Origin of the sequence: Pseudomonas sp. GM49 (assembly GCF_000282355.1) — a bacterium.
Classification (GTDB): Bacteria; Pseudomonadota; Gammaproteobacteria; order Pseudomonadales; family Pseudomonadaceae; genus Aquipseudomonas.
The window spans coordinates 1-57,671 of the sequence record NZ_AKJL01000091.1 but is presented as its reverse complement, the minus strand read 5'-3'; the positions used below and the strand labels follow the sequence as shown (position 1 = coordinate 57,671).

Annotated in this window: 44 protein-coding genes and 5 pseudogenes (1 of these 49 running past the window's edge); 27 read left to right on the top strand and 22 right to left on the bottom strand. The window is 55.5% G+C overall.

Going from position 1 to position 57,671, the window contains the following annotated elements; genetic code table 11:
- The 3 genes and pseudogenes from hisD to PMI29_RS33035 form a co-directional block, all read left to right on the top strand.
- On the top strand, positions 1 to 751 hold the 3' portion of the coding sequence (gene hisD / locus PMI29_RS20370) for a histidinol dehydrogenase (protein WP_007996157.1). 533 nt of this gene lie to the left of the window's left edge; the window shows 751 of its 1,284 coding nt (coding positions 534-1,284); its start codon lies beyond the left edge, outside the window; its stop codon occupies positions 749 to 751.
- A 259-nt stretch (positions 752 to 1,010) separates the two neighbouring features.
- Positions 1,011 to 2,267: pseudogene (locus PMI29_RS33040) on the top strand (PDC sensor domain-containing protein); the annotation flags it as partial.
- A 354-nt stretch (positions 2,268 to 2,621) separates the two neighbouring features.
- A pseudogene (locus tag PMI29_RS33035) lies at positions 2,622 to 3,080 on the top strand (methyl-accepting chemotaxis protein); the annotation flags it as partial.
- A gap of 59 nt (positions 3,081 to 3,139) precedes the next feature.
- Here the strand turns inward: PMI29_RS33035 and PMI29_RS20380 are convergent.
- The 5 genes from PMI29_RS20380 to PMI29_RS20400 form a co-directional block, all read right to left on the bottom strand.
- Complete coding sequence (locus PMI29_RS20380) at positions 3,140 to 4,735, bottom strand: GMC family oxidoreductase (RefSeq protein ID WP_007996155.1); 1,596 nt, start codon at positions 4,733 to 4,735, stop codon at positions 3,140 to 3,142.
- A gap of 127 nt (positions 4,736 to 4,862) precedes the next feature.
- The gene (locus tag PMI29_RS20385; RefSeq protein WP_007996154.1) at positions 4,863 to 5,942 is read right to left on the bottom strand and encodes an ABC transporter ATP-binding protein; all 1,080 of its coding nucleotides are present in this window, start codon (positions 5,940 to 5,942) and stop codon (positions 4,863 to 4,865) included.
- A gap of 5 nt (positions 5,943 to 5,947) precedes the next feature.
- Complete coding sequence (locus PMI29_RS20390; RefSeq protein ID WP_007996153.1) at positions 5,948 to 6,739, bottom strand: ABC transporter permease; 792 nt, start codon at positions 6,737 to 6,739, stop codon at positions 5,948 to 5,950.
- Between the two features lie 28 nt (positions 6,740 to 6,767).
- Positions 6,768 to 7,703 (bottom strand): ABC transporter permease, encoded by a 936-nt coding sequence (locus PMI29_RS20395; RefSeq protein ID WP_007996152.1) that lies wholly within the window; start codon positions 7,701 to 7,703, stop codon positions 6,768 to 6,770.
- A 193-nt stretch (positions 7,704 to 7,896) separates the two neighbouring features.
- Positions 7,897 to 9,057 (bottom strand): ABC transporter substrate-binding protein, encoded by a 1,161-nt coding sequence (locus tag PMI29_RS20400; protein ID WP_007996151.1) that lies wholly within the window; start codon positions 9,055 to 9,057, stop codon positions 7,897 to 7,899.
- Positions 9,058 to 9,654: 597 nt separating this feature from the next.
- Here PMI29_RS20400 and PMI29_RS20405 point away from each other — a divergent pair.
- A complete protein-coding gene (locus PMI29_RS20405) occupies positions 9,655 to 10,758 on the top strand; it encodes a thiamine pyrophosphate-dependent enzyme (protein ID WP_007996150.1) in 1,104 nt (367 codons plus the stop codon).
- Between the two features lie 27 nt (positions 10,759 to 10,785).
- On the top strand, positions 10,786 to 11,019 hold the full coding sequence (locus tag PMI29_RS20410) for a twin-arginine translocase TatA/TatE family subunit (RefSeq protein ID WP_007996149.1): 234 nt from the start codon (positions 10,786 to 10,788) through the stop codon (positions 11,017 to 11,019).
- 26 nt (positions 11,020 to 11,045) lie between these two features.
- On the opposite strand, the gene PMI29_RS20415 is transcribed toward PMI29_RS20410, so the two are convergent.
- Positions 11,046 to 11,912 carry a helix-turn-helix transcriptional regulator gene (locus tag PMI29_RS20415; RefSeq protein ID WP_007996148.1) on the bottom strand — a complete coding sequence of 289 codons (867 nt, stop codon included), beginning with the start codon at positions 11,910 to 11,912 and terminating at the stop codon, positions 11,046 to 11,048.
- Positions 11,913 to 12,457: 545 nt separating this feature from the next.
- On the opposite strand from PMI29_RS20415, the gene PMI29_RS20420 reads away from it, so the two are divergent.
- The 8 genes and pseudogenes from PMI29_RS20420 to PMI29_RS20450 all read left to right on the top strand — a co-directional run bounded on the left by PMI29_RS20420 (position 12,458) and on the right by PMI29_RS20450 (position 21,185).
- A complete protein-coding gene (locus tag PMI29_RS20420) occupies positions 12,458 to 13,627 on the top strand; it encodes a Gfo/Idh/MocA family protein (protein WP_007996147.1) in 1,170 nt (389 codons plus the stop codon).
- 101 nt (positions 13,628 to 13,728) lie between these two features.
- Complete coding sequence (locus PMI29_RS20425; RefSeq protein ID WP_007996146.1) at positions 13,729 to 14,763, top strand: glycoside hydrolase family 3 N-terminal domain-containing protein; 1,035 nt, start codon at positions 13,729 to 13,731, stop codon at positions 14,761 to 14,763.
- 2 nt (positions 14,764 to 14,765) lie between these two features.
- Entirely contained in the window at positions 14,766 to 15,782 is a 1,017-nt protein-coding gene (locus tag PMI29_RS20430) for a glycoside hydrolase family 3 N-terminal domain-containing protein (RefSeq protein WP_007996145.1), read from the top strand.
- Positions 15,783 to 15,904: 122 nt separating this feature from the next.
- Positions 15,905 to 16,789, top strand: a complete 885-nt coding sequence (locus PMI29_RS20435; RefSeq protein ID WP_007996144.1) for a sugar phosphate isomerase/epimerase family protein — start codon at positions 15,905 to 15,907, stop codon at positions 16,787 to 16,789.
- Positions 16,790 to 16,942: 153 nt separating this feature from the next.
- Positions 16,943 to 18,529, top strand: coding sequence for a GMC family oxidoreductase (locus tag PMI29_RS20440; protein WP_007996143.1), 1,587 nt, complete (start codon positions 16,943 to 16,945; stop codon positions 18,527 to 18,529).
- A gap of 505 nt (positions 18,530 to 19,034) precedes the next feature.
- Positions 19,035 to 19,256: pseudogene (locus PMI29_RS0129990) on the top strand (transposase domain-containing protein); the annotation flags it as partial.
- Positions 19,257 to 19,403: 147 nt separating this feature from the next.
- On the top strand, positions 19,404 to 20,663 hold the full coding sequence (locus PMI29_RS20445) for a TRAFs-binding domain-containing protein (RefSeq protein ID WP_007996142.1): 1,260 nt from the start codon (positions 19,404 to 19,406) through the stop codon (positions 20,661 to 20,663).
- Positions 20,664 to 20,714: 51 nt separating this feature from the next.
- Positions 20,715 to 21,185 carry a TIR domain-containing protein gene (locus tag PMI29_RS20450; RefSeq protein WP_007996141.1) on the top strand — a complete coding sequence of 157 codons (471 nt, stop codon included), beginning with the start codon at positions 20,715 to 20,717 and terminating at the stop codon, positions 21,183 to 21,185.
- Between the two features lie 180 nt (positions 21,186 to 21,365).
- Here PMI29_RS20450 and PMI29_RS20455 read toward each other — a convergent pair whose 3' ends face one another.
- The 6 genes and pseudogenes from PMI29_RS20455 to PMI29_RS0129985 form a co-directional block, all read right to left on the bottom strand.
- Positions 21,366 to 21,833 carry a TIR domain-containing protein gene (locus PMI29_RS20455; RefSeq protein ID WP_007996140.1) on the bottom strand — a complete coding sequence of 156 codons (468 nt, stop codon included), beginning with the start codon at positions 21,831 to 21,833 and terminating at the stop codon, positions 21,366 to 21,368.
- Positions 21,823 to 22,425, bottom strand: a complete 603-nt coding sequence (locus PMI29_RS20460; protein ID WP_007996139.1) for a 7-cyano-7-deazaguanine synthase — start codon at positions 22,423 to 22,425, stop codon at positions 21,823 to 21,825. The genes PMI29_RS20455 and PMI29_RS20460 overlap by 11 nt, the downstream gene beginning before the upstream one ends.
- Positions 22,422 to 23,120, bottom strand: a complete 699-nt coding sequence (locus tag PMI29_RS20465; protein WP_007996138.1) for an 8-oxoguanine DNA glycosylase — start codon at positions 23,118 to 23,120, stop codon at positions 22,422 to 22,424. The genes PMI29_RS20460 and PMI29_RS20465 overlap by 4 nt, the downstream gene beginning before the upstream one ends.
- The gene (locus tag PMI29_RS20470; protein WP_007996137.1) at positions 23,117 to 24,499 is read right to left on the bottom strand and encodes a toll/interleukin-1 receptor domain-containing protein; all 1,383 of its coding nucleotides are present in this window, start codon (positions 24,497 to 24,499) and stop codon (positions 23,117 to 23,119) included. Before PMI29_RS20470 ends, PMI29_RS20465 begins: the two co-directional genes overlap by 4 nt.
- 57 nt (positions 24,500 to 24,556) lie before the next feature.
- Positions 24,557 to 25,720 (bottom strand): carbohydrate kinase family protein, encoded by a 1,164-nt coding sequence (locus PMI29_RS20475; protein WP_007996136.1) that lies wholly within the window; start codon positions 25,718 to 25,720, stop codon positions 24,557 to 24,559.
- 109 nt (positions 25,721 to 25,829) lie between these two features.
- Positions 25,830 to 26,994, bottom strand: a pseudogene (locus PMI29_RS0129985) (aldehyde dehydrogenase family protein); the annotation flags it as partial.
- Between the two features lie 499 nt (positions 26,995 to 27,493).
- On the opposite strand from PMI29_RS0129985, the gene PMI29_RS20480 reads away from it, so the two are divergent.
- From PMI29_RS20480 to PMI29_RS20495, 4 genes are read left to right on the top strand one after another with little or no spacing between them, the layout of a single operon-like run.
- Complete coding sequence (locus tag PMI29_RS20480) at positions 27,494 to 28,417, top strand: hypothetical protein (RefSeq protein ID WP_007996132.1); 924 nt, start codon at positions 27,494 to 27,496, stop codon at positions 28,415 to 28,417.
- 58 nt (positions 28,418 to 28,475) lie between these two features.
- The gene (locus tag PMI29_RS20485) at positions 28,476 to 29,105 is read left to right on the top strand and encodes a hypothetical protein (RefSeq protein ID WP_162130674.1); all 630 of its coding nucleotides are present in this window, start codon (positions 28,476 to 28,478) and stop codon (positions 29,103 to 29,105) included.
- A gap of 17 nt (positions 29,106 to 29,122) precedes the next feature.
- Entirely contained in the window at positions 29,123 to 30,118 is a 996-nt protein-coding gene (locus PMI29_RS20490; RefSeq protein ID WP_007996130.1) for an esterase/lipase family protein, read from the top strand.
- Positions 30,115 to 31,767 carry a serine protease gene (locus PMI29_RS20495; RefSeq protein ID WP_007996128.1) on the top strand — a complete coding sequence of 551 codons (1,653 nt, stop codon included), beginning with the start codon at positions 30,115 to 30,117 and terminating at the stop codon, positions 31,765 to 31,767. Before PMI29_RS20490 ends, PMI29_RS20495 begins: the two co-directional genes overlap by 4 nt.
- A 287-nt stretch (positions 31,768 to 32,054) precedes the next feature.
- On the opposite strand, the gene PMI29_RS30595 is transcribed toward PMI29_RS20495, so the two are convergent.
- A complete protein-coding gene (locus PMI29_RS30595; protein WP_007996127.1) occupies positions 32,055 to 34,328 on the bottom strand; it encodes a toll/interleukin-1 receptor domain-containing protein in 2,274 nt (757 codons plus the stop codon).
- A gap of 786 nt (positions 34,329 to 35,114) precedes the next feature.
- On the opposite strand from PMI29_RS30595, the gene PMI29_RS20500 reads away from it, so the two are divergent.
- From PMI29_RS20500 to PMI29_RS20505, 3 genes and pseudogenes are all read left to right on the top strand, one after another.
- On the top strand, positions 35,115 to 36,008 hold the full coding sequence (locus PMI29_RS20500) for a molecular chaperone Tir (RefSeq protein WP_338010186.1): 894 nt from the start codon (positions 35,115 to 35,117) through the stop codon (positions 36,006 to 36,008).
- Entirely contained in the window at positions 36,005 to 38,359 is a 2,355-nt protein-coding gene (locus PMI29_RS30590) for an nSTAND1 domain-containing NTPase (RefSeq protein ID WP_157221357.1), read from the top strand. The genes PMI29_RS20500 and PMI29_RS30590 overlap by 4 nt, the downstream gene beginning before the upstream one ends.
- Positions 38,360 to 38,486: 127 nt before the next feature.
- Positions 38,487 to 38,697, top strand: a pseudogene (locus tag PMI29_RS20505) (LysR family transcriptional regulator); the annotation flags it as partial.
- Positions 38,698 to 38,915: 218 nt separating this feature from the next.
- On the opposite strand, the gene PMI29_RS20510 reads toward PMI29_RS20505, so the two are convergent.
- From PMI29_RS20510 to PMI29_RS20525, 6 genes are all read right to left on the bottom strand, one after another.
- On the bottom strand, positions 38,916 to 40,214 hold the full coding sequence (locus PMI29_RS20510) for a tyrosine-type recombinase/integrase (protein WP_033052189.1): 1,299 nt from the start codon (positions 40,212 to 40,214) through the stop codon (positions 38,916 to 38,918).
- A gap of 121 nt (positions 40,215 to 40,335) precedes the next feature.
- Positions 40,336 to 40,716 carry a hypothetical protein gene (locus PMI29_RS20515; RefSeq protein WP_007996120.1) on the bottom strand — a complete coding sequence of 127 codons (381 nt, stop codon included), beginning with the start codon at positions 40,714 to 40,716 and terminating at the stop codon, positions 40,336 to 40,338.
- Between the two features lie 1,635 nt (positions 40,717 to 42,351).
- Positions 42,352 to 43,533 carry an SAVED domain-containing protein gene (locus tag PMI29_RS20520; protein WP_157221356.1) on the bottom strand — a complete coding sequence of 394 codons (1,182 nt, stop codon included), beginning with the start codon at positions 43,531 to 43,533 and terminating at the stop codon, positions 42,352 to 42,354.
- On the bottom strand, positions 43,502 to 44,008 hold the full coding sequence (locus PMI29_RS0129970; RefSeq protein ID WP_007996117.1) for a Mov34/MPN/PAD-1 family protein: 507 nt from the start codon (positions 44,006 to 44,008) through the stop codon (positions 43,502 to 43,504). Before PMI29_RS0129970 ends, PMI29_RS20520 begins: the two co-directional genes overlap by 32 nt.
- Positions 44,005 to 45,723, bottom strand: coding sequence for a ThiF family adenylyltransferase (locus PMI29_RS30585; protein ID WP_007996115.1), 1,719 nt, complete (start codon positions 45,721 to 45,723; stop codon positions 44,005 to 44,007). The genes PMI29_RS0129970 and PMI29_RS30585 overlap by 4 nt, the downstream gene beginning before the upstream one ends.
- Complete coding sequence (locus PMI29_RS20525; protein ID WP_007996113.1) at positions 45,723 to 46,736, bottom strand: nucleotidyltransferase domain-containing protein; 1,014 nt, start codon at positions 46,734 to 46,736, stop codon at positions 45,723 to 45,725. The genes PMI29_RS30585 and PMI29_RS20525 overlap by 1 nt, the downstream gene beginning before the upstream one ends.
- A 484-nt stretch (positions 46,737 to 47,220) precedes the next feature.
- Here PMI29_RS20525 and PMI29_RS20530 point away from each other — a divergent pair, with 484 nt between their 5' ends.
- The 7 genes from PMI29_RS20530 to PMI29_RS20560 all read left to right on the top strand — a co-directional run bounded on the left by PMI29_RS20530 (position 47,221) and on the right by PMI29_RS20560 (position 55,353).
- Positions 47,221 to 48,291, top strand: a complete 1,071-nt coding sequence (locus PMI29_RS20530; protein WP_007996112.1) for an alkene reductase — start codon at positions 47,221 to 47,223, stop codon at positions 48,289 to 48,291.
- 11 nt (positions 48,292 to 48,302) lie between these two features.
- On the top strand, positions 48,303 to 49,139 hold the full coding sequence (locus PMI29_RS20535; RefSeq protein ID WP_007996111.1) for a pirin family protein: 837 nt from the start codon (positions 48,303 to 48,305) through the stop codon (positions 49,137 to 49,139).
- A 64-nt stretch (positions 49,140 to 49,203) separates the two neighbouring features.
- Positions 49,204 to 49,788, top strand: a complete 585-nt coding sequence (locus tag PMI29_RS20540; RefSeq protein WP_007996109.1) for an isochorismatase family protein — start codon at positions 49,204 to 49,206, stop codon at positions 49,786 to 49,788.
- A gap of 168 nt (positions 49,789 to 49,956) precedes the next feature.
- A complete protein-coding gene (locus tag PMI29_RS20545; RefSeq protein ID WP_007996106.1) occupies positions 49,957 to 51,462 on the top strand; it encodes an efflux transporter outer membrane subunit in 1,506 nt (501 codons plus the stop codon).
- Positions 51,463 to 51,466: 4 nt separating this feature from the next.
- Positions 51,467 to 52,657, top strand: a complete 1,191-nt coding sequence (locus tag PMI29_RS20550) for an HlyD family secretion protein (RefSeq protein ID WP_007996105.1) — start codon at positions 51,467 to 51,469, stop codon at positions 52,655 to 52,657.
- 10 nt (positions 52,658 to 52,667) lie between these two features.
- A complete protein-coding gene (locus PMI29_RS20555) occupies positions 52,668 to 54,188 on the top strand; it encodes an MFS transporter (protein ID WP_007996103.1) in 1,521 nt (506 codons plus the stop codon).
- Between the two features lie 46 nt (positions 54,189 to 54,234).
- A complete protein-coding gene (locus tag PMI29_RS20560; RefSeq protein ID WP_007996102.1) occupies positions 54,235 to 55,353 on the top strand; it encodes an FAD-dependent monooxygenase in 1,119 nt (372 codons plus the stop codon).
- A gap of 63 nt (positions 55,354 to 55,416) precedes the next feature.
- Here the strand turns inward: PMI29_RS20560 and PMI29_RS20565 are convergent, their stop codons facing one another.
- The 3 genes from PMI29_RS20565 to PMI29_RS20575 all read right to left on the bottom strand — a co-directional run.
- On the bottom strand, positions 55,417 to 56,022 hold the full coding sequence (locus tag PMI29_RS20565; protein WP_007996100.1) for an isochorismatase family protein: 606 nt from the start codon (positions 56,020 to 56,022) through the stop codon (positions 55,417 to 55,419).
- Between the two features lie 25 nt (positions 56,023 to 56,047).
- On the bottom strand, positions 56,048 to 56,782 hold the full coding sequence (locus tag PMI29_RS20570) for a pirin family protein (RefSeq protein ID WP_007996098.1): 735 nt from the start codon (positions 56,780 to 56,782) through the stop codon (positions 56,048 to 56,050).
- Between the two features lie 81 nt (positions 56,783 to 56,863).
- The coding region (locus tag PMI29_RS20575; RefSeq protein WP_007996096.1) for an alpha/beta fold hydrolase at positions 56,864 to 57,671 on the bottom strand (808 nt) is incomplete at its 5' end.

Genomic DNA, 57,671 nt, shown 5'->3' with positions numbered 1-57,671 from the left:
GGGCGGCGTTCAGGCCATCGCTGCGTTGGCATTGGGCACCGATGACTTCAAACCGGTCGATATGATCGTCGGCCCGGGCAACGCCTTTGTCGCCGAAGCCAAGCGACAGCTGTTCGGCAAAATCGGTATCGACCTGATTGCCGGCCCGACCGAAACACTGGTGATCGCCGATGACAGTTCCGACGTTGAAATCATTGCCGCTGACTTGCTGGGCCAGGCCGAACACGGCGTCAACTCGCCAGCGGTGTTCTTGACCAACAGCGCTGAACTGGCAGAAACCCTGCCGGCGGAAATCGAGCGGCAGTTGGCCATTCTGTCGACCGCGCCCGTCGCCTCCGTCGCCTGGCGTGACTATGGCGAGATCATCCTGTGCGACACCGTGGACGAACTGGTCCAGGAAGCCGACCGCATTGCCTCCGAACACGTCCAGGTTATGACTCGCGACCCGCTGTATTTCCTGGAGCACATGACCAACTACGGTGCGCTGTTCCTCGGGCAGCGGACCAATGTCTCCTACGGCGACAAGGTGATCGGCACCAACCACACACTGCCGACCACCGGGACCGCGCGTTACACCGGTGGTCTTTGGGTCGGCAAGTTCATCAAGACCTGCACCTATCAACGTGTCCTGACTGACGAAGCGTCTGTGTTGGTTGGCGAGTACTGCTCCCGCTTGTGCGGCATGGAAGGTTTTGCCGGGCACAAGGAACAGGCAGATATCCGCATTCGCCGTTACAAGAAGGCTGTCTGATTTCTCCTGTTTATAGAGCGCAACGTTTTTCTGCGTGACAGCGTTCTTTTTTCGAACATCGAACCGGCGGATCTCAGCAGGCCGCTGGTTAGTTGCAGCACTTGGCAAGCGGGTAGCGGGAGAAAGGGTCGTTTCTCGGTATTGCTGGTCACTCTTACCGTTTTTCCAAGTGTTTTCAGGCTCCCCAATTGGGGGGCTTTTTTTTTAGTTGCCAGAAAAAAACTTGTTGTTCCAGGCTGAATTTTAGTGAGGCGATGCGATGGGAACCTTGTCGATTAAAACAAAAATAACGCTGGCAGCCGGGAGTTGCCTGTTTGTCATGGTGCTCTGTCTGGCGGGCTTTTCAATTCAGCAGATGAGCGATACGTCGACGGTGGTCAGAGAGTCCGGTACGAACTCGCTGTCACTGGCATCCATGCAGTACCTTGAGGCGACCGCGCACCTGCAGGCCAAAGGTATTGAGCAGCGGTTCCTCAGCAGCATGATGTTTACCCGTTCCTTGGCCACCCAGGTCGTCATGATGCGCCGACAGGCCCGACAAAATGGATTGGCTGCCAGGCAACTGCGTGGTGATCTGTACCGCCTGATTCGGGCGCAGGTGGCAACCACTCCGGAAATACTCGGCGTAGGCCTCTCATTTGAGCCCAATGCGCTGGATGGCGCTGACTCAAACAGCATCAATGCGGCTGAGTTCACCGGCAATGCCAATGGTCGTTTTGCGGTGTATGTCTCCTCGATGCAAAACTTCGTCCTTGAAGAAAAGGAGATGCAGGATGACGGTGATCCGGGAAAAGCGTGGTGGAATTGCCCGAAGAAAACGCGCAAGCCTTGTTTGATCGAACCCTATTCCTTCCTGTTAAACGGCTCACCGACACTGACCTCGAGCATTGCGTTACCTCTGATGGACGGCGGAAAGTTCATCGGCGTGGTCAGTATCGACCTGGCGCTCAGTAGCCTGCAAAACATCGCGCAGAAAGCCAGTGCTTCACTGTTCGAGGAGCAAGGACGGCTCACCTTTGTCAGTTCTGCCGGCGTCATCGTGGGGCGAAGTGGCGATCCTGCATCGCTGGGAAAATCCATCAAAGACATCTATCCAGGGCAGGCAGTCGAGATGTTCGAGGGGGCGAAAACTGGCGAAACCCTCGCTATTGATGATCCTGGCAACCCGGGCATCATGCTCGTTGTACCGTTTTCCCCTATACCGAACGCCAACCACTGGATGACGGTTATTGAAATGCCGCGTGCCACGTTGATGGCCTCTGTCGCTACGTTGCAGCAGGTTCTGGATCAATCAAATCAAAAGTCGGTAACCGTGCAGGTGACCACCGGAATTGGCGTCACTCTGGCAGGTACGTTGCTGATGGGATTATTGGCGGCAAGTGTCACCCAGCCTATTCGGCGCGTATCCGAAATGCTGGAAAACATCGCCAATGGCGAAGGCGATCTGACCCGGCGACTCCGCGTTGAGCAGCGGGACGAAATGGGGGGGCTGGCAAGTGGGTTCAATCGATTCCTCGATAAGCTGCAGCCGATTATCGCGCAAGTCAGTCATAGCGTAATGGACACCCGGTCCACGGCTGACCAGGCGTCTTCGATTGCAACGCGCACCAGCAGCGGCATGCAACAGCAACTGCGAGAGGTTGAGCAGGTTGCGACCGCCGCTCACGAGATGAGTGCGACCTCGCAAGAGGTGGCCCGACATGCTTCCATGGCGGCGACTGCCGCGTGCGATGGCGATGTCGCTGCCCGCTCTTGCAAAGGCACCATCGAGACTGCTGCACAGTCCATCCAGTCACTGGCGACGCATATGAGCGGCGCCATGACGCGGGTCCGCGAACTCGCCGACAGTAGTGAGAAAGTCGGTAGCGTCCTCAATGCGGCAATCGAGGCAGCCAGAGCTGGGGAAGCGGGAAGGGGGTTTGCGGTAGTCGCTGATGAAGTTCGTCATTTGGCCCAGCGTACCCAGGACTCCGTGAGTGAGATTCAGGGCGTCATCGAAAGTCTGCAGAGCGGAGCACGCGACGTGGTCAACGCCATGCAGAGCCAGCATCGCCAGGCCGACACCAGTGCAGCACAAGCGCTTGAGGCTGTACAGGCACTGACTCATGTCAGTCGGAGCATCGAGATCATCACCGATATGAGCCTGCAAATCGCCAGTGCGGCCGAAGAGCAAAGTGCCGTATCCGAAGAGGTGAACCGTAACATCTCGGCTATCAGGGATGTGACGGGCACCCTGGTGGAACAAGCGGATCAGTCGGCGCGGATCAGCCAGTCCCTGAACGATTTTGCTTACCAGCAACAAGTGCTGATGAACAATTTCAGGGTCTGACCCGTCGGTAGGAGGTTGGGCGCAATGGCGTTGAAGTTACCGCCATCGCGCCCAGGCTCCTACTGGAACTGATCAGCACGCTGAATGTGATCAGCCGCTTTCTCACCGATCATGATTGCCATTGCATTGGTGTTGCTGGAACACAAACTCGGCGCGATGGAGTTGTCGGCGATCCGCAGGCCATCGACCCCGTGTACACGCAGATCGTTGTTCACCACCGCCATGGCGTCTGTACCCATCTTGCAGGTGCCCACCGGATGCAGCGCCGCATGGGCGTGTTGGCGCACGAATCGCCGATAGTCATCACGTGTGCGTAACGGTTCCGCGGGCACATGCTCGCGCTTAATGTGCTCTGCCAATGCGGCCTGGGACATGATATGCCGACCAAATTCGGTGGCCTGCGCCATGCACTCCACGTCGAGCGGGTCAGTCAGGTAATTGGGCTCGATACGGGGCAAGTCCATCGGATCTGCGCTGTGCAGTTGCAGGAAACCGCTCGAACGGGGGCGGGTCTGGCACACGTTCAGGGTGCAGCCGTTGCCACCAGGGACGGAACCTACACCGTCCTCAACACCGGCCCCGGCCATGAAACAGTACTGGGCATCCGCACGGTTCCCGGCCAGAGCAGTACGCCAGAACGCGCCACCTTCGACCACGTTGGAGGTCACCGGGCCTTGTCGAAACAACGCGTACTGCAAGCCGGCGGCGATTTTCCAGTGCGGTTTTTTGTACTTGTCATAACTCAAGGGGCGACGCAGCTCATTGATCAACGACACCTCGATATGGTCCTGCAGATTTTGCCCGACCCCCGGCAGATCATGGATTACCTTTATCCCTTTGTCGTACAGGTGTGCGGCTGGACCAATGCCTGACAGCATCAACAGTTTTGGCGTGTTGATTGCCCCGGCGCTGACAATCACTTCGCGATCAGCTCGCAAGACATGTCGACGGTTTTTCTCAAGGTATTCAACGCCCGTGGCGCGACCGTTCTCGACCAGGATTCGCAACACCCGGCAGTGGGTCTTGACCGTCAGGTTGGGGCGCCGCCGCGCGGGTTTCAGATACGCCACCGAGGTGCTCGATCGCAGGCCGTTGCTGGCGTTGATTTGATACAGCCCGCAACCGTCTTGCACCCCGGAGTTGAAATCGGCGTTATAGGCCAGCCCTGCCTGCTGGCAGGCTTGTAGCCAGAGCTTGGTCAAAGGGTGGGTAAAACGTTGATCGCAGACGCCGATCGGACCGTCTGTGCCATGTGCGTCATTGCTGAAGTGGTCATTGCTTTCGCATTTCCTGAAGAACGGCAGTACGTCCTTGTACGCCCAGCCCCTAGCACCGCTATCGGCCCAACTGTCGTAGTCGGCAGGTTGTCCGCGCAAGTAAACCATGGCGTTGACTGAACTCCCGCCGCCGAGTACCCGGGCCTGCACCATGGTTGGATTTGGCGTGCCGATGTAGCCGGCTGGCGGCTCCCAGGGGTAGCGTTCAACCAGGTCGCCCTGACTGGTTTTATAGAAACCCACCGGGAGATGAATAAACGGGTGGGTATCCCTCGGCCCTTCTTCGAGTAGCAAGACTGACACCTGCGTATCTTCACTCAGGCGCGCGGCGATGACGCACCCGGCTGATCCACCACCGACCACGATATATTGGACCATTGTTGTTCACCGTTCTGATCAAAAAAAACGCCGGACCAGACTCTTGTTGAAGAGCCGATCCAGCGTTGACGTTACTGGCGGACCCTGCACGCAATGCCGCAGGGACCGTCGCTCAACCTTCGGTGGGTCAGGCGGGTATCACCACGAAGCTGTCCGGTTTGCAGGTGAGGGCGACATCCGACCCTGGCGGCAGCGTAAGACTGCCAGGGGTGGGTAACTGCTGGCATTTGAGGTCGATGGTTCCGCCAGCTACGGCGACGCGGTAAATGACCCGATTACCGATGAACGAAGTGTCTTTGACTTTCCCGGCAAAGGCTCCGTTGGCCAGCGGGTTGCCCAAGGCAGGCTCAAGGCCGATGGTTTCGGGGCGGATCGAGACATTGACGGGCCCGGCGCTCAGGCTGTTTTTGGCCATGTGCGCGTAGCGCCCGAACGGAAGCTCGACATAACCACTGTTGGTATCGCCCAGCCCATAGGTGCCGTTGACGATATTGGTGTCGCCGAAAAATTTTGCGGCGAACAAGGTGCGTGGCGACCAGTACATCTCCTGTGGTCCACCGATCTGCTCGATGCCTCCCTTGTTCAACAGCACCACCCGGTCGGATAGGATCATCGCTTCGTCCTGGTCATGGGTGACGTAAACGAAGGTGGTCGAGGTCTCTTCGTGGATCCTTTTTATCTCGTTGAGCATGTGGTGGCGTATCTTCAGGTCCAGTGCCGCCAGTGGTTCGTCGAGCAACAGCACGGCGGGGCGATTGACCAGGGCCCGAGCCAGGGCGACGCGTTGTGCCTGGCCGCCACTGAGCTCGGAGATCCAGCGGTTCTTGAAGCTTTCCAGTTGCACCAACTCCAGTGCCTTGGTCACTTCACGCTTGATTTCATCCCGCGGTTTCTTTTTCAGGCGCAACCCGAAAGCCACGTTATCGAAGACATCGAGATGCGGGAACAGGGCGTACTTCTGAAACACCATGTTGACGGGGCGATGTTCCGGCGCCAGCGCCGTGGAGTCCTTGCCGTCGATCACAACTTTGCCAGTGGTCGGTTCTTCAAAGCCTGCGATGATGCGCATCAGCGTGGTTTTGCCGCAGCCACTGGGGCCCAGCAAGGTCAGGATTTCGTTGCGCTTTACGGTCAGGTCAACTTTGCCCAGGGCAGTCAGATTACCGTAGCTCTTGGATATTCCGGTCAGTTCAATACTGTTGGTCATGGCGATTACTCTGCAGTTTCAGCACGTTCAAGTTCGAGACGACGACGGCGCAGGGTCATGACCAGGCCGGCAATGACGATGATGGCGATGGTCACGACCAGCATGAATACCGAGGCGGCATTGATGGTGGGGCTGACCGCGCGGCGCATCATCGAAAGAATCATCAGGGGCAATGTGGTATCGCTGCCGGTGACGAACACGGTAATCAGGAACTCGTCCAGGGAGAGGGCGATCGCAAGGATCGCGGCACCGGCAATCGTCGGGCCGATAATGGGCAGCGTCACCAGCCAGAACGCCTTGAGCGGCGATGCGCCCAAGTCACGTGCAGCTTCTTCGAACGAGAGATCGAAGTACTCAAGACGTGAACGAACGGACTCGACGAAAAACGGAAAGGTGAACAATGTATGGCCGATGATCACCGTCAACAGTGAGCGTGGCAGGCCGATCAACGAGAAGAAAATCACCAGCGCAATCCCCAGGAATAAACCAGGCAATGCGATTGGAGCGAAATTCATGAAGGCAAAGATGGATTTGATCCGGCCTTTCATGCGCATCAGCGCCAGGGCCGAGAACGTTCCCAGCAAGGTGGTCAGGATGGCCGAGCCTGCGGCGACGATTGCACTGTTGGTCAATGCCGTCATGAAGTCCGGGCTGCTGAACAGCGCTTCGTACCATTGAGTCGAAAAGCCCTCGAACGGGAACGACAGCGAGGCCGACGAATGAAAGCTGAACAGCGCGATGATCGCGATGGGCGCGTACAGGAACAGCATGTAGACGTAAGTGAAGAGCCTGATCATGGCGAGTTACCTTTGTTATGGGCGGTCATCAGTCGTGGTAACGCTTGCCGGGTGCCAGGTTTGCGGCCCGCAACACCCCCAGCAGCAGCGCATAGACCAGCATGAAAACCAGCAGCAGCAAGTAGGCCATCGCGGCCCCCAGTGGCCAGTTACCAACCGAACGAAACTGGTTGGCGATCACCAGGCCAGTGGTCATGGCGTCTCTGCCGCCCAAAAGCTGCGGGGTGACGTAGTCACTGGCCGCCAGGACGAAGGTGAACATGAAGGAGCTGACGATGCTTTTGTGCGCCATCGGCATGATCACCCGCCACAGGATGGTGGCGCCGCCGGCACCCAGGTCCGCAGCGGCTTCCAGGTAATCCTTCTTGATGTCGCGCAAGCCCGACACCAATAGCAGAAGGGTGAAGGGCAGCATGATGTGCACCAGGGTCAACACCACTGAAAACTTGCTGAAGACCAGCCATTCCAGCGGCTGATCGATCAGCCCCAGGTGCATCAGGGTGGAGTTGATCACGCCGTTGGTGCCCAGAATCGAGCGCCAGGCGTAGACGCGTACCAGGTAGCTGGAGAACCAGGAAACCAGGGCCAAGTACAGAACTGCATTGGAGCGCGTCCGGTAAACGATGTAGTAGGCGACCGGGGCGCTGATGATCGTCGACAGCACTGCGGTCCAGAAACCGTTCTGCAAGGCGATCCATAGCGAGTCGTAAAACCCGCTGGCGCTTAACGCCTTGGCGTAGTTGGCCAGGGTTGCGGCTGGTTCCATGCTGAAGGTTTTGGCGGTCCAGAAACTCGCGACCAGGAGCAGCAGCGACGGAATGAGGAAGAACACCACCAGAAAGAACAATGGAGTCGACGCCAGCAAATACCCGCTCAGTGTTTTTTTGTCGATTTTCACGTGTTTGCCAGCCTTTGAATCCCTGTCATCGAGGAGGATGGGCTCGCTGTTGTTCACTACGTTCATGATTATTGTGCCTTTGCTTTTTGTTTCGATAACGAGGGCGCCTTGCCGGGCGCATGCACGTTGTGACGTGTGCTCTCCTTGAGCGGTACGGACGGCTTCCGGCATCGAGCAGAGGAGTGTGTGCCCGCAAGCACCCACTCTCTCGTACAGTCCTCTCAAGCAGTTCTTTCACCCCGCCAGATTGCCGACACGGCTAGAACGAGCCTTTGAAGTTCGCCCACTGATCGATCCATTCAGCATAGGTCACGTACTTGTCGGAGCTCAGGGGCGGCTGGCCGTAGAGCTTCGACTTCTCGAAAAAGCTGTCCAGGTTCGCGTAGTCGAAGGTTGTTCTCAGCTCTTCGGGGAGCAGCGGCACAGCTTTGCGGTTGACCACGCCAGAGAACATCGTGGTGGCCATCTTCGCCTGGGTATCGGCCTCAAGCGTCTTGTTGATGAACTCCAACGCGAGTGGTACGTCCTTGGCGGTCTTCGGAATGAACAGGGCATCGCACCAGAGGGCCGCCCCTTCTTTGGGCACCGATAGCTCTGTGACTACGCCGCGCTTTTTGGTCTCGCTGGGGGTGTTGGCCGACGCCGAGAACACCGCGTCGACTTCGCCCGACACCAACAGCGAAACTGCATCGCCCGAGGAGGCCGCAAAGACTCGGCATTGATCGCGATACGGTTTGAGTTTTTCGAAGGCATCGTCGAATTCGGCGCGGGTCAGGTTAGGAAACTTGTCGCCGTAGCCGGCGATGATCGCGATGAGTGACCAGTTGGAAGTACCGTCATCGACAAAGGTCAGCCGGCCCTTGAGTTTCGGGTCGAGCAGGTCTTTGTACTCGGTTGGTTTCTTCACGTTTTTGGGGTTGTAGACGATGGTATTCATGCCCCACAACAGCGGGATGCCCCATTGCTTGCCATCCCAGTACCAGCGGCTGCCTTTATAGAAAAGCGGGACGGTGTTTTCTGCGGAGTAGTTGGGGATCTGCGAGGTATCGATCGCCTTGAGCAGGCCCATTTCCTGATAGATGGTCTCGTAGCCCAACGCGTACATGGTCAGGTCAAGCTGCACGGGATCGGAGCCGGCCAGGCGCGCGGTGATGTCGTCCTGGTTGCTGGCATAGCTGGAACGTACGGTGATGCCACGCTGTTTGCGCCAGTCGGCCAGCTCCGCATCACCGGTTTCACCTTCCCAGCCAAGAATCTCCAGATGGCCGGAGGACGCGGCAAACGCACTTGGCACGAACGAGCTGATGTACAACCCCGCGGCAGATGCAGCAGCCCCCAGCATAAAGGTGCGCCGGTTCAGGCTGATCGAATCCAGGGTGATGCCGGTTGATCCATAACCCGTCTCTCTTTCTTTTTTCATTTTGAGTTCCTGCCTAGGGTGGTTGTTTGCAAACAATTGGCGACCTGCAATGACGTGGGCTCGGCGGGTTTGGCCGGGAAAGTCCTTATGCATGCAGTCCTGTACATCGGCAGAGTTATGGCCAGCATCGATTCCATGCTGCAGGGGAGCTGTGGCACTGCGCGGCCCAGGTAAACAGGGCATCGCGCCGTTGGCATCCACTGATCCGATTGACTCTTCCTTGGCTGAATGCGCGCCGCTTTCCTCAGGTAGCAAGGTGAAGGCTTCGAGTGGCGCACCCAGCGCTTGATAGGCTCGGCTTGTTGTTTTCATGGATCGAGTATTGGCCTGGCGGGCAGGGCACTCAATTTCGCAGCCCCTTAAAAAGCGACGCACTCTGACGCATCAAAGTGACCTAATCGGCGCAGCAGGCTCCTGATAACGATAGTCCCGCTTGAGCGGGGGACGGGCGGTGTTCACCTGCGTCAACGTGCGTCTCTTTTGCGTGGGGTGCGAAATTGAGCCGTGTCCGTTGCGGGCGAATACTCCAATGACAGTCTTGAGACGAGGCAAGGCGCATTCGCCTTGTGCCAGCGTCTATTCGATGGGAGTTTTTCTGTGAAGCTCACGGGTGGTCAGATTGTTGCGAAAGCGCTGAAAGCGAACGGTGTCGACTATGTTGCCGGCATGCCGGGTGACGGTTCGTGGGCTTTGGTGGAGGCATTGCTGAAGACAGGCTCCGACATCCCGTTCATTCAAGTCATACAGGAGCAGAGTGCAGTCCATCTTGCCGACGGCTATTTTCGTGCCTGCGGTCGCCCGATGGCTGTTCTCTTGCCGGCTCCGCTGGGCCTTTCGAAAGCCTTGGGCGGGATCGCGGTCGCGTTGGCGGATGCCTCGGCCATGTTGGTGATCAGTGGTGGGATCCCCGATCACGACGATGGCTGGCCTGAATTCACCGCCACTGGCATCACGAAAGAGCATGCGCGGGTTTCGTCGATTGAACAGTTGCCGCAGACCCTGCGTCAGGCGTTCGATACGATGTTCAGCGGTCACATCGGCCCTGTCAGCCTGGACATTCCGGCGGCTGTTCAGCGCGCCTCGGTTGACGCCAGCTTGTCACCCGCCACCTTGCGGGCGAACGGCGCTGGCGACATTCCTTCTCTGATGGTTTCCAGACCTGTGGCGCAATTGAGATCGGTCCTGGAAGGGGATGCGATTCTGGTGGTGGGGACGCAGACTCTCCAGGACATCGTCGGTGAGATGTTCCCGGATTTTCAGCACCAAGGTCATTTCTGCACGGCTGGCGCCGGTACGGTGGGTTGGGCGGTTCCAGCGGCCATTGGCGCGAAGCTTGCCATGCCGGCACGCCAAGTGGTGTGCGCCGTCAGTGACGGGGATTTTTTGCAGTCGATGCAAGAGATGGCGGTGTGTGTGATGCACAGTCTTCCCGTGGTGTTTCTGGTGTTCAACAACAGCGGGTCCGAGTCGTTGAGCGATGTGCAGGTTTCGCTTGCGAGGCAACCTCGGGCCGGGGAGTTCAATTTGCCGGACGGCAAGCCTTACTCACCTGACTTCGCGGCCATCGCCAGAAACTTTGGTCTTGAAGCGTGGAGAGTCGAACATGCTTCGCAACTCAATCCAGCTTTCATCAAGGCGCTGAACAGTAAAGGGCCTTCGTTGGTCGAGATTATTACTGCGCGCGGTTCGCGCGTAAATTAATCAAGCCGTCAGCAGAGGAATCAGGCAATGGGCATTCTGGACTGGAAACACTGGATCGTCATTCTGATGGTGGTTGTGCTGGTCTTCGGCACCAAAAAACTGAAGAACCTGGGCACCGATGTCGGCGAATCCATCAAGGGTTTTCGCAACGCCATGAATGACGAGGACGCGGACAGCGAACGCCCACCGGCCTCGGTGCAGCAGGCTGGCGCTGCTGTTGATGCACCGCCGGTCATCGGCGGCCAGCATCGCCAGGTCTGAGCAGCGCGCAGGCGGCCTCAGCCGCCTCAGTCCTGACCGCCCCAGACAATAGCGGCGTTGTCGCCGGTCATGTACTCGCGCACTTCCAGCGGTAACGACTGATCGCTGGGAAGCACAGCGGTTGCATTGCGCAGGTGATGTTTACGGATCTTGCCTTTGTCCACCAGCCCCAGCGCCATACGGGTAGAGAAGGGCTGACGGAAAGAGGACGACGCCACACCGGTGACCAACCCATAAAGGAACCGGATCGGTCGGCGATGCTGCGGCGTGAGAATCGAAAACGTCATTTCATTACGTTGCTTGCCCTCAAAATCGACCATGAACAGGCGATCTCCCAGCAGCAGGCAGAAACCGTGATAAGTGAACGAGTAGCCAATTTTTCCGCTGCCATCGAGCAAAGGGAAGCGTTCTACGGTGACGTACTGGACCATCGAATCGGCCCGATACAGGCAGGTGACCGAACGCAGGATGCGGCCTTTATAGATGGATGAGTTGTGGTACCGGTAATAGACGCCCAGATAGTCTTCGAGCAGATCCGCTGACTGCTTCGCCAGGGGCAGGAAATGATTGAATTGTGCCGAGGCCCGCAAGTCTGTCGGTAGTTCGTTTTCGTAGCCTTCATAAAACTTCTTGAACTCGGCGGGCGGCCGGAAAAGGTCTTCGGCCTCCATCATGAAATACCGGCCGATCTTCTGCAGGATTTTCTGTGAGGGTACGTGCTGGCCCACCAGGTACTTGTTGAACTGCTGGCGATTGACATCAACTTTGCGGCACATGTCTGCAACCGAGCGGCAAGACTCAACCAGCGTACTCAGGTTTTTTTGCACGTTGGCTTGCAAGTCGCTGCGAACCTGTTGTCGCTCAGGGTGCGAGGTGGCAGCAGTTAATGACATGGGGGACGAATCTCCTCGGCTGGGCATTTTTTATCTCGATGTAGGCCTTGGTGTAAGAGCGGAAGGTTATATAGGTTATATATCGGTTATCGGAATAACCGTTTGTATAACTTCGCACCGAATTAAACACTTGAATATTAAACGGTTTAATTAAGCAGGTTCCATGCCCACTCACGATATTTAAGTTCAATCCGTCAGTATCAGTCAATGCGTCAGATTGTAAGCGCTTTGCGGCATGTCCTCGTACTGACATTGCGGAGGGCGTCATTGTTCATGGCCGTCAGGATGATGTGTCAGACCCGCAATTGGGTACGGGCAAGTCCGGTAAGTAACACTTCGCCTGGCCCTCGGTAACAGATATTGGCCGTCGGGTTTGAACGGGCATTGCTGACTATGAACATGCCCTTTGCTTGCCTGCGTAATGGGCGAGTGCTTCAGTCCGCGTCATGTATCGACGGTGTGCGAAATGGTGCAAAGGAAATCCCCCGTCGATACTTCATGCCACGTATTCGCAAGTGGGCGTTAACTTTTGGAGTCTTTAGGCGATGGCAAGGTTAACCGGCGACATTCCAGGGCAAAGGCGATTCAAGGTCGGCATGGTTGGCGGTGGGCAGGGTGCCTACTTCGCCAGTTATCACCGGGCGGCCATGCGTCTTTGCAATCGCTTCGACATTGTCGCCGGGGCTTTCTCTTCGGATGCTGACAAGTGCCGGGAGGCGGGCGAGGCACTTGGCCTTCAACCAGAGCGGCTTTACCTGTCATTCGAGGACATGGCGGCTGCCGAGTCGCGTCGATCCGACCCCATAGAGGCGGTCGTCATCGTCACACCCAATCACCTGCACTTTGAACCTTGCCGGTTGTTTCTGCGGGCAGGTATCCCGGTGATTTGCGACAAACCGTTAGTCAACAGTCCACAAGAAGCCATTGAGCTGGCGAGCATTGCCGATCAGGCCAATACGTTCTTTGCGCTGACCTATACCTACCAGGGCTATCCCATGGTCAGGGATGCCCGCAGCCGTATTCAGGCCGGGGAGCTTGGCGAGATTCGCTTCATGTATGTCGAGTACCTGCTGGAGTGGTTGGCGCCGGGTATGTCGACGTTGAGTAAAAGCCTTGCCTGGCGCGGTGATCCAGAGAAGGCTGGCCCGACCGGTGTCGTCGGGGATATCGGCACGCATGCCTTCAACATGCTTGAGTTCCTGTGCGGGCGTCGCTGCACAAGCCTGAATGCCAAGTTGACCACGGTCGTACCCGGCTGGGGGCTGGACGATACCTGTGTGGTGCAACTGGAGTTTGAAGGCGGCGTGGACGGTTTGCTGTGGGCCAGTTTCGCAGCGCCGGGCCACCGTAATGGCCTGCGCTTCAAGATCATCGGCAGCAAGGCTTCGATCGAGTGGTGCCAGGAGTCCCCGGAAACACTCCGGTTTACGCCAACCGACGGCGCAGAGCGAATCTACCGCCGAGGCCAAAGCGATAACACCGCTCAGACACTGAACTTCACCAGTTTGCCCGCCGGCAATACCGAGGGCTATCTGGAGGCACTTGCCGTTCTCTATGCCGATGTCGCCGAGGCACTCGATGCCGGCGCAGGTTGGCGTACTGCAACCTGCATCCCGCTACCCGACATCCATGAAGGCGTGCGCGGCGTCGTGCTGTCCCAGGCGTGTGTCGAGTCCAGCCAACGGCGTGCCTGGGTGCCTTTTCCACACAGCTGACACTTCAACAGCGGGTTATCGACTCGATCGGCGACACGAGGGGTTTGCACGAAGCAAAAAAGCGAGCGCTCTGCTCAATACTACGGAACTGAGGAAAATCGATGTCTAGCGAACTCTATAGAGCTGCCTATTCGGTACTGCTGCCCGCATTCGGGGATCTAAATCTGGACGACAACATCCGTCGTTATCTGAGCCGAGGTGGCGTTTCCCTTTTGCTCGGGGAGACGCGAGACGAGTACGTGGGCAGAGCCATGAGCGAGGCGCGAAAGGGCGTTGAAACCCAGGCAGACTTCGTCAACATCGCGCGGCAAGCGGCTGCTTTGGCGGGTGCGCCAGTGCTGATTGCAGTGGATCAGGAACTCGGCGGCATCGAACGCCTTCATCAACTGGTCCCTGCAATCGCGTCGCGAGAGCAACTCAAGGAATTGAGTTCGCAGGATATCGAACATAGATGCTTCGAGATGGCCAAAGTGGCGCGAAGCCTGGGCGTTAATCTTTTTCTGGCGCCGATTGTCGACGTGGTGACCGGCGCCAACCCCTGGCTACTCAATCGACACCTGGGCGCCGAGCCGGTTGAGGTCAGCCGGGTTTCCTGTGCTTTTATCCGCGGGGTTCAACGGGCCGGCGTGATTGCAACGGCCAAACACTTTCCTGGCCATTACATCACTGAAGAGGACCCGGCGGTTGCCGAAGCCACGGTTCCCGGGCCACTGGAATTGCTGCATGACAACCTTGAGGTCTTCAAGGAGGTCATTGCCACCGGTGTCAAAGCGGTGATGCCGGGGCCAGCGGTTTTTCCGGCGATCGACCCTGAGCATTCAGCGTCCACCTCGTCAAAAGTGATCGGCATTCTGCGTGACACCCTTGGCTTCGATGGCTTGATCATTTCCGATGACCTGGATGCGGTGTCCATTCTCCGCGCAAATTCCATCACAGACACGGCGGTCGCTTCACTGAAAGCAGGAGCGCATCTATTGCTGGTATCCAGTGAGTCTGGCCTCGATGCCATCGCCGACGCCATTGTTGCGGCTGTCCATGAAGGTGTACTGGACCGTCAAATTCTGTTGAACGCCTCGTTCAAGGTGCGTGAGTTGGCCAATGCGACGCATGATCAGAACGCTTCAAAGCAGGACTGACCATGAGCTCAAATGAAAGCAAGGCATTCAGCGTCCTGTTTCCGGTTTTGCTCGATCTGCACATGAGTGATGACGTGCGCAGGTTTCTCGACGGAGGCGGGCGCAGCCTGCTCTTTGGCGAGACGGCGCCGGAGTACGCCAGCGGAAAAATGAGTGCCAGCCGTTTGGAATCGGAAACCCTGGAACAGTGGCAACGATTCACTGGCACAGCAAAAAAAATGGCCGGACCGCTGATACTGGCGGCCGACGCCGACATCTCCGCCGTTCACCGTTTACAAGGCGTGGCGCCGGCACTTCCTGAACCGGATCTGGCCAGGAGCATGACGCTCGCCGAACTTGAAGAGGCCTGTTTCGACGTGGCGACGGCCGTGCGAAGCGCAGGGGTGAATCTGCTGTTGTCGCCGACCGCCGATGTCATGGGCGGAACCAATGTCTGGTTGCAGGGACGCACGCTGTCTGATGATCTGGACCAGGCGGCAGCCATGGTCGGGGCGTATGTCCGTGGTGTGCGGCGGGCCGGGGTGGCGAGTACCTTGAAGCATTTTCCGGGGCATCCGGTGTTGCTGTGTCAACCGGCGACCGAAATAGCGGTAGTGACCGAGTCGCTGGATCAGCTGCGTGCGTACTGGTCAACCTTCCAGGCCGGAGTGGATGCCGGAGCGGACGCCGTAATGATGGGGCCGGCGATTTTCGCTGCGTGTGAGCCACCGATGGCGGCCTCCGTATCTCCTGAGCTGATCGGGGTACTGCGGCGTGACCTGGGGTTCAAGGGTTTGGTCATGACCATTGACCTGGACCACCGCTCCATCATCGGCACGTCAACGTTCGGCGACGTGGCGGTAGCGGCGCTGAATGCAGGGGCCGATCTGCTGCTGATATCGGCAAAGGCCATGCCCGAGGTCGCGCAGATTGCTCGTGCGATTGTCGCAGCCGTCGCTCGCGGGGCCTTGCCTCAGGAGCGACTGGACGCAGCTGCCTTGGCAGTCTCGACTTTGGCCAACCGACTTATAGACGCTTGAGACGTCGGGCCATCGGCACCTGACGCAGTGATTGCGTCAGGTTGCGCCGTATTTTCCGTGACTGCGAAATCTCTACCTGAATCCGATCGCTCTACAATGAATGACAACGGTAGGAGCGTCATATGCAAACCCAAAACTATATCCTGGCCCTGCATTCCACAGTTGCAAAGCACTCGACCCTGGCGATGGACATCGACATCGCAAAGACCGTGGGTTTCGATGCGCTGGAGATCAACAGCGCAAAACTGGAAGCCTGGCTGCAGGCTGGTTATTCCGAGCCGGAACTCAAAAATCTGCTCAAGGATGTGCCTGTCACGGGCATTGGTTACCTGCGAGATATTGAGCGCCAAGGTGCCGAACGCGATGTGTTGCTGAAAGAGGCCGAGCGACTGTTCCAATTGGCCAACCTGGCCGGCGCAAAAGGTGTTCAGGTGCTCACCGGGCCAATCAATGTTCAGGCCGTGATCGATTTTCAGAAGCACGGCAAGAGTGCGTGTTACTCGGGATTACTGGGGTTTGATGAAGAGACTCAGTATGACCTGACCGCAAAAAACCTTGCCTTGCTGGCCGACCTGGCGAAGCAATATGACGTTCTTCTTTATCTTGAGGCCCTGTCCTGGACCCCCCTGAACAGCCTGGACAATCAACTTCAGCTTATTGATCGCGCCGAGCGCGATAACGTCAAGATGGTCATCGATTACTGGCATTGCTTTACCTCCGGCGTGAAGCCGCAAGACATTGCCAGAATGAACAAAGACCTGATCTATGGCGTGCATGTTTGTGACTCGCTGCCGTTTGAAGGGGGTATCCCGAACGAAGAAATCCTCAGGGATGTTCCGACGGGAAGTGGGGTCCTGGACCTCGCCGAGTGGACGGCCGCGGTGAAGGCTACCGGATACGAGGGCTGGTGGAGTTGCGAGTTGTTTTGCAAGAAACAGCAACAGGAAAACAGCTACGAAGTCGCCCAAGAGTTGAAGTCGCTATTGACCCGGCTTGTGGGTCAATAAACAGCTCTGTTCAACAAGAACCAAAAATACTTTCAAGTTTGATTTCGGCCTGCTCGTCATTGGGCAGGGGGCAAGTCAACGCTTGCCGCCAACTATTGGCTGCCACCACTCCCGGCAGCCTTGTTCTCAATACTAAAAAGATCTGAGGTCGTAATGGTGGATTTCATCGTAATCGGAGGCGGATCGACAGGCTGCACCGTGGCTTCGAGACTGAGCGAAGACGCTTCTGCATCCGTCGTCCTTTTCGAAGAGGGGCCTCGCGATCGCAACCCCTATATCCATATTCCGGGCGCCTACTACAAAACGGCGCAAGGCCCGCTGCTTAAACGCTATGCATGGGAGCCTACCGAAGATCAACGCCGGACCGAGACGCCAACGATGGTCCAGGCCAGCGTGCTGGGTGGTGGCAGTTCGGTCAATGCGATGATTTATATCCGTGGGGTCCCGGCCGACTACGATGGTTGGGCCGAGCAGGGAGCGTCCGGCTGGTCTTACAAAGACGTACTGCCTTACTTCAAAAAGGCCGAAGACAACGAGCGCTTCTGCAACGAAGCCCATGGCGTTGGCGGGCCGTTGGGTGTTTCTGATCCGATCAATGTCCACCCGCTGACCAAAGTGTGGCTTCGCGCATGCCAGCAATACGGCTTGCCGTACAACGAAGATTTCAACTCGGGCAAGCCTGAAGGCTGCGGGCTTTATCAAATCACTGCCAAAAACGGCTTTCGCAGCAGCGCGGCCGTGGCCTACCTGACAAATGCCAAATCGCGCAAGAACCTGACAGTGAAGACGGGGTGTCGCGTCATCCGTATCTTGACGCAAGGCAGCAAAGCCATTGGTGTTGAATACATCGAAAAGGGCGTGCGTCACGTGATGCACGCCGACAAGGAAATCATTTTATCGTCCGGCGCCATCAACTCACCGCGATTGTTGATGTTGTCCGGCATTGGTCCGGCCGCGCAGCTGGATAAGCATGGCATTAAAGTGGTCAAGGATTTGCGCGGTGTCGGCCAGAATCTTCAGGACCATATTGAAGTGTCGCTGGTGTATGAACTGACGGGACCGCACAGCTACGACAAGTACAAAAAGCCCCTTTGGAAAATGATGGCCGGTTTGCAATACGCGTTGTTCAGACAAGGCCCGGCGGCGTCAAACCTCATTGAAGGCGGGGCCTTCTGGTGGGGCGACAAGGCGGCCGCCAATCCGGATATCCAGTACTTCATGGTCGTGGGAGCAGGCATTGAAGAGGGCGTTGACTCTGTTCCTGGGGGCAATGGATGTACGCTGAACCTGGGGCAGATACGTCCAAGGTCCAGAGGCTATGTCGAACTATATTCAGCCGACCCGATGTCACCTCCGCGGATCGTGCCCAACTACTTCTCGGACCCTTACGACATTGAAAGCCTGGTGGATGGTTGCCTGGTGGGTGAGCAAATCATGTCTCAGGCCGCCTTCAAGCCGTTCATTGCAAGGCGTCATGTGCCGGACGGGGCGGTCAGGTCACGGGAAGAGATGAAAAAATTCTGTCACGAAGTGGCGCATGCCGCGCTGCACCCCTCCGGCACTTGCCGCATGGGTGTGGATGAACTGTCGGTCGTGGGCCCGGATCTCAAGGTACATGGATTGGAAGGTTTGCGCGTTGCCGACGCATCGGTCATGCCTACGCTGATTTCAGGAAACCCTAACTCGGTGTGCATCATGATTGGCGAAAAGGCCGCGGACATGATCAGAAACGGGAACTGAGTCGGCACACTAGAACGCGTGGCAGTAACGGGGCAACCTTTGACCGCTGCGCTTTTTTTGTTCGTGTCTAGCTGCCCACTAACCACCACGAGAACGAAATGCTCAACGCGAAAAGCAAAATCCCGCCGCATATTGTCGCTTGGAGTTCGAGGGACGATGTCTTTGCAGCGCGAGGTTTCTCCAGCAAATCAACAGGGTGTACACGAACTCTGGTCAGTTGAGCTGTTGCATAAAATAAGCTGTGCATGGCGTGTACCCTTGGGTCGTTTTTGCTCAATCAGAGTTAAAAATACCCCCCGATTTCTGCGAAGCAAGCTCTATGCCATTCAGTCTGCGCCGAATGCCCCACCATCAGCAGATTGTGGGGTGCCGTAAAGGGCTGCAATCGACCCCAATATAGATAGTCCGTCCCGCCTTCACCGATACTGGTAACGGTTGGCAGGTAGCTGCTAGCTACTGCACGGTTCTTAGGGGGTTGGACGCGGGTAACCGCGTCTGACTACCCGACAACCAGATCAGGCCGTGGGCGCTTGGACGTTCGAACTGGTTGTTTGCCGGGTCGCTTCGTAGCGGCAAACGGGCCGCGGCGATTATGAGTTTGATCCAGTCGGCGCGCATGAATGGGCACGATACGTATGCCTATATCAAAGATGAGCTGATGCGCTTGCCGACGCAGCGGGCGAGTGAGATCGACCAACTGCTGCCGCATCAGTGGGTATCTGCCTGAGTCATGCAAGGTGACTTCGGCAGACGGTTACCTTTTTTACGCTGTCTATCTTGATATATAACATGCACGCGGTGGCGGGCGGCTAGACTCCATCCGAGGGCGGCTAGAGCGCCGGTCGAACAATGTTGGATCACAGAGATTATCGTGATGAAGTTATGCTTTGTCGTAATGGGGTATGGCAAGAAAACCGAATACGAAACCGGCCGTACACTTGATCTCAACGCAACGTACGAGACGATCATCGAACCCGCCGTCACCAGCCGAGGCCTGCGCTGCGTCAGGGCGGACGAGGTCATGCAGTCGGGCCTCATCGACGTTCAGATGTACGACATGCTGCTCAGAGCCGACCTAGTCATCGCTGACATCTCTACCGGCAATGTCAATGCCGTGTACGAACTGGGTGTACGTCACGCGCTAAGGCCCAATTCAACCATTGTCATGAGTGAGGACAAGGGCAAGCTGTATTTTGATCTCAATCACATCAGCACCTTCCGGTACGCCCATTTTGGTGAAGACATCCTGGCTCGGGAGGCCAAGCGTGCGGTGCAAGACCTCGGAGAGCTTATCGAGGCGGTCATGGCTGCGCAGGCCGTCGATAGTCCTGTTTACACCTTTCTTCCCAAATTGCAGCGCCCGCGGATGACGGATGAAAAGTTTGAAGAGCTGATCGAGGAAGCTGAGGCGGCCCAGCAAAAGCTTTCTTATCACATGCGCGAAGGCGAGCGATTAATGGGGCAAAGCAAGCACCATCTGGCGAGCATTGAATTTGCCGCGGCGCGTGACATGAAGCCGGGTGAGCCGGACATTCTGCAGAAATTGGCGCTCAGTACGTACAAAGCGGGGGTTCCTAGCAAAATTGCAGCGTTACGAGCTGGCATGGAAGTCTTGCAGCCCCTGAATCCGGAAAACTCGAACGACCCTGAAACAGTCGGCATTGCAGGCGCGATCGCCAAGCGAATCTGGCTGCTTGAGCAGGACAGGGCTTCACTTGATGCCGCCATTGCGTTTTATCGTCGAGGTTTTGAGGTCAAGCGTGACTACTACAATGGCGAAAATCTTGCCTTGTGCTTCGAGTTTCGAGCTCAAATTCAGACGGTAGAAACCGAGAAGGTGTTCGACTTTATGTGCGCACGAAAAATCAGGGAGGCCATCGTGAGAATCTTGCTACCTGCGCTGGAGTCTCCCGATTTTATCGAGCGTAGGGACAAGCGCTGGGTGTATGCGACGCTCGCTAACTGTTATTTCGCCACTGACGATGCGGTGCAAGGCAACGCATTCGAGCTGCAATTCAGGGGCGCCGCTTCCGCGGCCTGGGAAATCGAAACCTATGAAACGGGAAAAAACGATTTGCTGGCGATCGAACCTGCTCGAAACGCTGCACTAGCACCCGCACAAGAACACGTTTAACGGCGTTGTCAGCGCACCGATCTTTAACGCGACCAAATCAGGAGCAGATTGATGGGGTTACCAAGAACATTTGTGGGGTTTAGCAGCACCGATCGCCATTGCTATGAACTGATGGGGGCGTGGAAAAAAAATAGCCGCTTCGATTTTAATTTCGCAGACTGCCAGCTGAACATGGCCATCAACTCGGAAGACGAAGACTATATCAAGCGCAAATGCCGAGAAAGAATTGACATGGCAGGCACCTTTGCTCTGTTGATTGGCAAGGATACTCGATCAAAGCATAAATACGTGCGTTGGGAGATACAGGTTGCGATCGAAAAAGGCTGTCACCTCATTGGTATCAACCTTGATGGAAGCCGCAGTCTGAATCCTGATCTTTGCCCTGCAGTGATGCAAGGCGTCGGGGCGGTGTTCGTTCCCTATTCGCCAGCCATCATCGCTCACGCCCTGGCCAATCCAACGAACAGCGAACGCGGTGACTACTCGTATTCGCAGGCCATCTACAAAGCGTTGGGCTACTAGGGGGGGCATCAGTTCGGCCAAGCTGTCAGCGTTTCACTCGCTCCCTGCACCTGAGAGTGCGTTAATTCGAGAGCATGTGGATGGAAGTGCGCAAGAAGAACCAGGAGGCAGGGCGCTGTAAACGCTGCTTTAGGGCAGGGCGCCATCCATTCAGCGTTAAACGCCTTGCGCGGAGGGTCATTACTTCAATTCACCTGAGAGATCTGACCAGGGAACGGTTTTGATCTTGTGCTCAGAAATCCAGGCAGGCGCGGTTCCTTGCAACTGCTTGCCGGAATGCACGGCGATGACTTTTTTGCCGAGCTCCAGACTTTTTTCAACCTCCCATTTCACCCATTTACTTTGGGCGGTGTCCTTTGAAACAAACACGACCGTGATGGAGGCGCGATTGATGCGCTCAGTAATCTTGCGCTTGATGTATTCCGCCTGCTCACTGTCGTAAGGCTCGCGCACTGAGTGATCATTGAACTCAATATCGTTGTTGTCATTTTTTGCTTGCCCGCGCAGGAGGTTTACCTCATTCATATCTTCCGTGGCAAAGCTGATGAAAACGTTGCGCTTACCCTCGTTCAGCGCAGCCTTGGCTTTCTGTTCTAGAGCCTTTACATCCCCAAGCCTGCTCCATCCACCCGTGCTGCTACCGCCCATTGCTAGTTTCCTCGAATTTGAATTCGTTGCAGGCAATGCAATTGCCGCATGGCTGCTCTTCACCCAAGTGACAGGAGTAAGTCCGGTCGATGCCTTTTTGAGTGGCCAGTGCCACGACGTCAGGCTTTGTAAAGGAGGAGAGCGGGGCGAGCACCTTGATGGTTCGGCCCATGCACAGCGTTATCATGGCCTCTGCTTCAGCTAGAAAGCGAGAGGTCTGGTCAGGAAACAGGCTGGTGCTTTCGTGAAGCAGTCCGATAGAGATTGCATCTGCGTTTTTTTGGTGGGCGTATGCAGCAGCTGTTAGCAAGAACAGCATGTTTCGACCGGGTGTGAAGGCGTCGTCAATGATATGCAGACTAGGATCCGTGAGGCCTGAGCGTATCAGACTGCCGTAGCCGCCTAGGTCAGCAACTTCAGGTTCAGGCAAATTCAGCGTTTGCATGGCGAGCTTGCAAGCCGCCAGCTCTCGATTGAGCGCACGCTGCCCATAGTTCACAAACAAAGGGAAAATCTGCAACCCTTGCTCTTTGGCCAGCAGAGCAACCAAAGTGGAATCCAGTCCTCCGGAAACGAGTGTTACGATGCTCATCCTAAAATAGCCTCCTGCTTTTGATTGGCGACGCGCATGACGATCCATATCGCCCAATCCAGCAAACCGACAGGGCAATCCAATTCTTGTGCGTGTTCGCGAAGCTTGTTTTCGTGCCTACCGTACTGACTCAATCCGGAAATGGATGCTTGAGTACCTGAGTAAATGCCTTGGGCCGTCATATAATTGAGAACATGACGATCCAGGATCGCCAAGTCATAGGTTACCCCGCAATTGCGCAAAAACATGCTGGCTTGCTTGGGGCCCATGCCGGACGCATGAGCGACTAACCACTCGCGAACGTCATTGACATCACCGCTGATCAAGGCCTTGAGTGATCCGCCTGCGTTGGTCACGGCCACCCAGGTTGAAGCCAGGTGACGGGCTTTTGCTCGAGGAAACCTGTAGCTGCGCTTTCGGCCTTCAACCTCAAGCGGCGTACTTAACAGGACGAACAATTGCTCCGTTAGACACTCTGAGCTATGTGAATCACTGCGCAAATAGCCATGCTCATCAATGGCATCAGCGGCAGCCATGGCCAAGGAATAAGGGACCTGACTGCTCAGAATGCAACAGGAGAGCTCCCACCACAGATGTCGCTCATCGGATATCACGCCGGTCTCAATGCGAGTGCGTATGTCTGGACAGACGGCAGCTACGGCCCTGGATAGTGCTTCGGCGCTGTAAGCGGTCATAGGAATATCCCTGGGAATAGCTTTCGAAGCTCGACACTCTTTAAGCCGGTCACGCCCAATGCGAAGGATTCTGTGTCACCCGTCGAGTACATTTCGCGCATCAGCCGATTAAATTCCCCATAATACTCTAGATTGTGGAAAGCGACCTTGCCCGCATACCCAATGTCTTCGTCGGCATCCACCACATCCATCAGGTCGGTCCTGAGTCTTTTCGCTCTAAAAAAATCAAAGTGCTGGAAATGATGGAGTCGCTCGGAGCTGGGGTCCACAGCAAACCGGCACCATTCAAGCCCATCAAAGGTGTCGGCTCCCGCCGCGGCCAGCACCGCGATGCTCCAAGGGTTGCCGGTACCGAGCAAATGGATGGACTGATAGTAAGGCAGCTTGTCCAGCTCGTCCCTGATCTGTCTGACCGTCAATGCGCGTTGTGCAAGCCCAGCACCCAGCTCCCGCTCCGGTATGGCAATGATCGGTGGCCGCAGCTGTTCCGAGATTGCTCTAACGATGCGCGGAAGCCGAGCAAGGCCCGCTTCATTTTGTTTGATATGAATGATCGGAAGCATGGGCGCAGAAGTGTGTTTTGCATCACGTTCAACCGCCCTGACAACCTGCCTGACGGCTACGTCGAATTTGTCGCTGGGCTTCATGTTGTCAAAGCAGAATGCCCAGTCGTGGGGGGTGTTGAGCAACACTTTTTTCAGGTGGGCTGGTTTCCATCGCGTGTCGTTCAACCGGTGCGCTTCGTAGTTTCCCGAATCGATCAGCACAAACCCGCCGTTGTCCCGATATGTCTGTATTTCTTCAACCATGGCATCCCTTGACTGCGAATGAATCAAGTCATACGCCGATACCAAAATAGAGGAGGTTGCGTGGATTCTTAGCGCGGACAATGCGTCCACTGGGTCAAATTGTGTTTCATGAGACGAGACAGACATGAAGACATTCGGTAATGCCAGCGCGCCGCCGGCTGTGGCAGCCAGTCGAGCAGGTTTGGCGCGAGGAGCCACGACGAGCCCTATTTTTTTCTGAAGAAGCTGAAAAGTCGGATGATCGATTGCACCTGGCCATGAGCGAAAGTCGACGCTGCTGAGGTGCCCATACGGGTAGGGTGGGTCGCTGTCGTCCAGAAGGAGGGGGATAATTTTCTTCTGATATTTTTCCGCCAGGCTCAGCTCCCCGGTAACAGCCGGCTTGCTCGCAAAAGACGAATAAAGGGCGACCACGCATTTGGCTTGCTGAATACTTTCTTTGATTGCAACGTTGAAGTCGCCAACAATGAAGTCGTCGAGCCATACGCTCCAGGAGGCAGACAAGTAATCACGAACCTTCAGCGCTGTCGCACGGTTTTCTTTGGCATAAATGATATAGACGTCTGCCATGAATCAATCTGGCCTCAGCTGATTACATTCCGTTGCACGACCCGCAGGTGATGCCAATTATTGTTGTATTCTTCGAGCCTGAGTTTCACCAGCGGCCCATGCAGTAAGGTACATGGCAGTGGTGAAATCCTCGGTAGTCCATGTCGCGCAGGCAAGCACCATTTCCGCGGTGGCCCTCTCATTGAGAACGACAACAGGGACTGCGCTGTCCTTGTCCTTGGCAATTCGAGCCAACGCTTGTGCTGGCAACCCATCACTGATCACCAGGGTTGCATCAACATTCCACCCAGTGACTGTCGCATCCAGCTGCGGACACAGTACGTCTACCCCCAATTCGCGTAATGCAAACCTGGCTTCTTCCATCGTGTATCGTTGCCCCAATGACATGATGCTCCCTTCGAGCCGGATCACGCCGCCGCCCCCGGATGATACCGGTTCACGTAATTGCAGCGAGGGCTCATCAAAGTTGAATTCACGAGTATCGCAATAGGCAGAAACGAATCGCGACGCCAGATCAGCAGCTTCGCTGGGTGGCATTTGTTTTTCGGCCCAATAAACGGCAAATACGGCACTGAATATGTCGCCGGTTCCAATTTTGAAAACCTTACGGGAACGGTAAGCAGGCACATGCGTTACCTTGCCGGTTGCTTCGTAAACTGAAGCCCCCCGAGTTCCGCGTTTGACAACAACAACCGCGGCTTTCTCTTTTTTCAAAATATGCTGCGCTGCAGAGGCCAAGTTGTCCAGCTCAGAAATACTACGCAATTCCAACTCATTCATCACCAAGGCGAGTTCCTTGGTCGTCGATCCGTTTGCCCAGAACGACGGTGGATTACGCCAGGTTTGTGGGTCATACACGGCCCGATTGGCCTCGACAACCGCATCGCCTTCAAGAAAGCCGAAGCGCAGTACTGCCTCACCTGCGGCCTTGATTAAGGCATCGCCCTCTATGGCGCCTCGCGGTGGTTCAATGTATGGCGCAGACAAGGGATGAAAATACGCAAAAACAATCGGCGAGGCTCGATTGGTGGTATGAACAGCTATTCCCTTGGTTTGAATCGCAAGGACTGCATGATGATCTACTGACGATGCAAAGGTAGACAGCTCTACATTCGGCAACAATGCCGCGGCGGCCAACGCTGCTCGGCCTCCAGAGCCCATTGTGGCATCCCAGGAAGGTATATCGCACAGCTCTCGATAAAGACCACCAACGACATGCATTCCCTGTCTCCGATTTATTTGTGCACGCCCCAAGAGCGTGACTGGCCTGACGATGAATGCTCATTACACCGTCGTGGGCACCCTTGTTCTAAGAGATATAACATCTGTATCCAATACCCTGATGGTTAATCGACAACATGCCAGCTTCAATCTGGGTACTGAGGACGTGCGTCGTTTTCATGGAAGATGTGAAGGCGTAGGACGCAAGCCCGAACGGGACGCGATTGGCTTCCTTGACAGCATCCTCCAGCGTGTCAAACGGCACTATCAGTGCCACAGGGCCGAAGGGCTCTTCGTTCATGATGCGCATCTGCGGCGTGAGTTCACTGAGTACAGTGGGCGAAAAAAAGTAGCCAGGGCCGCCAGGAGTTTCGTCTCCGAGGTGAAGCCTGGCCCCACTGTTACAGGCATCCTTGACCAAGGCCGACAGAGCCGGCGCGCGGCGTGCGTTTGCCAAAGGCCCCATGGTCACACCCTGTTCGAGCCCGTTGCCGACTTTCACCTTGCGAGTCAGGGCGACAAACTTCTCGATATGGTTGCACGCTTCATATGCTGTCCGGCCAACGCGGCCAATTGCTTACCCACGGGTGTGGAGCCGGTGAACGTGACTTTCTTGATGATCGGATGGGCAATCAAGTAGCTGGATATCTGTGCAGGATCACCAAACACCAGGCTGATCACATCGGTGGGTACGCCAGCGTCGATAAACGCTTGCACCAATTCTGCAGGCGAAGCGGGTGTTTCTTCCGGGGCCTTGACGATGATGGAGCATCCCGCGGCCAGTGCAGAAGAGAGCTTGCGAACCACTTGGTTGATCGGAAAATTCCAGGGCGTGAACGCCGCTACGGGCCCCACCGGTTCTTTGATGACTTTTTGCTCGACCGACTTGTTTCTCGAGGGCACCAGTCGGCCGTAAGCTCGACGACCTTCTTCGGCTAGCCAATCAATGATGTCTGCAGCAGACATCGTTTCCATGCGCGCTTCAGCCAGAGGTTTGCCCTGTTCCTGAGTCATGTTGCGAGCAATGCGATCAGCGCACTCGCGCAACAGGTTGGCTGCGGTGCGCATGATTTTGTACCGCTCGTAAGCCGGTACATTTCGCCAGGTTGCAAAGCCGCGGTCTGCAGCGTCCAGCGCTTGATCCAGATCGGCAATGCTGGCACACGCAACGGTACCCAGCGTTTCGCCCGTGGCAGGGTTGATCACAGGGAGGGTGTGACCGTCTTCACCGGCTCGCCATTGTCCATCGATGTACAGTGAACGTCTGGATACATAAGAAACTCCAAATGCGCCTGAATGGGCGAAGGAATGAAAAAGATCAACACGAAATCTACGGGTATATACCCATATTGGTCAATCACATTATGGGATGTCAGATGACCTGGATCGCAGCCATCGTGGTATCACGCTGATCGCCGCCGCATGTAATTCGGCGTTCCCAACGAAGGACAGCTCAACACTGTTTTTCGTAGCGCCTGGCGAGAACTCTGTACCCTGCTTATTCTTCCAGTGTCCTATCAAGCGATCGCACTGTCATTTGCTTCGGTGAGTGATAAATCGAGCGCTTAATCAGACAGTTGGCCCAATGTGACTGATAGCCCCCAATCCGGCTTCGCCATATTTTTCCGGCTCCATCATTCGTATTGCGGATGTACCGATTTATCTTGCGCAACGTGGCTGTGAAACTAATGGTTCAGGGCGAAGCAAGGGCGCGAGCGATTTTTCTGCAAGCCTTACCAGACCTGGGCATCCAAACAAGCAGGAGCGGAGAGAATGGAGGTATTGCGCGCCCTGGCGGCGCTGTGGGTCGTGCTCGGCATCGTGGGTTTTTGGATCTACAAATCTCGATACATGCTGGCGCTCACACCGTTCTTTGCACCTCTCATTGTCTGCGTGCTCCACCTGTACTGCGCGTATTGGATCTATTTTAAAAGCACGAGCTTTGGGGAGCCTTTCCTCGCTCTCGCGTTGGCCCAATTCGCGAGCAGGCCCGCACACTCCGTACTGAACCGTATAGATCTGGCTGCCGTGCAAATCCATCGGGATATGGTAGCGCACAAGATCTTTGATTCCGGGCTAACCGCCCCATTTGCGCTTTATCTAAGGCCCTTTTCGACGACGGATCGTTTCAGCTTTTATGGTTTGTCCACAAAATGGGGTGGTGTTGATCTGGAAAGCTTGATTGCTTACGCCTGCAAACCCTGGGGCTTACTCCTTGGACTTGGACGTGAAGGCGACGCCGTTGGGGCGGGTAAGCTGTACAGCTCTGACGAAGAGTGGGAGAAGAAATTTGCTCAGCTGTCTGACAAGGCCAGCGCCATTGTCGTCGTGCCCGGGGTGGGTAGAGGATCTTTGTTTGAAATCGAATGGATCATCCAACATGGTTTGCTCGACAAGACCACATTTTTGATGCCCCCCAGCACCTTGCTTCGTATGCCTGGGAGATCGCGTTGGGCATCCTCATCAAACCAGGAGCTGCTCGAGCAAAACGACGCTTTGAACTGGGTTAACGTCAGCGTGCACCTCAAGCCGTTGGGAATACTGCTTCCACCCTATGACCCAGAAGGCGCGGTCATTCAATTCTACGGCAGCAAGGGGCATTTTTCGCAACAGACACTCGGGCGCGATGTGCCTTCGATCAAGCAGGTGCTCCGAGATCGGGTATCTCAACCCGACGGGAGGCAGAGACACGCATGACCTGCCCAAGCGGAATCAACCAGGTCGCCATTGCGGTTCGATGGTTACATTTTTTCCAATGAAAAAAGCGATCATCTATTCTGATAACGCATTGTGCTTCGCTTGCACAGGAGGGTTTATGGATGCAAAGGCTGCGGTTGAAGGTATCCGATCTCAAGGCCAAACGCGCGTGGTCACGTTTTTAGGCTTCTCGGGTGCAGGATACGAAAATACGGACCAAGTGCGAAAAACGCTCCTGTCCGAGCTTGAAAAATTCGATCCATTGGACACCATCGTGTGCGCCGGTGCTACCGCCGAGGGCATCGGCATGGTTTATCAGCTTGCCGCGATGAAGGGCTTTCGAACGGTAGGAATCGTTTCATCCGTCGCGCGCGAAGAGGGGGTGAAATTTTCACCTGAATGCGAGCGTGTCTTTGTGGTGGATGATGACTCGTGGGGCGGTAAACGAGTTGACGGACGTCTGTCCCCCACATCACAGGCAATGGTCAACGCAAGCGATGTGATGGTAGGGATTGGCGGAGGCAGCATCGCCAGGGACGAGCTTGAAGCGGGACGTAAGGATGGCAAGACTGTTCGTTTCTACAAGGCAGACATGGATCATGCACGAGCAGAGCTGAAGGCTGTTAAAGCGGACAGGCCGGCCCCCCGGGATTTTGGTGGCGCTGCCCAGGCGTTGTTTCTGGATTGATGCAAGGAGTAAAGGTGATGAGAAAATACGCTGTCGTCTTTGTGCATGGGCTTGCGAAGAAACCCCCAGAGGAAAAGCTCAAAGAGATCTGGCTCTGGGGGCTGGAACGCTCTGATACACCGCCGCCGTTCGATGGTAAAAATCCAGGTATCGACCTTGAAGTTCAAGGTGTGGAGCGTTATTTCAATTACTACGCGGACGTTTTCTACGGCGACAGCTACGAAACAGAATTTGATTCCTATTACGAATCCGAAAGCGACGCTGTTGTCCAGGAACAAAATTTCGAGCAGGTCGCCGGTGAGCTTGCAATTCCGGTACCTGCCAACGCCGAAGAAGCAAAATTCCTCGCTGAGCTTGAGCGCAAGATGCGAGAAGCACCTTCACCAGAAGATCCGCCGGGTCTCGAATCATTGCCAGCGGCACACGAGGCTGCACAATTTGAGATCGCGTCGTGGTTACCCAAGCGGGTGAAGGAGGCCGTAATCAAGAAGGCGGCCATGGAGGCTTATTACTACTTGTTCAAAAAAGAGTACGTGCGCCCCTCGGATGGTGTGAAATTCCAGGTACGCCAGGAGTTGCAGGATCGATTGATTGCCAAGATCAAACAAGCCAAGCAAGAAGCAGAGAAGGTCGTCCTGGTAACGCACAGCATGGGGACGATGATCGCGTACGATGTCATACGCAATCGCGAAGATTGCCCACCGGTTGAAGTCTTGTTCACGCTCGGATCGCCGCTTGGCATCACCGAGGTACAGGAACAACTTTCGGTGGATGTCACCAGACACGTCGATTTCCCACCAGAGCTCCCTCGCTGGATCAATGTCTATGACCCGCTTGATCCGGTTTGTGGCGCAGACCCCAGGATGAACGATTACGCTCCATATAAAGATCGCAAGGTGGAGGATGTGCGAGAAAGCAACTGGGGCAGCTGGCGCCATACCATTACGCACTATTTTGCCGGCAAACATTTTCGTGCGCTACTGGCGCAGGCACTCGAGCTGAAACTTAAATGATCACTCAAACCGAGCAACAATTAGCCCAGGCGCTGGTACGGGGTGAATACCCCGAGGCGTCTGTGCCACTGCTCGCCGGTGCGGTTCATCTGCTTGCAGATGAGCTCGCCCACGCTGGCAACCCGGTGCCGCATAAAGACATCCGTGAGGCCATGGACGTACTGCGTAAACACCGCCAATTCGAACATGTCCATGAGATAGGCAACGCTTGGCATGATACTCGAGGTTGCGACCCCATCATTCAACGATTGCTCGCGCAAGCAATGGTCGAACTCGGTGCGCTAGAGCGAGCCGACGAGCTTCTGGATGAAATGGATCAGATGCGCACTGCTTGTCCAAATGACCTGGAGTTCAAGGCGCAGGAAACCGATTTTTTTGCTTTGCGAGGCCGGATCCGAAAGCAACGCTTTGTGCTGACGAACGATATGAACCAGCTGGTAGCGTCGATCGACTGTTACGAAAAACAATGGCAAATAGCGCCAAGTTTCTTTTTGGGCGGTAACGTATTGGCGCTACGCGTACGCCTTCACGAACAGATTCCTCAGCCGATCCACGACTTGATCGATCTCGCGCATGATGTACTAAATCTGGCGACGACGACCGTTCGAAGTAAGCCCTCAGATCCATGGGCATTGGCGACTGCGTCCGAGGCAAATTTAGCGCTCCATCGACTTCAACCAGCAGCGGGATGGAACGAGTCGGCCGAGCTCTGGCTATACCGTTTTTTGTTCCACCCAAAATGCGGTCCGTTCGAAACGGAAAGCTACTCCCGTCAGTTGCGGGAAGTCTGGGGCGGGTCACCGCTCGAAGAATCGACATGCGAAGGGCGTCTCGCTCGGATCTTCGAACGCCACGTGCTGCACACGCAACGTCGTTGGTCCGCGGACGTTCACCATTTAAGGCGACTGCAGCAGAATCCCGAAGAACTGGAAAAAAATTTCTCCGGTGAAAAAGCATTCACTGTCGACGACATTCGCACGATGCTCACACTGATTCCGAATATTGGGTGTGTAACAAATAAAGAGGGCGTACGCCTGGGGACAGGCTTTCTGATTCAGGGCTCGTTTTTTGGAGTAGAAGGCCTGCTGTTCATTACGAATGCCCATGTGATCAGCGACACCGTACCAAAGGCCATTTTCTGCGCAGACGCACGGGTTACCTTTGAAGTGGAGGCCGACAGCGGAATGCCCCCTTGTCGCGTGCAGGAAGTACTATTCAGTTCAGAGCCTGGTCAACTCGGTAACGTGACCCAAGCGCCAGGCATGCTGGATGTAACGATCTGCCGCTTGGACCGAACACCAATCGGAGCACAAGGCCTTTGCGTAGCAGACAAAATTCCCTTGCCGTCTCCCAAAGTCAAAGCATTTGTCGTGGGCCACCCTCGGGCGGGGGAAATGCAATTTTCGCTGCAAGACAGCGTCCTGCTCGACGTTTGTGCGCACGATCGCCTCATGCACTACCGTACCCCCACTGACCCGGGCAGCTCCGGCAGCCCAGTGTTTAACAAGTACTGGGAGGTCATTGCTGTGCATCATGCCGGATCACAGACCTGTCCACGCCTTTCCGGAGAAGGGCTTTATGAAGCGAACGAAGGGATCACGCTGCATTCGATATTTAGCGGCTGGAGAGGAGTCCCGTACAAACACTGACTCGCAAGGGGAGGGCATGCGATAGGTAGGCACGGGGTGAAATTCAGTCCACTGATCAGCGGCGCTCATCTCGAAGGCCGCTGGAAATTCACCGCAATGACCCTTGACGGTTTGATTGCTTGCTCATGAGCGATTGCTGAAGTGTACTTCTTGAAACATGACGGACAAAAGCAAGCAATTGCATACCCTGGTCGATTGTCTAACCACCATGAACCAACAGCGGCTGGTTGATTGCTTTCCATTTTTCATTTTGGTGCGACGACTGCCAGGCGTCGCAGACAGAACGCTCACTTCCATCCTTCACAGCTTGGGCTCCACGCCAAATCACCGAGATAGCTTTTCCATTGCACCTCGTCCAGGTTGCGGCCAGGCTGCTTGCAGAGTTGTGCCATTAAAGCATTGGGCTCCAATCGCGCCACACGAACACTTCCAGCACCGCCGAATGCCAGAAGATTCCCTTTGTCATTCAGCGCGACACGCTGCGTATCGATGGTTCTGGGCAATCGAGCGACAACTTCATGACTTTCAAGATCGATCAGGACGAGATCGTTATCCCCTAGCAAAAGGGCTATCCGCGAAGTAGGCGAAAACAGGGCAGCTTTGGGGCTCTCTTGTGCGATCGACCACCTATCCATTCCCTGCATATCGACGAGCTGCCACCCTGATTTGATCTGAGCCGCAAGCCAGCGATTATTAGATGCGAGAGCAATGCAATCCACAGAACTGCATTGTTCATCCGCGTCTTGCAGAGGCACGCAAGTAAAGTCGCCTGCTCCAAGCTGACGCCAGCAGACACGGTCCTTGGCCCGAATCAGTAACCGCGCCTTGTCACTTGAACGCTGCACACTAAGCGGTGCTGGAATTTCAAGGACCGACTCCAGCGCATTACTCTCCCAGTTCAACCGATAAATCCCAGCAGCCTCACCCTGAGGCCGAGTGAATCTGGTGGCCTCTCCCTGATGTTTTTCCTCACTGGAAGCGACTGTTGCCTTGGAATTTTGCGAGGACAAAGAACCTGTACCGTCATCCTCCAGGGGGGGAGGCAAAGGTATCCCCATGTCTCCGTCCTCCATGGCCAAATAGATCTTCTGACCGTCACTCGCGACGGCCTTGATATGCCATTTCCCATCTCCGGCGAACGCTTGCTGCTTCGCGGCCGAGCGAACGATCAGTGGACGCCCCTCACTAAAGAACATTGCAATGTTCGCATCGAAGTACTGCAGGTCGTAGATGCCGCCTTCACCAATGACAAAGCCGTCCTGCTCGAGGCCCGGAAGCAGAAACCTTGCAAACCTGCTCCGGTACCCATCAGATGTTACCGAGCCAACAAATGCGGAATCGTCGCTGAAGCGACTCGACCAGCTTTCAGCGGGTATCGCATGAACCGCCAACAGATCTGTATCGACAACATAGCTGGTGCCTGCGTGAGACTCCACCACGAGATAGCGACCACGGGGATCGATAGGACCAAAATTCGACAATGGCGCACCTGAGTCCGTCGATCCAAGTTGAATTGACTCAACTTTTCGAACCTTAACGTCAGGCATGCTCAATAGAAAAAGGCCCATCGCGAAACCGGTTGCCGCAATCTCGTCCTTGCCTGGAATGAATCGCACCTCGAGATCTTCTCCACGCTCGGTATCGAGCGCGATATCTTCTCCCAGGCGCACTGCCATTATCGCCGCGAGCGAAGTCCCCTCTGCAGGGGGGAGGCGCTTGATCGCTTCGACCACTAAAGCGGCCAACACGTCTCGTTGGGCGGCCCCATCCTCTTTAGCAAGTGCTTGTGCCATGACCGAAAGACTGCGCGCCACAGCGAGCTGTCGTTGTTCTTCTGCTTTGTAGCTTTGCCATATCGCAGCCCCACCTGCCGCAAATGCCCCCAAGGCAAGAAATGTCATGACAGCCGCGATGGTATTGGCGCGAAGGCGTCGATTTCGCTCAGCTTGCTTCTCCCGCTGAATCAGTTCGTCGAGGTTCAAACCCAGCAGGCCAGCGATCAGTTTCATGACCGCAGCTTCGCGACCGTCCTTACCTTCACGGAAGTCAGCGGCAAGAGGTTCCGTTGCTTCCGCAGTACTTGAGATGACTCCTTCTGTATTCACTCGATTCAAGAGAGCATTGGGAAAGCACTCCGCTTCAGGTACCCCTCCGGACTTGGTGGTCGCATAGGGCTCTCCGGCGACGATGCCGGCCAGAATGCGATGCGATTTGCCAAGTGCTTTAAAAAAACGAATCTCTTCCATCACGTGAGAGCTGCCCGCACTGTTTGGCGAGCAGAGAACGATCAAAAAATCGGCTACTTCCAGCGCATTGCAAATCTCTCGCGCCAGACTACCCGAAGCGGGCAGGTCGGTGCGGTCACGGAAGACTCGACCCAAACGCTTGCCGATCGGGCCATGACGTCCTTCACGGCCAACTAGCGAAGCAGGTACCACGTAAGACTCAAGACGCTTGTGTAGCCACCCGGCGATCGCCTCGTCCACATGGGCGTAAGAAAGAAACGCAACGTAGTGCGTTGCAGCCATCTCTTTCTTTTTGGAAAAGATATCGTGTTTCATTTTCACTGACTCACCGATGAGCTATTACACAACCGACTTACAGCTAGGCTAGCCGATTCCCGAAATAGCGATGCATGGGTGAAGACAAACGAATGCGTGGTCGAGGAGGGGGGGAGTGAGCGAAGCCATACAGCGATGAAATAACGCTGATCGATTGATCAAAACATTTCGATCGCATCTATCGGCTTTTTGCCTGCACAGCATGGTGATCGCCTGTACAAATTGATCTGGACGCCTAAAGAGGCCACGCAGGCCGGCGTCTGAAAACTCAAACCTTAATCTTTGTATGCTTACGACCGTTGGGCGTGCATGCATCAACTTTACCGGTTCACATGACCTGCTTACCGGTCCATCGTTGCAGTAGGTAAGAGCCCCTCATGATCAAACCACTATCCGACGGAACGCCTAAGACATTCGCCTTCTTTCGTGCATTTTTCTGGCACTTTGCTACCGTCATTTGATATGACAGAAGAGAAAGCCTTGGGCCTTGTTTGTGGGAGTAACAAGGCATCACTTATTCTGATGAGCGGCAATGAAGTAGACCCCTGACTGACTTTGTACTCAGGATGCATCGTTATGTCCTACGTTGGTGAGCCTTTCACACATGATCTGTTCATAAGCTACAGCCACGGGTATGACAGAGGGCATGGAGTCGGCCATCTACAGCCTTGGTCGGCTGCTTTTGCACAGGAGCTGGAACAAGAGCTGCGAACACAACCAGGAGTTCGAGAGCTACTCCAAATTTTTCGTGACGGCGATCATCGCCCGGGGTGCGGTGTTGACCCCATGGCACCTCTCACCCAGCAGTTGCGTGAAAAGCTGAACCACACCGCATTACTAGTGATCCTCATGTCACCGGATTACCTTAAATCGTCCTGGTGCTCAGACGAGCGTCAGTGGTGGCACGAACATCAAACTGACCTGGCATTGACTTGTGAGGAACGAATAGCTGTAGTTCGTATCTGGCCAACTAAAAACGATGTTTGGCCCAAGTTGCTTACCGACGAGCGTGATCACCCTCTGGTTGGGTTTCACTTCCATGCTCCAATTTCTGGAGAGGAGAGGCCCTTGGGATGGGTGGATATCCCGGCATTCGGTAGTGACTTTAAAAAGGCAATTATTGAAATCGTCTCGAACATTAATCCGAAACTGGATGCACTCAAAAAGCGGGCCAACGAGCGTGCTAGGCTCAAAGCGGAAATAAGCAAGCTCGCAGGAGAGGACATCGGCCCAATGATATACCTGCATGGCAGGCCCGAGCATAACGATACTTGGGATAAGGTGGCTCTTGCTCTTACAAGTGCTGGCTTCGGAGTTAGCCCGGGGCAGCTAAATCTTCAGCAGAATGCACGCGATCCTGAACAAATTCGCGCGCAGCGAATTGAACTTATGTCAGCCTGTGACGCCATGCTGATCATTGGCACTCACGATAGTCACGCGCTCGACGCAGACTTGGTGATAGTCGGCAAACATGATCGTCACTCCGCTCGTGCTCACAGCAATCGGCTGCTCCCTTGCGGCCTGCTCGATACGGTCGGTAGCGACATAGCAACCCCCATACGCAAAGCGACAGCACGCATCCTTCAAACCGATTGGCTTGACGCTACGCAGGAGTCGTGGACGGACAGCATCAAGGATTGGTTGAGCGCAAAAAGCTCCGCCCTGAAGCAAAGATCATGAGCACCACGATGACCGAGCTCGAGACCTCGTTCGCTGTCACGTTGCCTGGGAAACCCTATCCAGGCCTGCGCCCATTTGAAAAAACAGAATGGCCGATTTTTTTTGGTCGCGAACGAATGGCCGACGCGATTGTATCCCGACTGCTCAAGCAGCAAGTTTTGGTCATTCACGGAGATTCAGGTTGCGGAAAAAGTTCGTTGATCCGCGCCGGTGTATTGCCGCGATTGGAGCATGAGAGCGCCTTTGGTGGAGCGCGCTGGCGAACATGTATCGCCGCACCGCAGGAGGCGCCGCTCTGGAATCTGGCGGAAGCGTTGGCAGAGCTTTCTGATGATAATCAGCACCAGCAAGACATTATCGATATTAGGCGAGTACTCAATTACGGACGAAGCGGTCCAGCTGAGCTCGCCAGGTTGCTGAACACGAGCGAGAACAATCGTGTCTGCATACTCATTGACCAATTCGAAGAGCTGTTTGAACACGCACATCGTCATGGGCGGGAAGAAGCTCATTTGCTGACCGAATTTCTGGTATCAATGCTTGAGAGTCAGCCTGAAGGGCTCTATGCGATTCTGACGATGCGCTCAGAGTTCCTAGGTGCCTGCGCCCGTTTCGAAGGATTTGCCGAAGCAGTAAACGCAACGCAATACCTACTCCCGCGAATGAGTCATGAAGACTTGATGCGTGCAATCTGTGAGCCCGCACAATTGTTCGATGGCGAAATTTCCCCGGCGTTGGCTGATCGGCTAGTCGCGGACTCAAAAGGTAGCCAGGACCAGTTACCACTCATCCAGCACGCGTTGATGTTGCTTTGCCGTGAGCAGAGCACAACATGCCCCCTCCTGGAGAACCAACAATGCTCCAAGGGGCCGGCCTGGACGCTGGAACTAGAGCATTACTTGGAAAAAGGCGGTATAGCACACTTGCTTTCGTCGCATGCTGACAGCGTGCAGGCACAAGCCGAAGGCGAGTATCTATTGCCTGGCAGCCGGGTAGTCGAAGACCTTTTCCGTGCGCTGACGGGGATGAACGCCGATGGTCAGGCGATTCGGCGCCCTTGCACATTAGAAACGCTCATCAAGGTGACCGGGTCCGACGAACGAAGCATCCGCGGTGTCATCGATCATTTTCGTGCTGAAGGAACGTCCTTTCTGCGGCCCTATGGAAACCAGCTGATTGAGCTGAACGACTTGGTGGATGTTAGCCATGAAGCGCTGATTCGCTGCTGGGCCAAAATATCGGCCCCCGTGGAGGGCTGGGTCAATCGTGAGTTCAGAACAGGATTGGTCTGGCGAGCGTTGTTGGTGCAGGCAGACAGTTACGAAAAGAATGATCGTGATGTATTGAGCAGCATCGCGACTGGAGAACGTGAACGTTGGATGCTACGTCGAAACGCCGAATGGGCGAGGCGTTATGGGGGTGAATGGGACAGGGTCCAGGACCTGCTAAAGGCGAGCATAGTGGTGCGAGATCGAGAAGTGGCCCTACAGGTGGCTGCACGTGATCGAGAAGAAGCTTTACGATTAGCGGAGCGAGATCGAGAGGAGACTGAGCGAACAGCGCAGCGCGATAGGCAAGAGGAATTGCAGCTTCGAGAGGTTCATGAGAGTGCCCAGCGCACTAAATATAGAATTTTAAAAATATTTTCTGCCGTTATTTTTGTACTAAGCGTTGGGGCAACTTATCTGTGGTTTGATGCCAAGCAAGAATCTCTCAAATTTAAAAGAGAACGCGCAGAAGCAGATATTCAACTCTCGCTGGCCAATGCCGCTCGCGAACGCACTGAAGAGTTGGCTCAGAACAACAAACAATCTGCTCAGTCATTGCAAGAAGTAAAAAAATCGCTGGAAAAGCTTCAAGTCGAAGTAGAAAGCACCAACCCCACGTCGGATTTTGCACAAACACTAGATAAAGTAAACACTCAGCTTAGCAATGAGGTTGGCAACCTCGACAGATCTCGCTCAATCGCTGCCCCTCCCCAAATCTATTCCAAAATACCGAACCCCCGAGTGTACATTCAGATCAGCTCTGAGCAGCAACGTAGTGACGCCCAGGAACTTCGCCAAGACATTTCTTCGCTCCAGATTAATAACTTAGAAGTGATGGTTCCCGGCATCGAGCTTGTCACCGTTGCGCTCCGCAGGAATGAGCTTCGCTGCTTCAAAACAGCTGATTGCGAGGCAGGCGAACTGCTTCGCAAAAAAATCAATGATTTATTGGTTGAACCGTCAGTACAACTTGTTGATTTAAGCGAACGCTACGGTGGTAGCGAGAGCATTCGTGACAGCCATTACGAACTGTGGTTCGCGCCGGGAAAAATAGGGCTCAAAAGGCCTCATTCGCTTGAATAGGGGCCGCTCCCGTATTACCGATTGAGCGATGCTCATCAATGTGATGTCCTATGCGAGATAATATCTAGGCCGATGCCTCCGCGATACGCCGCTTGACCCTCATTCATCACCGAACAGGAAAAACAACATGCAGGTCAGTCGCGCCAATCTTGCCGATTTCGTTTTGTTTCTGGCTATTGCTCGACATCAAAGCTTTAGTCGTGCCGGCCAAGAGGTGGGGATTAGTGCATCGGCGTTGAGTCATGCAATCAAGGGCCTGGAAACCAGGCTTGGCGTACGTCTGTTGAACCGTACGACTCGTAGTGTCACGTTGACGGCCGCTGGCGAGGAACTGCATAGCATAACCCGTCAAGGGGTAGAGCAAAAGAGTACGGTAAGCCGGTTTCTAGATCAGCTCATCGCTCACGCAAGGCTTCATCTGCCTTAGATCCTAAGGGGCAAAGCAGGTTGGAAGTCGGCGTACTAGATCCGAGTTCCCTGCTACATCTGCAACACTCCTCCTGCCCGCCCTAACGCAGTGAACAGCAGAGCCTGGCTTGTCGGTTCTAGCTAAATCCTAACCCCTGTCCTTGATCCCGAGCCTCTTAACTGACTTTGCACGATTCTGATCCAGCGAGTTGTAATAGGTGTTCTGAGTTGTCGACATACTTTCGTGGCGTAGGTCAGCTTGGAGATCTTTGATATCGCGAAATGGTGCGTCAAATGTAGCCGCCGTGTGACGCAACCAATGTAAGGATGCAGACCGAAGCTTGTCCATCTCTAAGTCAGTTTGTCCCTCGTCCTTCATGCGCTGAAGTGATTTATCGAACACCATCTGAATAAGGGCACGAATGTAACGATCTGACAGACCAGCACGACCTCTGACCGTTGTGACTAGTGGAGTACTCTCCTTGTGAGACGGCAGCGGCGGAAGGGAGAGGGTGATCCGATATCGCTTCAAGTAGGCTTCAATGTATTCGTCTCGCACGCTAATTTTCGCGGCCTTGTTGCCCTTACCGACAACGTTGAACCACCAGTTTTCACCGTCGTACTCGAACGAACCCATTGTAGGTGTCCAGTTGTCCCGACCGACAAGATCAGAGATTCTGAGGTAGAGAGAGAAGAGGGTGGCCACAATAAATAGGGTCCGCTCATGTCGAGGTTCCTCCTGAGCCATGATCTCTGCGGTTTCAATTACATAATTCCACTGGAGCGGAGTGAGCGCTTTTCCAGAGTTCATCACCGTGTTGCGCTGTTTAAAGTTGGATTTTTGTTTGACGGCTCGAATTGGATTGGCTTCAGTGGTGAGGCCTTCGTCAATGGTGTACTGGAAAAAGCTGCCACAAACGGCAAACACCTGGCCCATCGAGCCAGCAGACATTTTGTACGCTATGTCATCTACATCTCTACTGTTCTCCGCAGCAACCTTGCGGATCTGTTTATCGATCTTGACGTTAAAAGGGCGCCATTTGTCGTTGATGATGTAGGTGTCAGTTTCAGCAGCCTTACGACCTCCAACCCGGGTAAATCTCGATTTGACGACAGGACCAACCCACTCAGGTCGGGGCTGTAAGCAAAACTCCAGGAAACGCTCACAGTCGTGGCGTCTGAGCTCTAGAAGCGGCTTTTTGGCTATCAGGAGAGACCACAGCAGAAGGCGCTCAACATGCGTCCGGTATGAATTGAACGTAGCTTCGTTATTTGAATAGGACTTTAGGAATCCGCGAACCGCGAGGTAACCATCTTGAGCCTTTAGCTCTGACGGAAAGGAAAAAAGGTACTGAGTGACAACAGGTAGTTCATCAGACACACGACTAAAATTCAGGTCTCGAAAACGATTGTAGGTGTCAAACAAAGGAATCGGATACGCAGGCATGCGGGGGATTACCAGGTTAGAGATTGAAACGGCTTGATGCGATGGTAAGCAACGCCCTAGCAACCTGCAATATCCGGGTCTGCGCGTTATCGGATATTGCATCTGTGTTTAACCCTCTTGTCTATCCGTGGGTAATACCTGACACCTCATCTGTGGCCGCGAGAAAGACCTTATCGGCATCGGAACAAAGCATCTCCTGAGGTCGATGATTGCCGAGGAACCCGCTGCTAGAGGCAAACCAAAATGCGATTCCCCATCCATCTTTTTTCGGTCTCAATACATCGAGTATCACCTTCAGATCAGGTACCGGCCCGTGCCCAGCAGCGTCCTGGAAGGCATACTTTGGAAACAATGAGCAGCCGGCGTGCTCAATTGAAAAAATCTGTCCCTCAGCTTCCCATTCATCCAGAGTCGTAGGGGGCAGGCCAAGTCGCTGAGCAGTTTGGTCCAGAGAGAGAAAGTCACCACTATCGAGGATGGCTTTCTTCGCGAGCTCGAGCATTTGCTGCTCCCGAAAGGCGGTATCCCGATGCGCAACCATAGTAGGATCCATTGAGCAAAAAAACACGATCCGCCATTGGACATAGGGCAGTCAACACCAGATGCATGCGTATACGGAAAAGGTGATTCCAGGAACGGCTCTGATTGGGAGTGTGCAGTATTTTTTCTCAGTACTTTTGCTGAGCATCAGAGCAATAGTTTCATTGTTTTCAGAAGTAAACGGCGGATTGCGCGGCATCTGAGAAGGAACATCCTGATACGGAGGCACTTTCGAAATAATTTCCTGATACGGCGGCAGCAAGATAGAAGTCCGTATGGGGGGGCGAAGTAATTGATAGATAGCGCTCAGAAGCAGGTTAACAACCGTTTCCTTCCAGTTTTATCTAAAAATTTCCTTCGGCGTACTATTGCCTCAGTCCGTATTTAAAAAACTCCGTCCAATCTATAAAAAATCCTGACACATTGTGGGGGCTGCCTCAATACACGATTTAACATAATATACATTATGCGAACCTTGCTATAGCTTCTTGCGGGCAGTGACAGGACAGATTTTGTCGAGATTTCTGAAATATGCGAAAAAACAGCTAAATATGAGGAAAGCCAAAAAATCAGACAGTTACGCAAAAACACTTGCGCTGGAGATCAAGCCAGCATCGACGTCTACTCGCTTAAATATGCGTCCCGCTAGTTCTCAGAAGTAAATGTGTGAAAAAACGGGATGTAATCGCGTGAATCTAGCCTTTCGCCTCTCGTTCACGGTTTTACTCGCGGAGCACCTGATCGGTACACATCTAAGCGCTACAGGCTCTGGCGCGGCCTATTCCGGCGTTGTAATGCATGATTTTACGTCATGCACAGCGAATTCAAAAACTTTGCCTTCGATTGGCGTGATCGCACACCGCATGCGAAATCGCCTATTCGTTTGATTTAAGGTGTCTTTTTGGGGAGCGCTTGTTCGTTTACGGCTTTGCTTACGTCACAGGTCCACCTGCAAACGCGTCGCTGCGTGAAATCTGAAGCATTCAGCGTGGAGTTGGTGTGTAGATTTCAAGGCTGCCACACTCGGAAAAACAAACGCCCATTGCTTTGTGCATGCAGACGCTGACGGTTTGGCGATGCACACGTTGCGTTTGAAGGCTGTTGAGCTCGACAGCCACCTAATACCCTTGGAAACCCGCCAAAATCTGGTTAGCTGAAAAGCTCTGTAAAATGCTCGTCCGATACTGTTGTTAACCACAATTTTGACTTGTTAACCACGGTGGTTAACAAGTCAAAAAAACAGTTTACAGCGTAATACTGAACCTGCGTGTTAGCCTTGATTTGCCTGGCACGCCTGGCACGCCTGGCACGCCTGGGACTTCAAAGCTTCGTAATGCTGTTCGAGCTCTGGGGTTTGCCGATTGGAATATTTACCCTTACTATCACTCGCACCGCTCTGTCAGCTATAACTTCCAATTTTTGGCAGCCTGCTAGATTAGTAGCGTAACGACCTCTACATGGAGTCAGTAGCCAACTCAACTAAACGGCTATTTAGTTGAGTTAAGTCGAGTACTTCGGGCCCTATCTCGTAACACCACTTCCTAGAGCTCTCTCCCTCCCCTCACCACCTCACTGAAATCACCGAATAGCAGTCATATCACTTTAACTGCAATGCTCGCTTCCATTCAGGCGCCTGCCATTCCCACACATGAATCTCCTCGAAAGTCTTAGGTAGCAACATACGACCAATCTCGATGCTCGCCGATAAAGGTGTCGCGGGGTAGATGTGCACTATACGAGCCCCCGCTCCTGTTAGTCGCTGAAGGAAGCCATCGAATTCTCGACGGAAGCTCAGTAGGTGCTCTTCCTTGCGGATGATGCCACGGTTTGGCAGTTCGGCACGGAACTCGACAACCTCACGATCGACAGGAAATGCGACCTTACCCGAAATGCTAACAACCACCGACACCTCGCGCGGTAGCACTTTGGGCACGTCATAGATGTAGCTGGGCTCAGGGCACGTGTCGCGCTTGTCCCATAGCCAACCGTCGTTGGGCAGGTCCATGACGTTAGCACGGGTCTTGTCGCCAATCAGCGCGCCGATTTTCATCAGCATCGGTATCGGCGCAAATCCGGCAATGGTTAAGTGCGCATTACCGTTACGGTCGACGAGGGCGGGCTGGATGAGTCGGTCATAGTGCGTGGTAAGCGCCTTCTCTGCACGAGGCCAGAAGTCCGGGTCGTTGTCTTGGAAGTCGAAGTCGCTGCGGTTGATGTGGATGTGGCTACCCTGGGGGAACAGCTTATAGTTGCTGTTCTCCAGCATCGCGAAGTGAATCTGGTCCACGTCGATGTTGGTCACATGCTGCCCAATTGGGAACGTCACCAGCAGCGGCAAACTCTCCATCACGCCCGTGGCGGAGTAAATGCGCTCGATACGGGCCTCATGCTCACGTTTCATGGCTTGGAGCTGCGGTGTGGTGAACTTGTTGTTCCTGCCATGCCGGTCGATACGCCCGTGGCAGTCAAAGCAGGCCAGCATCAGGTTGCTGACGTCTTTGGCTAAGCGCTCCGACTCGCCCTTCTCGCCCCGTGCGCCTCCAGGACTATCTGCAATGATGTGCGCATGCTCGCCTGTGAAGGCTCTTTCTTTGGTCAAAAAGTCGCGCCCCACGGGCTTGCAGCAGCCACGGAATTCGCAGCGACCCGCAGCCGCCACCCACAGGTCACGCCGTACATCGACGGGGATGCGAGCTCGGTCCTGGCTTCGAGTTTCTTTCGTCTGAGCAGGTATTTTTAACGTCGCCTTATCCTGTGGCATGGTTTTCTTCGTTGCCAATCTTCTTCTCCATTTTCAACTCTCGAAACGTGCCCCGGCGGCTCAGTGTCCAAATGCGGATGCTTCGCGTGCCGATGATGGGAAAAAACAGGTGATCGCCTTCAAACGTGTCCCCGGACACAGCCTGCTCCCAGTCTCTTCGATCAATACTACTGGGTGTCGGGTCGAGTTCAGGGTGCGTGTGCCACAGCCCGAGGTAGGCCGAAGTGTGCCCCTGCTCTAGCCAGCGCTGGCGCGCGATGTGCTCGTGTGAGGACGATCGAAAGAAACTGAACCTGCTGCGGCGGTCGCTGCTCTGGGGAGTGGACACTTCGTCGACGACCACATCGTGTGAATCCAGTAGGTGGCGACCTAGTAGTACTCCTCCGGCCTCGCGGTGCCAGCAGCGTCGCTGCGCGAACGCTTGCATCTGCTGCCAAGCGTGTTCGACAATGATGAGCCGCTGGGTCGGCGTGACACGATAAACCAGCCTCATGCCATCTCCTCAGGCGCACGACAGTGGCGGCACGCGCGACCGAAAATCTTCCTCGTCGCATCTTCGGGGAGTGTTGTTCTTGCACTCTGGAACCAAGGCGTTGTGCGTAGACCATGCTGGGCAGCTGCCCGGCCTTCTCCTACCCAGAAGTGATAGGAGGGATCTCGCTCCTGCTTGCCAACTGCTACCGCCGTCATCGCCGAAAGAATATGCTCAGCTGCCAGCAAACCCGTGCGTCTGGCCTGTATTGGGCCAAACGGGACAAATGCACCAGCACAACCCGTGAGATTGCGGGTGACAGGCTGGTTTGGCTCCAGAAAGGACGTTCGCGACGCCAAGGATGGTTGGCCCTCATCGTCGCGATAGGCGCAGTCGAGGCAACCCTCACCTTTAGTCCACATCAGCACCGAGTGCCCACCCAAGTCCAGGGCCTCCAGCCAGGTAAAGACGATAGGCAAGTCAACCCGCTTGTCTTTGAGTACCCGCGAGAATGATCGCTCGATTGACGGTGCGCCAAACGCGAGAACGATACCGTCATATTTGCTGATGTTGGCAGTTTTGTGCCAGTTTTGGGCTGTAGTGCAGACTGGAGTTATCTTTAATCCCGGGTAACGCCGCTCCAGCGCTAGTTGTAGGCCCGCTGGCTTGCCAATGTCGATGTACAGGGGCTCCAGAAGGTGCCGAAAGACGTTGTCCTCCGAATACTCATCGTGGTCTACCACCGTGATTTTCCCCACTCCCGCTGCCGCCAAAGTATCGACTACAACACAGCCGATAGCACCTGCCCCTAGTACGACCACATGCTTCCCGAGTAAGTCCAGAGACGCGCCGCCACGCTCCCGCATATAGTTAGGAGTATGTCGGCGCATGGTTAGCGGCGAGACCGGTGACTTCTTGTCAACTACCCCGCGGTGCGCACCAAAGGCAATACCGACCAGCGACCGACCGCCGGCTTGTCGAGGTACCGACACCAGCAGGGCCAGCTGCTTGGGCGAGTTCTTAGATGGGCCGAACAATTCGCCCCAAAGCTTTAGCTGGTCAAATGACAGACGCTGGTGAACACCCTCGATGAACGCTGTTGTCAGCATGTCCGGCAGTGTGGGCGGCAACGCCAGCGCGTCTAAGTGAACGTACAAGACCCGTTGCCCCGCGAGCTTGTTACTACGGACCTCCCAAGGCAACTCGGCGTCTCGCTCCGTGAAATACCACTTCGACTTACCAAGTTTCGAATTCACGAATCCCTTGACCATACGCGAGTTGCCGTCGACCTCGAAGTAGGCGCGAGAGCGCAGTGAGTCCGGTAGGTGCAGCCAGTACCCCTCAAGCTCGTTGAAGAACTCAGCGTGGCCAGTGGTTGCATCCTCTGCTGAGTTCTCGAGCAATTCATATGCTTTGAGGACTGTGTACGCCACGATGTCGGCGTGACGGCCAGGGTCGAGCGACAGTCCCTGTCCGTCGTCGATGCACACCACGCCGGTGTAGCTAACATGTGCGAGCGGCTCCTCCGGGGGAAGAGTCCAAACCTTTGGCAAGCGCAACTGTGCCTCGTCGCAATCGACGTACACAGGCCAAGTGCGCATTGCGCCTTTGAGCTCAACTCCCAGGTAATTCTGTGCTGGGTTGTCTAGGCGATCAACCTCGATGCCATGCAAGCCACAAGCAGTCCTGACAGCCTCAAATGCGGCATCGACCTTTGTGGGGGCGGCCGACGACATCAGGCGGAGTTCCCGGTGCTGATGACGGCGGCCGAAACCGCCTTGGCAGTCTCAGACTTCGTGGGCACCTTGAAGTCGTCGCCGAACTGCTTCTTCAGGTATCCACAGGCGTCCTCGGGCAGGTCCTCGTCATACGCCTTCTGCAGGGCGTCGCGAAGCGACTCGAGTTTCTCTTTGAGTTTTTTCATCTGCGCGGCGGTTCGAGTGGCCATAAGATCGTAATACGGCTCCACCGGCATGGTGACCTTCAAACGCAGGTGCAGGCCATCGTCCTGACTGAGTTCGTAGGTGAATTGGTCCAGCATCGTATTAACCCAGTCGAGCATTGCCAGCAGGTCTACCGGCTTGCCGGACGTCCCGAAGTTTGGTTTGAACCAGTGAAGTGCAGCCACAGTGAGGGCAATGCTCAGCGGTGCGCCGGTGCCCTGGAACTGAACCTGCCGCCAGCGTTTAAGGTAGCGGATGCAGCGGCGGTACTGGGCCAACTTGTCGGAGTCCTCAAACGCACCGCAGACTCGTTTGGTCAGTTCCTTCGGGTCGGAGATCTCCCAAATGGAGTGCTCCTCGGCCGAATTCTCCTTGCCCTTGGCCAAGTAGAGCTTGCCGTCAACGCCCTTGGTGTAGATGGCCAAGTCGACGTGGTATGCAATATCACCACCGCTCATGTAGTTGACGGTCACGCACGGCCGACGGATGACCACTGTGCGAAAGTTTGAGTTCACCGCATCGCGCACCAACTTCTTAAGTACCACCGGGTCGGGGTATTCATCCTTTGTGCAGTCGAAGATGAGGCCAACGTCAATGTCGAAGTTGCCATCCAGCGGCACTACACCGGTGTGCATGGAGTAACTGCCCTGATTGAAGTTTACGAACGATGGCACGTCGTCGCCTAGCTTCTCCCTCAGTGTGGTAACGATAGTATCGCGCTTCTCGCGGAGGGTCGCCTTCTCATCATCCTCGTCGAAACAGATGGCGCTGTGAAAATCTTCGAACTGTTTTTGCACTGATGGCATGCGTCCTCCTTGATCGACGGTTTGTGGCAGCCATTGGACAATGGCTTCTGTGGTTTACCTGTATGTGAAGGCTAGTTCAAGTATTTCAAGGGCTACTGCTTGAGCGTCTGCTTACAGGTTCCGAGTGCGTCAATGGCTATGTCCGCTTAGGGTTTTCAGCCCTTTGTGGCAGACCTCAATCGGCAAAGACATACGTTCGGAACCGGTTAATTTCGGCCAATGAATGTCTGGGTCATAAATGGATCTGTGAACATGGTCCTCCCTCCCCCCTTCTCAAATTCCTTTTCGAGACATCGGAGACCAGCGCCAATCGGTCGATACCTGACGAGTTTGCCAGAATGCTCAAATTCATTTTGTCTGAACGTAATCGCGGAGTCCTCTAAAGATATTGCTCCATCAGTGGATCAGTCATTTCAAATTTGCCCAGTTTATCCCGGGTCAGGATTGATCAATGATGGCTCCATCACTACTGAGGAGCCCCACAATGAATTCTCTCTTTTCTCAAGTCCAGGTCAGTCGCTACACCCTCTCCAATCGTATGGTCATGGCCCCTATGACGCGTTCGCGTGCCGACGATGCCGGTGTGCCGAGCGAACTGGTTGCGACTTACTATGCACAGCGTGCCAGTGCCGGCCTGATCATCAGTGAAGGCGTGTTCCCCACTGCAATGGGCAAGGGTTATGTCCGTACCCCTGGTATCGAAACCGCCGAGCAGGTCGCTGCATGGAAGCACGTCACTGAGGCCGTACATGCTCGTGGCGGACGGATTTTCATGCAGTTGATGCACAGCGGGCGCATTTCGCACCCTTCGTTGCTGCCGAATGGCGCCCTGCCACAGGCACCTTCCGCGATCAACCCCGCTGGCCAGACCTGGACCGCGACGGGCCTTCAGGATTTTGTTACCCCCCATGCACTGAGCGTGGTTGAGATTGCCGCGGTCATTGAAGGCTATCGCCAAGCGGCGCGCCTGGCCATGGAAGCAGGCTTCGACGGTGTCGAGTTGCATGCCGCGTCGGGCTACCTGCCAGAACAGTTTCTCTCAACTGGCAGCAATCAGCGCACGGATGAGTACGGTGGATCGGTTGAAAACCGTGTGCGTTTTGTATTGGACGTGCTGTCCGCTATCGCGACGGAAATCGGTGGTGACCGGGTGGGTCTCAAGATCTCGCCTGAAATGAATTTCAACGACATCGTCGATGCCAACCCGCAAGAAACCTACACCTATCTGGTCGAGCACCTGCATGGGCTGAATCTCGCCTATCTACATGTCGCCCTGTTCGGCGCCAATGTCGACTACCACGCCTTGTTACGTCCACTGTTTGACGGCAGCTACTTGATCGGTGGCGGACTCGATCATCACTCCGCCGAATCCCTGATCGCTGACGGCCGCGCCGATGCTGCCGTATTTGGCAGCGCATTCCTCGCCAACCCGGATCTGCCTGAGCGTTTTCGCACAGGCGCTGAGCTCAATGTTCCGGATAAAAATTCGTTCTACGCACCGGGTGCGCAAGGGTACATCGACTACCCGACTTTGCCCGCAGCGCAAGGCGTCTGAGGAGCACAGTCATGTCACCCATTGCACGTCTGCAACGCATGAATCACGGCAGTCAGTTCCGGGCTTTCAGTCTGCGTGGAAATCAGTTCGCCAAGCCTATCGACCCCTTCCTTGCTGTCGATCATGCCTGGATCAGCGGGCCAACTTTTCCACCACACCCGCATGCCGGTTTCTCAGCTGTGTCCTATCTGTTTCTAGATTCCGAGACCGGAATTGAAAACCGGGACGCGCTGGGTAATCGCAACCTGATTAAACCCGGTGGGCTGCATTGGACGGCGGCGGGTAAAGGTGTGGTGCATGAGGAGGTACCGGCCGAACCGGGTAAGACGGTGCACATGCTGCAAATTTTTATCAACTTGCCGCAGGAGCGCCAAGCAGACGCGCCGTTTGCGCTCACTCTCGAAGCGCAGGAAGTGCCCGTGGTGCGATTGCCTGGGGTCAAGGTGCGCGTGCCACTGGGCAGTTTCGCTCAGGTGTCGTCGCCCTTGTCGGTACCCACCGAAGTCAGCGTGCTGGACATCTCTCTTGAAGGCGGCGCTGAAGTCAGCGTCCCGATCCCGGAAGGTCACGTGGCGTTCGTGATGCCGATTGACGGCGAAGTGCTGGTCGACGGGCTTCCCTTCAATCTCAGCGAACTCACGCTGCCGGTGAGTCTACCGCTGCGTGACGATCGCGTGGTTGGGTTGAGCGCTCCTAGGGGCAACGCCAAGGCCGTGTTGTTTTCTGGTATCCCGTTGAATCAACCCGTGTATTGGCAAGGACCACTGGCGCTCGCCTCTCAGCACGCGCTGGCTGAGGCTATTGACAGCTATCAGCGTGGTGCATTCGGAAAGCTGCAACCTCGTTGATAAATCGAAACAGTCCCAAATCCGGGGCGCTAGGTGCCCTAACTTTACAGCCAAGAGAATCATCATGACGTACGAAAAATTCAGTGCTGACAATGCCGCCTTGCTGTTGATCGACCATCAGGTGGGGACCATGGGCTGGGTAAAATCCATTCCCTTCGAAGAACTCAAACGCAACGCGCTGATGCTCGCCAAAGCGGCCGCCATTCTGAAGCTTCCTGTGGTCCTGACCTCCAGCATGGAAGAGTACGCTCAGGGTCCGCTGCTGAGTGAACTGGAGCAGATCCTCCCGGCCCAGTTTGCTTCCCGCATCCAACGCCAGGGCATCGTCAACGCCATGGACGACGAACACTTCGCCGCCGCCGTCAAAGCGACTGGCCGTAAAAAACTCATCATTGCCGGTGTCACCAATGACGTGTGCACGGTCTATCCGGCGCTGAGTCTGGTGCGTGAAGGGTACGAGGTTCAGGTGGTGGCCGACGGTGGCGGTTCACCAAGTGTGATGGCCGATGACATCGCCCTGCGGCGGATGGACAAGGGCGGCGTGACACTCACCACCACCAACCAACTGATCGCGGAACTCGCCGGAAGCTGGGCGACTCCAGAAGGCGGGCAATTGGTGCAGGTACTCATGGAAGCGCTGCAAGGTTAACGACGTTTCTGGCTGGCAGCACCTCCAATTCCGGTTCTGCCACCCTGCAACGCCGCACAACCTTTGATCAAAGCGGCCCCCACCACACATCCCGGAGATGGGCCACTGCGTTCCGTGTCATGGCACACATCGCAACGCCCCGCCTTGCTGAGTCGGAGAATATCGCTCATGAACAGCCCCAATGCACAGGGTCCAACGGATGTTCTATCTACTAATCGGCTCGCCCCACGAGCGTCGTTGGCGATGATGTTGGTCCTGCTCGCCGGATGCTCCTTCAGTGACCTGAAGCCGCAGTCACATCTGCTCAAGCCAACTGATGTTAGCCAGACACTCGCCGACAGTGCAGTCTCGCTGTCCCCGGCGGCCTGGCCCACTGAAAACTGGTGGATCAGTTTCAAGGATCCGCAACTCGATGCTTTGATCAAGGAGGCTTTGGTGAACAGCCCTTCCCTGCGATCAGCGGCGGCGAAAGTGCGTCAGGCCAACGCTCTGGAAGCTATCGAAGGCGCCGGGTTACTGCCTCATGTCGATGCTGCGATGAGCTCGACCCGCGAGCGCTTCAGCTCCAACGGCACCACACCTGTGCCGGTAAGGGGCACTTGGCAGAATGTCAATCAGGCCACCCTGAATGTGGGTTATGAGGTGGACTTTTGGGGCAAAAATCGTGCGGCTGTTGAAGCCGCCGTAGGTCGTCGACATGCACTTGAAGTCGATGAGCATGCGGCGGTGCTGTTGCTATCTGCATCGATCGTGCAAACCTACATTGCATTGCAGAACAGCTATGAACAAATGGATGTGGCTCAAACACTGTTGGCGCAGCAGGAGCAAATCGAGAAACTGACTCGGCAGCGATTCGCAGCTGAACTGGATACTCAGATCGACATCAAGCAGTCCCAGGCTTCCCTACCCGCCAGTAAAGCCAATATTGCCGCACTGAAAGAATTGATCGAACTAAACCAGAACAAACTCGCTTCCTTACTGGGCAAGGGGCCTGACCGGGGACGGACAATCACAAGACCCCATCTTCAGTCCAGCAATACCGTGGTGCTGCCCACCAATCTCCCCGCTGAGTTGATCGGTCATCGTCCTGACGTTGTTGCGCAACGTTGGCGCGTCGAAGCCTCGGGCCATGAAATCGAGGTGGCAAAAGCTCGTTTCTATCCCGACGTTAACCTGACGTCATTCATCGGTCTGCAAAGTCTTGGTTTTGATACTTTCAGCGAGCGCAGCAGCCGTATAGTCGGATTCGCCCCTGCGATCAGCCTCCCGATCTTCGAAGGCGGTCGATTGCGCGGGAACCTGGACGCCCAGGACGCTGCATACGATCTGGCGGTCGAGAACTACAACCAGACGGTCATCGATGCCCTGCGCGATATCGCCGACCAGTTGTCTTCACTGCGTTGGTTAAAAGAACGCCTGGCTCAGCAGAATGAAGCCGTAGCCACTGCACAGGCCGCCGCCGACCTGGTGAACAAACGGTACGCAGCGGGACTGGCAACCTATCTGCAGGTGCTGGCAACTGAGAACTCAACGTTGACCGAAACACGTCAACTGGTTGATCTGAAATCCAGAGCACTTTCCCTTCAGGCCAATCTGAGCCGGGCGTTGGGGGGCGGCTACATGCCCAAAATCCTTACCCCCGAAAACGCCTCTCCCTCCTTGGCAGGTAAATGATGTTATGACTACAGAATCGCCCTCCCCAGCCGTCACCACTCAACAGCGAACATCGTACCGGCCCACATGGCTGCTGATCGTGGCCATAGTCTTTCTGGTCGCCTCCTTGTGCGTTGCCTACCTGCTGAGACTGGACTCCGAATCCACCGACGATGCCTATGTCGACGGAAATGTTGTTCAGGTGACTTCACAAGTCAGCGGTACTGTGACGGCAATCAGCGGCGACAACACCGATCATGTCGATGCCAACTCGCCACTGGTGACATTGAACGCCGTGGATGCCGAAATCCAGTACGAGCGCGCCAATTCGAATCTGGCCCGCGCGGTTCGTCAGGCCCGCACCCAGTACTATCAGGTCCAGCAACTCCAGGCTGAAGTCGACCAGCGTCAAAACGACGTACGCAAGGCCCAGGATGATGTACGTCGACGCAGCCAACTCGCCGCTAGTGGTGCCGTCTCTCGTGAAGAGATCAGTCACACCGCAGACGTACTCAAAAACGCAGTCGCAGGGCTTGAGGGCACCAAACACGCCCTCGCCGTTCGGCTCGCGATGGTCGATGGCACCACACTTCGTACTCACCCGGATGTGCTAGTGGCGGCAAGCAACCTGCGTGATGCCTACATCGCCTTGCATCGCACCCAAATCTATTCACCGGTTGCAGGTGTAATCACCAAACGCACTGTGCAGGTCGGACAAAAAATCAATCCGGGCGTCACGCTGATGTCGGTGGTGCCTGTTGACCAAGTCTGGGTCAATGCCAACTTCAAGGAGTCGCAGATTGAAGACTTGCGTATTGGCCAACCCGTTGAACTGCGCGCGGATGCCTACAGCCGCAGCGTCATATTCCACGGGACCATTGTCGGCCTGGATGCCGGTACCGGCAGTGCTTTCTCCTTGTTGCCGGCCCAGAACGCTACCGGCAACTGGATCAAGGTGACCCAACGGGTGCCGGTAAGGATCGCTTTACGGCCACAGGAAATCACACAGAACCCCTTGCGCCTGGGTTTGTCCATGCGCATCACGGTCGACACCACCGATCGCAATGGCCCCGTCCTGAACAAGACAGCTACACAGCAACCGATTTACAGCACCGAGATTTTCAAGAACGAACTTCAGGACGCCAATGAAGTTGTGGAACGCGTGATCAGTGCCAATGAGGGCAGTGACCATGACCCCAAAAATCTGAAATTTTAACGAGGGGATCATGTACAGAAAGCACGCTGCCTTGTTGTTCACTGTGGGTCTGCTCTGTGCGCTGGAATATTTGCAGGCGGGCATGATCGCTTTTGCCAATGCACCGATTCGCGGCGAAATCGAGGCCAGCCCTGAAGAATTCAGCCTGGTTGCCGCCCTGTATGCCTGTATCGCTGTGGTGGTGATTTCGAAACAGCATTGGTTGACGGAGCGCCTGGGCTGGCGCAATTTCATGCTCGGCTCAATCAGCATTTTCGTGCTGGGCGCTTTTGTGTGTGGTGTGAGTGTTGATTTGACCAGTTTCACCGTAGGTCGAGTCATCATGGCCCTGGGTGGGGCCTCGTTCATGACGTCGGCACGCCTCATGATCAACCTGCTTCCCCCTGGCCCGAGCCGGTTCACGGGCATCAAGGTATTTGCCACCGGGCTCGCCGGTGGGACGGCTGCGGCGCCTTTTGTCTCGTCGATGGTGGTGGCCGAAAATACCTGGCACGCTATCTTCTGGATACTGATCGGCGGCGCCTTGGTAGCAGCAGCACTTTGCGTGCGGTTTCTGCCTACCAGCCCTATCCCTGAGGAAGACCGAACCCCCTCAAGCCTGGCAAGCATTCTCTTGTTGTCGGTCAGCAGTTTCTTTCTGCTCTACATTTTACAGCGGTCCTACTACGACTTTTATAACGACACCTTCATCCTCGTCGGTTGCGCACTATTGGCAACACTGGGCGTGTACACCTTTTTCCACGCCGAACACAACAAGGCAAAGCCCTTCCTGAAGGTCAGAGACTTGATGCAGCCTCGTTACCTACAGGGCGTGGCGCTGTTTTGCTACGCCTACGTTGTACTGGGCGCCAATAACTACATCTTGCCGTACTTCCTGCAAACAGGACTGGGCTACTCCTGGGACACCATCGGTACATTCCAGGCCATCGGGCTGACCGGCACCCTGGCCACCTGGGTAATCATGGCCAGCCTTATTCCAAAGTACCCTGCCCCAAAGAAATTTTTCATTCTGGGCTTCATCGCGCTGGGTGGCTTTGGCTGGTTACTGTCCTCGCTGACGCCCAGTGCCAACATGTGGTCGAACATTCTGCCGGCGTTGATTCTCAATGGATGCTTTGTGATGCTGGTCATGTCGACGGCCGCGATGCAGACCTTTCGGGACGTGATGCAAGAGGAGAAGCTCTTCGCGCATGCCTACCAGATCAAAAACATGATGGGGCAGATCGCCATGGCGATTGGCACCACGGTCGCCACGTTGTTCCTGCAGTGGCGCACCACCACGCAATACAACAACCTCAACGTGCATTTCAGCGCCAGCGACCCGCTCTATGTGGAACAGACCCAACAGCTGGCGCAAGCACTGTCATCCGAAGTGGGTGCCACCACAGCGAATCAAATCTCTGTAGCGATGCACGCACAGATGCTGCAGCAGCAATCGACCCTGGTCGCCAGCATGGAATACTTTTGGGTCGTGATCGGCGTAGCGATGATAGCGCTCATCATTTCAGTCACGCAGAAGACCTTCAGATGAACCGGAATATTTTCACGAAGGCGGACTCTATGGGTGCATACACGCGATGAACACTAAACACCCGGAAATCATTATTGTCGGCGGATCCCTTGCCGGTCTCACGCTGGCGCTTGCTAGCGCAGCCAAGGGCATACCCGTTCGTGTCATTGAGCGCTCTGTCGGGCGCGTGCATGGTGGAGACAGCCTGAGTATCGATCTGGAACTGGTCGCGACCACGGTTGGCCATGATCCACGATCTGCGCCCATTTTGCCCGTGGTCCCCGCTTATCGCGAATTGACGACCTGGCCCGCGCTTTACAACTGGTTACGAGACCGGGCTCTCGCAACACCAGGCATCGTCCTCGAAGAAGGCAAAGCCGTCACCTCGGTCGTAGACCTTGGCGATCGGGCGCAAGTCTCCTTTGCCGACGGTACCCAAAGGGTTGCCGCCGCAGTGATCGGTGCGGACGGATATCGCAGCATCGTTCGCCAGACGATCACGCCAGATGCACCACTTGCCCGCTACGCCGGCTATCTCGTGTGGCGTGGGCTGGTCGAGGAGCGAATGCTGGCGCATCCCGTTCAATGGCCATCGAACGGCGGCCTATGGATTGAGTTCGTCGGCGGATATCGTCTGGTTGCTGCAGTACTTCCTGGTCGGGATGGCTCGCTGGAGCCCGGTCAGCGTCAAATCACATTCGCTTGGTTCGATGTGCATCAGCAAGCATTGCTTCGTCGCACCGGCTGCCTCACTGCCGATGGTCACATCGTGGGCACACTTGGACGCGGGACGATCGGAGAAGATGTGAGGTCTGAGCTGGCCGCCCTGGTCCCACAGGTCTGGCCTGCGACATGGGCCGAGGCGGTGACTGTCGGCGTGTGCTCAGCGAATGTATTGAGTGGCGCTCCGATTGCCGAGTACAAGCCGCAGCGGCTGGCACTGGGTGCATTGGCTATCATCGGGGACGCTGCCCACGTCGTTTCACCGATGACCGGGCGCGGCTTTTTGACTGGGGTGGAAGATGCAGCAGTGCTGGCTCGAGTACTCGCAGACCGAGGCGCAGACGACCCCATTGCTGCGGTGTTGGCCCGCTATGAAACAGCACGATTACCCTTCGTTCGCGGACTGGTTACCCATTCAAACCGGATCAGCGCCGAATATCTTCGCTATGCGGCAGCCAACTGACCTAGGGGACGTCGCGTTGCCCGACGAGCCATGCCCTTCGAGCAACGCGACAGGATCGCAGTTTTACTGGATGCCGGCACCCAAGGCCGGGAATACATCGGTGAACAACAAGCCAATCAATTGCTGTCCGTTAGGTGTGGACCAATCCTGCCCAATTTCTGCCATGAGCGTATTGGTGGCGGTGAGCACGACGCCGGCATCGTGCATTCGTTGACGGGCGAACTCTTCGGAAAGATCGCTGGGCGAACCCGAAGCATCCAGCACGGCCTGCACAGCAAAGCCTTCGAGCGCAGCATCGATTGCCGGAAAGATAAGACAAACGTCTGTGGTCACACCGGCCATGATCAGATGCTTGCGCCCAGTGGCAAGCACCGCATCACGAAAGTCGGCGTATTCCCAGGCATTAACCACACCGGGACGCTTGATCCGTGCCGCGTGCGCTTCTGGAAGCACCTGGGCGATTTCCGGGAGAATCGGCCCCTGGGCCTGATCTTCTTGGCTGGACGTAATTACGACCGGCATGTTGAGGATCTTCGCCATCTTGGCCAGCGCAATCGACTGTTTCGCGGCAAACTCACGGTCTATGTTTTTGATCAGTTGCATCGTGCCGACCTGATGGTCGATCAGTAACAACGCGGCGTTCTCTGCAGTAAATCGTACGTCAGCCATAGTACAAATCCTCGTTTCGTTGGGTTCAAACAAAGGGTAGCGGAGGTCCGCTGAACAGCACGACGTTGGCACTGCCCTGCGGGGCTCTTAACTTGACCTCGCGTGGAGCATCTTGCGCCGGGAACACCGGAAGCTTCAGATCCTCACGATCGAAGCGCTGGGCCGCCACCTCCACCGTGCCCTCAATTGGCATGATGAACATGCAGTGGCCTGCGGCAATCGGCACACTCAGTTCAGCCCCCGCCTCCATCGAGATGTCGAGCATCGTAACTTCGGTCGGTGGACTCAGCGGGGAGCTCATTTCACGATAGCTCCCCAACGGTACCCGCACCTTGGCACCTGGTACATGCATGACCGGCACATCCTGCGCTTCGAGTATCAAAGGGAACGGCGCGATGTCCCTGCGTGAGGGGGCAAGAGCGACGAAGATCTGCAGTCCGTGCACCGTTTTTCCAGTTTCAGCCGGCACCTCCTCATGCGCCACGCCACGACCGGCGGTCGTCCAGTGCAAACCGCCTGGCTGAATCACATTCTGGGTTCCAATCGAGTCACGATTGGCCATCCCTGTTTCAGAATCGAGAAGCAGATAGGACAGCGCCGAAATTCCGGCGTGCCGGTGGGGCGCAAAGGTCGGTGCATTCATCCAGTAGTGGTCCACCCCGATGAAGGGGGAGATCAACTCTGGTTCGGTACGCAAACTGTAACCGTGGAAATGGCTGCCTAGATTGGCGCGATTAAGCTGGGCGATAACGACAGACATGACGGCAGTCTCTGGTACGAATGGTATCGTTCTGCGAGCTAATGAGTATGGGCTCACCATTTCTCACCAAACGACAGTGGATCATTGAGCATAGGGCGCAAAAAACGCCTCAAACGCGGCCAGCAATGCCTCCGGGCGCTCTTCCGCCGGATAGTGACCGCAATTTGCAATGACCACGGATTCGACATTTGAAGCGACTGTGCGCAATTCGGCTTCGACGCTGTCACCACAAGCAAGCGCCCCCGAAAACGCCAAAACCGGTAACGTCAAGCGCGTGGCTTTACGCTGTTGGTTCTGTGGAATCGACTGATCTATTGCACGGTAGTAATCGAAGCTGGCCCGCAGCGCTTGTGGATCGCGCTTGAGTTGTTCGATGTAGAAATCAACCGCGTAACGAGGCACCGCCTCTGGCGAACCTGCTTTGGTCGCGAACTGGTGACCGAAGTAAAGTTCTTCCCGGCCACTGACCAGTTGTTCGTTGATGCCCAGCGCCCGATTGAAATTGAAATGCCAGAGAAAATCACTGAGCCAGCGGTGCTCAGGCAGCAATGGCGGCGAGTCCGACACACCAGGAATAAGCGCTTCGCCCAGCGCAATGCGCTCGATTCGGGCGGGTTGATCGTGTGCCATGGCGTAACCGGTCCACATGCCGATGTCATGGCCGGCCATGGCGAAAGACTCATGTCCCAAGGCCTCCATCAGCGCAAACATGTCCTGGGCCAAGGTTCTTGAGTCATAACCCTGCTGGGCTTTTTCCGAGAGCCCCACGCCCCTCGGATCGACGGCGATAACGGTGAACGTGCGAGCGAGCGGCAGCATCAGGTAACGCCACGCAAACCAGCTTTGTGGCCACCCCCCAAGCAGTAACAATGGCTTGCCCTGCCCGCCA

Excerpts from the sequence above, each read along its gene's own strand:
- PMI29_RS20450 (WP_007996141.1), top strand. The coding sequence starts at position 20,715 with ATGGGGTTACCAAGAACATTTGTGGGGTTTAGCAGCACCGATCGCCAT.
- PMI29_RS20460 (WP_007996139.1), bottom strand. The coding sequence starts at position 22,425 with ATGAGCATCGTAACACTCGTTTCCGGAGGACTGGATTCCACTTTGGTT.
- PMI29_RS20570 (WP_007996098.1), bottom strand. The coding sequence starts at position 56,782 with ATGTCTGTCGTTATCGCCCAGCTTAATCGCGCCAATCTAGGCAGCCAT.
- PMI29_RS20495 (WP_007996128.1), top strand. The coding sequence starts at position 30,115 with ATGATCACTCAAACCGAGCAACAATTAGCCCAGGCGCTGGTACGGGGT.
- PMI29_RS20400 (WP_007996151.1), bottom strand. The coding sequence starts at position 9,057 with ATGAAAAAAGAAAGAGAGACGGGTTATGGATCAACCGGCATCACCCTG.
- PMI29_RS20420 (WP_007996147.1), top strand. The coding sequence starts at position 12,458 with ATGGCAAGGTTAACCGGCGACATTCCAGGGCAAAGGCGATTCAAGGTC.
- PMI29_RS20390 (WP_007996153.1), bottom strand. The coding sequence starts at position 6,739 with ATGATCAGGCTCTTCACTTACGTCTACATGCTGTTCCTGTACGCGCCC.
- PMI29_RS20485 (WP_162130674.1), top strand. The coding sequence starts at position 28,476 with ATGAAAAAAGCGATCATCTATTCTGATAACGCATTGTGCTTCGCTTGC.
- PMI29_RS0129970 (WP_007996117.1), bottom strand. The coding sequence starts at position 44,008 with ATGAGGCTGGTTTATCGTGTCACGCCGACCCAGCGGCTCATCATTGTC.
- PMI29_RS20525 (WP_007996113.1), bottom strand. The coding sequence starts at position 46,736 with ATGCCATCAGTGCAAAAACAGTTCGAAGATTTTCACAGCGCCATCTGT.
- PMI29_RS30595 (WP_007996127.1), bottom strand. The coding sequence starts at position 34,328 with ATGAAACACGATATCTTTTCCAAAAAGAAAGAGATGGCTGCAACGCAC.
- PMI29_RS20480 (WP_007996132.1), top strand. The coding sequence starts at position 27,494 with ATGGAGGTATTGCGCGCCCTGGCGGCGCTGTGGGTCGTGCTCGGCATC.
- PMI29_RS20425 (WP_007996146.1), top strand. The coding sequence starts at position 13,729 with ATGTCTAGCGAACTCTATAGAGCTGCCTATTCGGTACTGCTGCCCGCA.
- PMI29_RS20385 (WP_007996154.1), bottom strand. The coding sequence starts at position 5,942 with ATGACCAACAGTATTGAACTGACCGGAATATCCAAGAGCTACGGTAAT.
- PMI29_RS20550 (WP_007996105.1), top strand. The coding sequence starts at position 51,467 with ATGACTACAGAATCGCCCTCCCCAGCCGTCACCACTCAACAGCGAACA.
- PMI29_RS20545 (WP_007996106.1), top strand. The coding sequence starts at position 49,957 with ATGAACAGCCCCAATGCACAGGGTCCAACGGATGTTCTATCTACTAAT.
- PMI29_RS30585 (WP_007996115.1), bottom strand. The coding sequence starts at position 45,723 with ATGTCGTCGGCCGCCCCCACAAAGGTCGATGCCGCATTTGAGGCTGTC.
- PMI29_RS30590 (WP_157221357.1), top strand. The coding sequence starts at position 36,005 with ATGAGCACCACGATGACCGAGCTCGAGACCTCGTTCGCTGTCACGTTG.
- PMI29_RS20430 (WP_007996145.1), top strand. The coding sequence starts at position 14,766 with ATGAGCTCAAATGAAAGCAAGGCATTCAGCGTCCTGTTTCCGGTTTTG.
- PMI29_RS20435 (WP_007996144.1), top strand. The coding sequence starts at position 15,905 with ATGCAAACCCAAAACTATATCCTGGCCCTGCATTCCACAGTTGCAAAG.
- PMI29_RS20515 (WP_007996120.1), bottom strand. The coding sequence starts at position 40,716 with ATGCTCGAGCTCGCGAAGAAAGCCATCCTCGATAGTGGTGACTTTCTC.
- PMI29_RS20440 (WP_007996143.1), top strand. The coding sequence starts at position 16,943 with ATGGTGGATTTCATCGTAATCGGAGGCGGATCGACAGGCTGCACCGTG.
- PMI29_RS20475 (WP_007996136.1), bottom strand. The coding sequence starts at position 25,720 with ATGCATGTCGTTGGTGGTCTTTATCGAGAGCTGTGCGATATACCTTCC.
- PMI29_RS20565 (WP_007996100.1), bottom strand. The coding sequence starts at position 56,022 with ATGGCTGACGTACGATTTACTGCAGAGAACGCCGCGTTGTTACTGATC.
- PMI29_RS20535 (WP_007996111.1), top strand. The coding sequence starts at position 48,303 with ATGTCACCCATTGCACGTCTGCAACGCATGAATCACGGCAGTCAGTTC.
- PMI29_RS20380 (WP_007996155.1), bottom strand. The coding sequence starts at position 4,735 with ATGGTCCAATATATCGTGGTCGGTGGTGGATCAGCCGGGTGCGTCATC.
- PMI29_RS20500 (WP_338010186.1), top strand. The coding sequence starts at position 35,115 with ATGGCACCTCTCACCCAGCAGTTGCGTGAAAAGCTGAACCACACCGCA.
- PMI29_RS20530 (WP_007996112.1), top strand. The coding sequence starts at position 47,221 with ATGAATTCTCTCTTTTCTCAAGTCCAGGTCAGTCGCTACACCCTCTCC.
- PMI29_RS20470 (WP_007996137.1), bottom strand. The coding sequence starts at position 24,499 with ATGGCAGACGTCTATATCATTTATGCCAAAGAAAACCGTGCGACAGCG.
- PMI29_RS20445 (WP_007996142.1), top strand. The coding sequence starts at position 19,404 with ATGAAGTTATGCTTTGTCGTAATGGGGTATGGCAAGAAAACCGAATAC.
- PMI29_RS20415 (WP_007996148.1), bottom strand. The coding sequence starts at position 11,912 with ATGTCATTAACTGCTGCCACCTCGCACCCTGAGCGACAACAGGTTCGC.
- PMI29_RS20555 (WP_007996103.1), top strand. The coding sequence starts at position 52,668 with ATGTACAGAAAGCACGCTGCCTTGTTGTTCACTGTGGGTCTGCTCTGT.
- PMI29_RS20455 (WP_007996140.1), bottom strand. The coding sequence starts at position 21,833 with ATGGGCGGTAGCAGCACGGGTGGATGGAGCAGGCTTGGGGATGTAAAG.
- PMI29_RS20395 (WP_007996152.1), bottom strand. The coding sequence starts at position 7,703 with ATGAACGTAGTGAACAACAGCGAGCCCATCCTCCTCGATGACAGGGAT.
- PMI29_RS20510 (WP_033052189.1), bottom strand. The coding sequence starts at position 40,214 with ATGCCTGCGTATCCGATTCCTTTGTTTGACACCTACAATCGTTTTCGA.
- PMI29_RS20540 (WP_007996109.1), top strand. The coding sequence starts at position 49,204 with ATGACGTACGAAAAATTCAGTGCTGACAATGCCGCCTTGCTGTTGATC.
- PMI29_RS20465 (WP_007996138.1), bottom strand. The coding sequence starts at position 23,120 with ATGACCGCTTACAGCGCCGAAGCACTATCCAGGGCCGTAGCTGCCGTC.
- PMI29_RS20410 (WP_007996149.1), top strand. The coding sequence starts at position 10,786 with ATGGGCATTCTGGACTGGAAACACTGGATCGTCATTCTGATGGTGGTT.
- PMI29_RS20560 (WP_007996102.1), top strand. The coding sequence starts at position 54,235 with ATGAACACTAAACACCCGGAAATCATTATTGTCGGCGGATCCCTTGCC.
- PMI29_RS20490 (WP_007996130.1), top strand. The coding sequence starts at position 29,123 with ATGAGAAAATACGCTGTCGTCTTTGTGCATGGGCTTGCGAAGAAACCC.